Here is a 56987-nt window from a genome sequence, read left to right on the forward strand (position 1 = left end):
ACCGCATCGGCGACCAGACCGGCGACCCCCTCCGCGAGACGACCGGCCTGGCAACCGTCGAGGTGCAGGACGTGCCAGGCATCCCCACGTCGGTGACGCTCGAGAAGGGCAGCTCGCTCGGCACGCTCGTCGTGGGCTGGTCGAGCGCCATCTCCAACGGCTCCGAGATCACCGGATACGAGGTGACGCTCACCGGGGGAAACAGCCCCGTCGTGCGCAACGTCGATGGGTCGGTGTACAGCGTCACGTTCACCGGTGAGGACGGGCTCAAGGTCGGCGTCCAGTACTCGGCCACGGTGCGCGCGACGAACGCGCTCGGAATCGGCGACCCCTCAGCGCCCTCCGGCCCCGACAAGCCGATCAACCTGCCGACGGCGCCCCAGTCGGTGAGCGTCCCTGTCGGTCAGACCGCACCCGGTGAGACGACCGGCAAGCTGAAGGCCGAGTGGTCCGCGCCGAGCAGTGACGGGGGCGGGGTCACCGGCTACGACGTGAGCGTCCAGGTCGGTGCGGCGGCTCCCTACAGCGTCAGCGTCCCGCCGACGCAGCTGAGTCTGGACATCACCGGCATCACCGTGCCGAAGTACGGGTCCACGCCCGTTCGCGTGATCGTCACGGCCAAGAACGCAGCCGGGGCCGCGTCGTCGGCGGAGTACGTCGACGGGGCGCTCCACTACACGCCGCTCTACAAGATCAGTGTCACGGGCGGCGATGCTGTCGCGGGGCAACCCGACGACGTCAAGAGCTTCGTCGTCAAGGGCGAGGACTTCTCGACGGCCAACTCGTACACGGTCAAGTGCTACAGCAACGGCAAGGTGGGCGATGACAAGTTGGTCGGTCAGCAGACGAATGTGAGCGGAACAGGCCTGAACGCCGGAGGGGGCATCGGCATCCCCGATTGCATGGGCAGCCTCGGTGGCTACTGGGTGGAGATCATCCTGAACGGCGCGGTCGTAGCGGACAGCAAGAGCTCTCCCCTCGAGAAGTGGTAGCCCGAATGTCGGCGGCCGAAGAGACAATCAAGAGACCTGACGTGCAGCAGCCGTCGCGAAGAGGAGCCCGTATGACCGTGACCGAAGAGCAGGCCGCCTGGTTCCAGGACGCGTTCGAGCGACTGACCGCCAACATCGAGCAGGCGGTCGTCGGCAAGCGGCACGTCGTCGAGCTCACCCTCACGACCCTCTTCAGTCAGGGGCACCTCCTCCTCGAGGACGTGCCAGGCACCGGCAAGACGGTGCTCGCGAAGGCCCTCGCCAAGACGATCGACGGCACCAACAGTCGCGTGCAGTTCACGCCCGACCTGCTGCCCTCCGACGTCACCGGCGTCACGATCTTCGACCAGGTAAAGCGCGACTTCGAGTTCCACCCCGGCCCCATCTTCGCCTCCATCGTGCTCGCCGACGAGATCAACCGCGCCTCGCCGAAGACGCAGTCCGCGCTGCTCGAGGTCATGGAGGAGGGGCGGGTCACCGTCGACGGCACGCCGCATCCAGTGCCGTCGCCGTTCCTCGTCATCGCGACCCAGAACCCCGTCGAGCAGGCCGGCACCTACAAGCTGCCGGAAGCGCAGCTCGACCGCTTCCTCATGAAGACCTCCCTCGGCTATCCCGACCACGAGAGCACCGTGCGCCTGCTCATGGATGCGGGAAACCGGCAGCGCGCCGACAGCGTGCCCGCCATCCTCCACGCCGAGAACGTCGTCGTCATGCAGCAGCTCGCCGCCGACGTGCACGTCGACGAGTCGATCATGGCCTACGTCTCGGAGATCGTCACCGCCACGCGCGCCGACCGAGACGTGCTCGTCGGCGTCTCCGTCCGCGGCGCCCTCGCGCTCGCCCGCGCCGTGAAGGCCTGGGCCCTCGCGCACGGCCGCCGCTACGTCATTCCCGACGATGTGCGCACCCTCGCGCACCCCGTGCTCGCACACCGGCTCATCCTCGACCCGGAAGCCGAGTTCTCGGGCACCACGCCAGACCAGGTCATCGACCGGTGCCTCCTCGAGGTCGACCCACCCCAGCACCGAGCCGCGTAGTGACCGACGCGCACGAAACCACCGACGCCGACATCGCGGACCGCGACCGGCTCACGATCGGCGACGCCATCAGGTGCGTCACGCCGCTCGGCTGGGTCGTGCTCGTCTCCGGCGTCCTGCTGCTCGCCGTCGGGACGGTGTTCGGGTGGCTCGAGCTCATCGGAATCGGGGGAGTGCTCGTCGGCGTGTTCGCCGCCGCGGTGCCCTTCACCATCGGACGCGAGAGCTTCGGCGTGCAGGTCGATCTCGAGCCGCGGCGCGTTCGCGTCGGCGACCGCGCGCTCGGCCGGCTGCAGGTCACCAACCTCGGCGAGCGCCGCGTCCTCCCGACCCGCCTCGCCCTCCCGGTCGGTCACGCGACCGCCGAGTTCAGCGTGCCCCAGCTGGGGCCGGACGAGACGCACGAGGACCTCTTCGCCGTGCCCACCACGCGCCGCGCCGTCATCGAAGCCGGGCCAGCCCGTTCGCTGCGGGGCGACCCCATCGGCCTGCTCGAGCGGGCCACGAGATGGACGGGCGTGCTCGAGCTGTTCGTGCACCCCAGGACCGTGCGCATCACCGCCCAGGTGGCGGGCCTCCTTCGCGACCTCGAAGGTGTCACCGGCGAGCGCATCACCGACGACGACCTCGCCTTCCACGCCCTCCGCCCCTACGAGCCCGGCGACGACCGCAGGAACATCCACTGGCGCACCAGCGCGCGGACCGGCCTGCTCATGGTCCGCCAGTTCCAGGAGACCCGTCGCTCGCAGGCCAACGTGCTCCAGACACTCGAGACGTCCGCCTACGCGTCCGAGGAGGAGTTCGAGCTCGGCGTCGAGGTGCTCGCCTCCCTCGCGCAAGAACTCATCCGCTCAGGCGTCTCCCTCAGCGCTATGACCCAGAGCGGGCGGCTGCCGACGCGCGCCGTCTCATCGATGCTCGACGGCACCAGCAGGCTGCAGCCCCACGCGACGGCAGCCCCATCGCTGCGCGACTTCGTCGCCCTCAGCGTCCGACGGCTTCCGCAGGCCAGCATCGTCTTCCTCGTCTGCGGCAGCGCCACGACCGACGCGCAGCTCGGGCAGCTGCAGTCCGTCTTCACCGCCGACGTGACGCTCGTCGTCTTCCGCTGCGCCATCGGACACCCCGCCAGCCGCACGCGCCTCCGCGAGACCGTCGTGTGCACGGTGCCTGATCTCGACGACCTGCCGCGCCTGGTGCGCGAGACGCGGGTGCGCACATGACCGCGGCGACCAAGGGGCAGACAGGCGGCGGACCCCGGGAGACGTCCTCACCCCGGCGCGACCGAGCCACCCGGGCACCGCAGGAGACAGCGACCACGTCCCTCATGGGGGCGCGTTCCCTCGTCGACGCGGGTGTCATCGCGGTGCTCACGATGGTCGCATCCCTCGGGTTCGCGCCCGCCTACGGCAGCGGCTGGTTCCTGCTGGCCGTCGCCGGCGGACTGATCGTCGGCATCGGCTCCTCCCTCATCGGGGCCCGCCTGGGCCTCACCCGCGTCAACACGCTCCTCGTGGCGATCGCCAGCTACTTCCTCTTCGGAACCGCGTTCGCGCTGCCCCAGTCCGACCTCGGTGGGGTGCTGCCCACCCTCGCGACGCTCGCCGACCTCGCCCGCGCCCCCGTCTTCGCGTGGCGCGACGCCGTGACCCTCTCGACCCCGCTGCTCGAGCCCGGCCATCTGGCGGCGCTGCCCTACTTCGCCGCCGCCGCCTGCTCCCTCGTGTCGATGATGCTGCTCCTCTGGGTCGCACCCGCACGGCCCCGCGCGGTCTGGCCGCCGAGCGTCGCGCTGCTCGGCCCCCTCGCCGTCCTCGCCAGCGCGATCTTCATCGGGACAGACGACAGCGTCGCCGGCGTGCTGCGCGGCGGAGCCTTCGCCGCCGTCGCCCTCGTCTGGCTCAGCTGGCGCCGAGGCTTCGGCAACGTCGCCTCGAAGGACGCCAGGAGGGCGCTCTTCCGTTCCCGCGCGCTCGGCACCGGTGTGCTCGTCCTCGTCGCCGCCCTGCTCACGACCGCCGGTGGCTTCGTCGCCGCGGCGACCGTCGCCGACCAGCGGGTCGTCGCACGCGAGCAGATCACGCCGCCGTTCGACCCCCTCTCGCACACGAGCCCGCTCGCCGGCTTCCGCGAGTACTCCAAGCTGAACCCAGACGCCGTGCTCTTCGACGCGACCGGACTCCAGGGTGGAGACCGCATCCGCCTCGCGACGCTCGAGAGCTATTCGGGCAAGTCCTGGCAGATCGCCGACCCACAGCAGTCCCTGGAAGCAGCCGGCAGCTACACCCTCTCGGGGCGAGTCGTGCCGAGCAACCCCTTCGTGACCGCGTCGTCCCAACGGCATCTCGACGTCACCATCCGCGACTACTCCGACATCTGGCTGCCAAGCGTCGGCGTCCCGACGGACGTGAACCTCACCGGCGGCAGCCTGCCAGAGCGCAGCGGGGACTTCCGCTTCAACGCTCGTGCCAGCGGGGGCCTCGTCACCTCGGGGCTCCGAGAAGGCGACACCTACGAGATCGCCGCACTCGTGCAGGACCTCCCGATCGAAGGGCAGCTCGACAACGCGGACGTCGTCGACCTCGCCTACCCGGAGATGCCTGCCGCGCCAACCGCGCTCGTCGAGCGGCTGCAGAGCTACGTCGCGGGCGAGACGTCTCCCTACCTGCAGCTGAAGGCCATCGAGAACGCGCTCATGGCCGAGGGATACTTCAGCCACGGCACCGCCAGCGACACCGTGCCCTCCCGTGCCGGGCACGGGCTCGACCGCATGCAGGAGCTCTTCGAGCTCCGCTACCTCGTCGGCGACGAGGAGCAGTACGCGTCAGCCATGGCGATCATGGCCCGCCAGCTCGGCTTCCCGGCACGTGTCGTCATGGGCTACGCGCCAGAGCAGGTCACGAGCGACGGCACCACGGAAGTCCGCGGTTCCGACGTCACCGCCTGGGTCGAGGTCCCATTCGAGCGCTTCGGATGGGTCGCGTTCGACCCCACACCGGAGCGCACCGACGTGCCCGTCAACACGACGACCGACCCCCAGTCGAAGCCCAAGGCGCAGGTGCGTCAGCCGCCGCAGACCCAGGAGAAGCCGGACGAGCTGCTCACGAGTGCCGACGAGCGTCGACAGGAGGAAGAGCCTGACGACGAGGAGGCTCTCCCCGGTTGGATCCTCACCCTCGGCGTATCGCTCGCCGTTCCGCTCGCGCTGTTCTTCGTGCCGCTGCTCGTGATCGGGATCCTCAAACGGCGACGACGCAGGAAACGACAGCACGAGGGGCCCCCGCACCTCCGAGCGGCCGGGGCGTGGAGCGACAGCATCGACCGATTCGCCGAGCTCGGCTACGCAGTGCCGCCACGAAGCACCCGGGTGCAGACGGCCGCGGCAGTGCATCCATCGCTCGCCTCCATCGCCGACCGGAGCGACCGGGCCGTGTTCGGCGACGAGCTGCCGACGGATGAGCAGCTCGCGCTCCTCTGGGCGGATGCGGATGCCTCCGTCGCCGAGGCGCGCAAGACTGTCGGCTTCTGGCGCCGCCTCCGAGGACGATTTGCGTTCCGGCGCCGCCCGCGAGCCGTATCATGGCCACGTGGAACGTTCGGGGTTCATCGAGGTACCGCCGGGAATGATCGGCCAGGGGGCGAGCATGTCTGAAGCGGCAGACGAGCCCGACCGGGTAGCTCGGTCGGAGCAATCAGCACGCGGCGGAAGCTCGACGGAAGGCTCGGCCGACGACTGGCTCCGCGCCGAGCTCGACGACGACTATCCTCTGCCGCCCCTCCCTGCCCCACGGCCAAGGCTCTCGCCGCAGCCAGCCGCGCCGAGCCTCCCTCCGGCTGCGCCGAGCCTCCCTCCGGCGGCGCCGCAGTTCGGCGCGGCAGCGCAGGTCACCAGCGCGCCGCTCGCACCGCCGTTCGCCCCGGTCGATCGTGCACAGCCCGCAGCGCCGTTCCAGGGCCCGTCGACCACCCCGGAGATCGACGCCCGACAGCCGAGCCCGCACGAACCAGGCGTGCAGGCCGAGCAGCCGCTCCCAGAATGGGTGATCGTGCTCTCCGACGGCGTCAGCCTCCCCATCTATGGTCCGGTGGTGATCGGGCGCAACCCCTCGCAGGAACGCTTCCCAGACGCCTCGGTCTCCGCGGTCGCCGACATCACACAGACCATGTCGAAGACCCACGCCAGGTTCTGGGCCGACGGGGATCGCCTGTACGTCGACGACCTGAACTCGACCAACGGCGTCGCCCTCTTCCCTGGCGGGAATGCGCACGGCGCCCTCGCGGTTGAGCCTGGAGTCCCAGCGGAACTCCGCTCCGGCGACGTCGTGCAGCTCGGCGAATACCGACTGTCGATCCGCCGCAGCTGAGCGACGCGTTCAGCCTCGTCCCGTCAGGAGCCGCATGGTCTCGCCGCCGCGACTCACCCTCCGAACGCCGACGCCCGAAGCCCGAAAACCGGAAAACGGCGCAGTGTTAGCATGGTCCGCATGTCTGCCGGTCTGCTCCTCCTTTGCTGCCGCGACGGGGCCTGACTTCGCAGGTGCATCCCGTCGCGGTGTTCAAGGCGCCTGACCAGATGCGAGGAGACACAAGCAGCATGAAGACGGAACGCAGCAACGCACACGGCGCACCTCCAACGGCGCAGCCGAAGACCCTGGCGCAGAAGGTGTGGGAAGACCACCTCGTCGCCAAGGGCGAGGACGGCTCACCGGACCTCATCTACATCGACCTGCACATCATGCACGAGGTCACCAGCCCACAGGCATTCGACGGCCTGCGCGTCGCCGGCCGCCCCGTGCGCCGCCCCGACCTCACGATCGCGACGGAAGACCACAACACGCCGACGGTCGACATCCTGAACCGCATCGCCGACACCACGAGCCGCACGCAGATCGAGACGCTGCGCCGCAACGCCGAGGAGTTCGGCATCCGCCTCCACCCGCTCGGCGACGCCGAGCAGGGCATCGTGCACGTCGTCGGACCGCAGCTCGGCCTCACGCAGCCCGGCATCACCGTGGTCTGCGGCGACTCGCACACCTCAACCCACGGCGCCTTCGGCGCCATCGCGTTCGGTATCGGCACCAGCGAGGTCGAGCACGTGCTCGCCACGCAGACGCTCGCCATCAAGCCATTCAAGACGATGGCCATCAACGTCGACGGAACCCTCAGGGAAGGTGTCACGGCGAAGGACGTCATCCTCGCCGTCATCGCCAAGATCGGCACGGGCGGCGGCGCAGGCTACGTGCTCGAGTACCGTGGCTCCGCCATCGAGGCCCTCTCCATGGAGGGGCGCATGACGATCTGCAACATGTCGATCGAGGCCGGAGCGCGCGCGGGCATGGTCGCACCGGACGAGAAGACCTTCGCGTATCTCGAAGGCCGCGATCACGCCCCCGTGGGCGAAGACTGGGACGCGGCACTCGACTACTGGAGAACGCTGCGAACCGACGACGGCGCCGTCTTCGACGCCGAGGTCTCCATCGACGCCGACACCCTCGAGCCGTTCGTCACCTGGGGCACCAACCCCGGCCAGGGCGTCTCCCTCAGCGGCGTCGTCCCAGAGCCGTCCGAGTTCGCCGACCCCAACGACCGGCAGGCGGCCGAGCGTGCCCTCGAGTACATGGCGCTCGAAGCGGGCCGCCCGCTGAAGAGCATCCCCGTCGACGTCGTCTTCATGGGCTCGTGCACCAACAGCCGCATCGAAGACCTCCGCGCCTTCACCTCGGTGATCGCGGGACGCCAGAAGGCAGAGGGCGTGCGCGTCATGGTCGTCCCCGGTTCCGCGCGAGTGCGCCTCGAGGCGGAAGCCGAGGGCCTCGACAGGATCATCACCGACTTCGGCGCGGAGTGGCGCTTCGCGGGCTGCTCGATGTGCCTCGGCATGAACCCCGACCAGCTCGAACCTGGCCAGCGCTGCGCCTCCACCTCCAACCGCAACTTCGAAGGTCGTCAGGGCAAGGGCGGGCGGACCCATCTCGTGTCGCCCCTCGTGGCCGCCGCGACGGCGGTTCGCGGTACGCTCTCCAGTCCGTCCGATCTCGACCCGCCCGCCGCATCCGCGACCCCGGGCAACGCGCAGCAGCCACAGGAGGTGACCGTCTGATGGAGAAGATCACCCGCATCGAAGGCGCCGCCGTCCCGCTTCGCCGCTCCAACGTCGACACCGACCAGATCCTCCCAGCGGTCTACCTCAAGCGCGTCACCAAGACGGGCTACGAAGACGCGCTCTTCAACGGGTGGCGGCAAGACCCCGACTTCGTCCTCAACCGACCCGAATACCAGGAGAACCCCCGCATCCTGCTCGTTGGACCCGACTTCGGCACCGGGTCATCCCGAGAGCACGCCGTCTGGGCGCTCAAGGATTACGGCTTCCGAGCCGTCATCGGCTCCCGCTTCGGAGACATCTTCCTCGGCAACGCCGGCAAGCAAGGGCTGCTTGTCGCCACGCTGGAGGAGCACCTCGTAGAACAGCTCTGGGATGCCGCTGAAGCGGGCCCGGGTGCGGCTGCGGTCGTTGACCTCACCACGAACACCGTTACTGTCGGAGACATGACGGCGACGTTCGAGATCGACGACTACACGAGATGGCGTCTGCTCGAGGGCCTCGACGACATCTCGTTGACGTTGCGTGACGAACACGCGATCTCCACCTTTGAGTCACGCCGAGAGGCGTGGCGTCCGCGGACTCTTCCGATCCGCAGGTCCACCACCGCAGGGAGTGCAACTCAGTGAACACGATCACCAACGACTCGGCTCGCGCCGGCGCATCAGTCGGCCTGACCGGCGACACCATCGTCTTCAACGGCGGACGCCCGCTCGCCGGTCGCATCGAGGTCCGTGGCGCGAAGAACCTCGTGACCAAGGCCATGGTCGCGGCCCTCCTCGGCGAGGACGTCAGCGTGCTCCGCGACGTTCCGGACATCTCCGACGTCCGCGTCGTCGCCGGCCTCCTCACCCTCCACGGCGTGAAGATCGACCGCAACGAGGTGTCCGGCGACCTGCGCCTCGACCCGACGAACGTCGAGACGGCCCACATGGCCGAGATCAACGCGCACGCCGGCTCCAGCCGCATCCCGATCCTCTTCTGCGGCCCGCTTCTGCACCGCCTCGGCGAGGCGTTCATCCCCGACCTCGGCGGCTGCCGCATCGGCGACCGCCCGATCGACTTCCACCTCGAGGTGCTCCGCAACTTCGGCGCCGTCATCGAGAAGCTGCCGAGCGGCATCCGGATGAGCGCGCCAGAAGGCCTGCACGGCGCGAAGGTCACGCTCCCGTACCCGTCCGTCGGTGCCACCGAGCAGGTCCTCCTCACGGCCGTGCGCGCCAACGGGCGCACGGAGCTGCGCAACGCGGCCATCGAGCCCGAGATCATGGACCTCATCAACATCCTGCAGAAGATGGGCGCCATCATCTCGGTCGACGCCGACCGCGTCATCCGCATCGAGGGCGTCGAACGCCTCGGCGGCTACAGCCACAAGGCGCTCTTCGACCGCAACGAGGCAGCCAGCTGGGCCTCCGCGGCGCTCGTCACGAAGGGCGACATCTACGTCGGCGGCGCCAAGCAGCCCGAGATGCTCACGTTCCTCAACGTCTTCCGCAAGGCCGGTGGAGCGTTCGAGATCCACGACGACGGCATCCGCTTCTACCACCCCGGCGGTGAGCTGCGCCCCGTCGTCATCGAGACGGACGTGCACCCCGGCTTCATGACCGACTGGCAGCAGCCGCTCGTCGTCGCGCTGACACAGGCGCACGGCGTCTCGATCGTCCACGAGACCGTGTACGAGCAGCGCTTCGGCTTCGTCGACGCGCTCGTCGAGATGGGCAGCGACATCCAGCTGCACCGCGAGTGCCTCGGCAGCCAGGAGTGCCGCTTCGGACAGCGCAACTTCCAGCACTCCGCCGTCATCTCCGGCCCGACGAAGCTCAAGGCAGCCGACATCGAGGTCCCCGACCTGCGCGGCGGCTTCAGCCACCTCATCGCGGCGCTCGCAGCGGAGGGCACCTCGCGTGTCTCCAACGTCGGCATCATCGCGCGCGGCTACGAGAACTTCATCGCGAAGCTCGAGACCCTCGGAGCTGACTTCACGGTAGAGGCGTAGGAGTGACCGCTGCGAAGCGGGGATCTGCGGGGAAGCGCGTCTCGCCGGAGAAGAGCAGGCCGTCGATCTTCTGGTTCCTGGCGGCGATCGCCTTCCCGTTGAGCTGGCCGATCATGCGGTGGGAGATCAAGGGCGAGCTGCCGGTCGACGGCGCGTTCATCGTCGCCCCGAACCACACCAGCGAGATCGACCCGCTCATCATGGGGATGGCCGTCTGGAAGCTCGGCCGCGCGCCGCGCTTCATGGCGGCCGACCGGCTCTTCCGGGTGAAGGGGCTCGGCTGGATCCTCCGCAAGAGCGGGCAGATCCCCGTCTCGCGTGACGTCCGCGGCGCCAACCAGGCTGCCATCGCATCCGCGCAGCAGCTCGCACGCCTCGGCCAGGGAGTCATCATCTACCCGGAGGGCACGCTCACCCGCGAGCCCGAGCTGTGGCCCATGCGCGGCAAGAACGGAGCCGCCCGAGTTGCGCTGAGTGCCGACATCCCGGTCTACCCGACGGCGATCTGGGGCGCGCAGCACATCCTGCCCCGCTACTCCAAGAAGCTCACGCTGGGATGGCGCAAGACCATCACGGTGCACGTCGGCGACCCCGTCAGCCTCGCCGAGTTCAGTGGGCGCATGCACAGCGCGAGCGCCATGAAGGGCGCGACCGAGCTCATCATGCACGACATCACGGGACTGCTCGAGGGCATCCGCGGTGAGAAGGCTCCGACCGAGCTCTACGACCCGGCCAAGCACGGGCAGACGGAGCACGGCCGGTTCCCGCAGGACCGGGGCACCACCCCTCGGGAATCGGGGAGCGGGGCGTGAGCTCCGTGCAACGCGCCGTCGTGCTCGGCAGCGGCAGCTGGGGCACCACGTTCGCGAAGGTGCTCGCGGACGCGGGGCACGAGGTGACCATCTGGGCTCGCCGTCCTGAGGTCGCGAACGAGATCAACGAGTCGCACCGCAACACGGGCTACCTGCCCGGCATCGACCTGCCGAGGAACCTGCGCGCGACGCCGGACCTCGTCGAGGCGGTCCGAGGGCAGCACTTCGTCTTCGTGTCGGTGCCCGCGCAGACAGCGCGCGAGCTCGCCGGGCAGCTCGCCACCCTCATCGACGACGACGCGGTCGTCGTGAGCCTCATGAAGGGCGTCGAGCGCTCGAGCGGCCTTCGCATGAGCCAGGTGCTCACAGGCGTCCTGGACCTCCCGGCCGAGCGCATCGCGGTCGCCAGCGGGCCCAACATCGCGCTCGAGATCGCGAAGGAGCAGCCGACCGCCATCGTCGTCGCGTCGGACAGCGAGGCGACGGCCGTGAGCGTCGCGAAACTCGCCCGCAACGGCTACCTGAAGTCGTTCGTGAACGTCGACGTGGTCGGCACCGAGTTCGGCGGGGTCCTCAAGAACCTCATCGCGATCGCCGTCGGCATCGTCGACGGCGTCGGCTACGGCGAGAACACCAAGGCGTCGGTCATGACGCGCGGCCTCGCCGAGATCTCCGACTTCGCCGTCGCCATGGGCGCCCAGGCGTCGACCATGATCGGACTGGCCGGGCTCGGCGACCTCATCGCGACCTGCGAATCCCCGCTCTCGCGGAACTTCACGGCCGGCAGGCTCCTGGGGCAGGGCTACGTCTACGACGACGTCGTCGCGCAGATGCAGCAGACGGCCGAAGGGCTTCGATCGGTCGGCGCGATCCTCGAGCTCGCCGAGCGCCACGGTGTCGACATGCCCATCGCGACGCAGATCGACGACGTCCTCCACGGCCGCATGAGCCCCGCCGACCTGGCACCGCACCTCGCGACCGACGACGGACCGAGCGGCGAGTAGCGCCCGGTCCCGGCCTGGCGACCCCGTACCCTTGATGCGGTGAGCGAAGAGTCGCTCGTGGAAGGAACCCTCATGTCGACCGCTCAGCCGAACGCCACCGCAGCCGCAGACTCGCGGCCCCTCATCGCCATCGTCTTCGGCGGCCGATCGAGCGAGCACGCGATCTCGTGCGCCACGGCGAGCGGTGTCCTCGGCGCGATCGACCGCGACAAGTACCGTGTCCTGCCGATCGGCATCACGAGGGATGGCGCCTGGGTGCTGGAGGACGACGACGCGGACAAGTTCGCGCTCGACCCTGAGAACCTGCCCGAGGTCGTCGACAACGGCACGCGCATCCACCTGCCGGACTCCGCGAAGCACCGCGAGGTGACCGTCTCCCGAGTCGAGGGTGACGCCCTGGGTGCCGAAGCCGGTGCCGAGCTCACGGAGCGCACGTCGCTCGGCGAGGTCGACCTCGTCTTCCCGATCCTGCACGGCCCGTTCGGAGAGGACGGAACCGTGCAGGGCATGCTCGAGCTCGTCGGTCTGCCCTTCGTGGGGTCGTCGGTGCTCGCCGCGAGCGTCGGCATGGACAAGCACTACACGAAGATCGTGCTGCGGGATGCCGGCCTGCAGGTCGCGGCCGGCGTCACGATCACGCAGCATCAGTGGGACACCCAGGGTGAGTCGCTGGCGGCTGAGGTCATCGACCAGCTCGGACTTCCGGTGTTCATCAAGCCGACCCGCGCCGGCTCGAGCGTCGGAGTGAGCAAGGTCGCTGCGCTCGAGGAGTTCGCCGACGCCATGGCCACAGCCCTCGCTGAGGACGACCACGTGCTCGTCGAGGCGGCAGTCGCCGGCCGAGAGGTCGAGATCGCCGTGCTCGAGTCGCGGCCAGGGGAGCGCGCGCGCGCGTCCGTCGCCGGCGAGATCGTCATGACGAAGGCGGAGTTCTACGACTTCGAGGCGAAGTACCTCGACGACTCAGGTGTCGAGTTGCGCTGCCCCGCCGATCTGAGCGACGAGCTGCTCGAGGAGATGGTGGAGCTCGGCATCCGCGCCTTCGAGGCGCTCGGCGCGTCCGGTCTCGCGCGCGTCGACTTCTTCCTCACCGACGAGGGCTTCGTCGTCAACGAGATCAACACGATGCCCGGCTTCACGCCCATCTCCATGTTCCCGAAGTGCTGGCAGGCGAGCGGCATGAGCTACCCGGAGCTCATCACCGAGCTCATCGAGGTGGCGAGCGCGCATGCCGCGGCCCGCGAGGCGCGCCTCACGCGCTAGCGGCGGGGCCCGGGCGTCCGCGGGCGAGCACCCGGAAGCGACCTGGTGGGCCGCTACTGCGAGCCGAGCACGTCGTCGGCGCCCACGCAGGCGCCCGTCTTCGGCAGCTTCTCGACCGCATCCTCGAGGTCGATGAGCACGGCCGTCCCGGACACGACGTCTGAGTCGAGGATGACCTCGACGGCGGGCGTGCGACCGTAGCTCGTGAAGCGGTACGTGGGGGCCTGGCTGTCGTCGAGCACCCAGTCGATGCCGTTGAGGTTCTGGCAGTAGTCGGTGGTCGGCCCCGGGGTCGGCACGCCGCAGCGCAGCAGGACGCTGGCCGGGCTGCCCCAGGCTCCCGTGGCCTGCGCGTTCGTGAGTCGCAGCTCGAGCCCGTCGACGGTGGAGGGGAGACGGACCGAGACTTCCGCGCACTCGGGCGCTGCCGCGTCCGGCGCGGGTTCCATGGGCACGCTGGCGCTGTTGCAGGCGGTCAGCAGCACGATGGATGCGGCGGTCGCGACCACGGCGGAGCCGATTCGAGAGGCGGAGCGAGAGGTTCGAAGCATTTGCTCCCAGGCTATCGTGAACGGGTGCCCGCCCTTTCCGATGAAGCGTCCCGCCGTTCCGCTGCTGCCGTGTTCACGGTCGGCGAATGCGGCGAAGCCGAGCTGCTGCGGCGCATTCTCGCCAGGGTTCCCACTGCCAGAGCCGGGGTGCTCGGAGCCGGTGACGACGCTGCCGTCCTGGCGGCCGGCGACGGGAGGGTCGTCATCACGACCGACCTCATGATCGAGGGGCCGGACTTCCGTCTCGCCTGGTCGTCGGCTCGCGACCTCGCCCGCAAGGCGTGTGCCTCGAACCTCGCCGACGTCGCGGCCATGGGCGCCGCGCCGACCGCGATCACCGTGGCGCTCGCGCTCCCCGGCGAGACGGCGGTCTCCTGGGTCGAGGAGCTGGCCGAGGGCTTCGCCGAGGCCCTCCGCGAGATGGCTCCAGACTGCGGCGTCATCGGCGGCGACCTCTCGACGAGCGGACAGCTCGTGATCGCGATCACGGCGTTCGGTGACCTGGGCGGAGGAGAGCCGGTGCCGCGGTCCGGGGCGGAGGCCGGCGATGTCCTGGCCCTCAGCGGCCCGGCCGGGCGCAGCGGTGCGGGGCTCTCGCTGCTCTATGCCCTGGCCCGAGATGCGCGGGGCGAGGCGCTCGCCGAGGGCATCGCGGCCCTGCGCTCGCGCGGCGACGCCGTCGCCGCCGTGGTCGACTGGCATCTCGCGCCCACGATCGACACCTCGCTGGGGCTCGCGGCCAGGGAGGCCGGCGCGACGGCGATGATGGATGTCTCCGATGGCCTTCTCCTCGATGCGACCAGGCTGGCCCGGGCCAGCGGTGTGCGGCTCGAGATCGACACCTCAGTGCTCGGCTCCGACATCGAAGCGGTCGACGCAGCGCTGCGCGCCGCGATGCCGGAGCTCGACGAGACCCAGCGGCGGGCGCGCGCCGTGGAGCTCGTCGTAGTCGGCGGCGAGGACCACGGGCTGCTGGCGACCTTTCCGGCCTGGGCGACGCTGCCGGACGGGTTCCGCGCGATCGGGCGGGTGCATCCGGCGGGAGACGGGGCCGCCTCGGCGGTGCGCGTCGACGGTGAGCCGAGGGATGCGCGGGGCTGGGACCCCTACGCCTGGGACTTCTCGGCGTCTGATTCCTCGACGGGCACTGCCTCGTAGCTGTACACGATCGTCTCGCCGTAGGCTTTGCGGCGCAGCGGATCGAAGCTGTGCGGACCGGTCGGGGCAGGGGAGCGCGAGCCGCGTTCGATCACGACGACCGCCTCGGGCGCCAGGTGCGGCACCAGTGCCTCGAGCGCCTCCGAGAGCTCCGCCTCGCCGAGTTCGTATGGGGGGTCGATGAACACGAGCTCGAAACGCTGGGCAGGGGGAGTGCGGAGGAAGCTCGACACGGAGCTCTGCGCGACACGCGTCGTCACCGTGCGGCGGCCCTGCTCACGCGTCACGCGCGCGAGCAGCTCGGCGTTGGCGCGCAGCACGGCCGTGGCCGCCTTGGACTGCTCGACGAGCACGGCGCTGGACGCGCCCCGGCTGAGCGCCTCGAACGCCAGCGCCCCGGAACCCGCGTACAGGTCGAGCACGGCGACACCGCCGAGATCGAGCAGCGACTCGAGCGACGAGAACATCGCCTCCCGGACGCGGTCGCTCGTCGGACGAGTGCCGCTCTTGGGAACGGAGAGCGAGTGGCCCCTGGCGGCTCCTGCGATGATGCGTGTCACGCAGCGATCGTAGCCGTGAGGCCGCGACTGCATGCACAGTGGCGAGCTTCTGGCCGAACTTGTCGGGGGTGCGTGGAATGATGGGCACTTGAATTCGGAGGTGGCCATGGAACACGGCAACAGCGCGGAGACCGCGGCGGCGACGGCCCTGTCAGCCGCGCCTACTGGGCGCGAGCGCGCATCGAGCACAGCCGTTGCGCTGCAGGATGGCGCGCGTCAGATCCGCGAGAGCGTGTCGTCGGTCATCTCGGGGAAAGACGAGCAGGTGCATCTCGCCGTCGTCGTGCTCCTCGCCGGCGGTCACCTGCTGGTGGAGGACGTGCCCGGCGTCGGCAAGACGGTGCTCGCGAAGACGCTCGCGGCGGCGATGGACTCGAGCGTGAGCCGCATCCAGTTCACCCCTGACCTCCTGCCGTCGGACGTGACGGGTGTCGCGATCTACGACCAGGTCGAGCGCCGCTTCGAGTTCCAGCAGGGCCCGGTGTTCGCGAACGTCGTCATCGGCGATGAGATCAACCGCGCCTCCCCGAAGACCCAGTCGGCGCTCCTGGAGTGCATGGAGGAGGGACAGGTCACGGTCGACGGCGTCACGCACAAGCTCCCCGCGCCGTTCACGGTGTTCGCCACGCAGAACCCTTCGGAGATGGAAGGCACGTACGCGCTCCCCGAGGCGCAGCGGGACCGCTTCATGGCGCGGATGTCGATGGGCTACCCCGAGCGCGACGACGAGCTCGCGATGGTCGACCGCCGAGACTCGAGCGACCCCCTCGCCAGCGTGCGCGCATCGCTGAGCGCGACCGACGTGTCGACCATGATCGAGCAGGCCTCGCGAATCTACGTGGCCCCTGCCATCAAGCAGTACATCGTCGACCTCGCGAGGGCCACGCGCGAGCATCCAGATGTGCGCGTCGGCGTGAGCCCCCGCGCCACCCTGCACCTCGTCCGCGCCTCGCGCGCGGCTGCGGCGGTCGCCGGACGCGACTTCGTCGTGCCGGACGACGTCGCGAAGCTCGTCGGTCCCGTCTTCGCGCACCGTCTCGTGCTGAGCGCCCGCGGGTCGAGGGGCACCGCCGCGTCTGCATCCGCCGCCCGCATCATCGACCAGATCTCGCAGCAGATCGCCGTCCCAACGAGCGCGGCGACCGCGTAGCGCGTGGCGACGAAGCGCATCGAGAGGCGGCTGAGACCCACCAGCCGAGCCATCGGCCTGGTGGTGGTCGGCGTGCTGCTCGGAGCCGCTGCCGTGGTCTTCGGACGGGGCGAGCTGCTCGCCCTCGGTGGGTTCCTCGTCGCGTTGCCGCTCGTCGCCTACGTGCTTCGCCTCATCTGGCGCCCGCGCCTCGAGGCCGAGCGCACGATCTACCCGACGACGCTCGCCGTGGGTGATCGGATGCGAGTGGTCACGGAGGTCCGCAATCGGTCCTGGATCGCGCTCGAGCCGAGTTCCTACCTGGACCTGCTGCCTGGCGCGGAGCCGTCCAGCGTCGGCGGCGTGCTGCCGGCGATCGGCTCACGCATCAACCGCAACGAGGACAAGCGGCGTCGCCGGGTCGCCTACGGTGTGGATTCGATGCGGCGCGGAGTCCACGAGGTCGGGCCCCTGTTCTTCGACAACATGGACGGCCTCGGCCTGACCCGGCGAGTCCTGAAGATCGGTGAGGCGACCGAGGTCGAGGTGTGGCCACGCGTCGTCGACCTGCCGGCGATGTCGGTGCCGAGCGGCAAGAGCGGCGGCGAGGTCGAGGCCGGTGTCGCGCAGTCGGGTGACTCCGACGACGTGCTCACCCGCGACTACCGACGAGGGGACCCGCTGCGACGCATCCACTGGCGTGCGACGGCGCACGCGGGAGAGCTGCGCGTCCGCCAGGAGGAGCACCACGCCGAGGACACCTCCGTGGTGATCCTCGACACGAGCGGGGCACCCGCGGTCGAGGAACCGAAGGCGCCGATGACGATCATCGACCTCATGAACGAGCAGGCCAGTCCGTCGACTGCCGTGGATGCGGAGTTCGAGCTCGCGGTCTCTCTCGCCGCTTCGGTCCTCGCACGCTTCCACCGCTTCGGGTACGAGACCGAGCTCTTCGAGACGCACGCCGCTCTCGACGGCGACGCCGAGAGCACGCGCACGCCGTCGGAGGAGGCCCTCGAAGGGGTCATGCGTCGACTCATGCTCACGCAGCCCGACGCCGAGCGTCGGGAGGCCTGCGCCGAGGTCGTCGACGACATCTCCCGCGTGGCGCGCACTCCCGTCGTCTACGTGCACCGTCACCTGGGCGGGGAAGGCCTGGCCGCCATCCGATCGCTCTCGTCCGTCGCCTCGCCAGCCCTCGCGCTGCTCGTCTCCGACGGGCCCGTGCCCCCGGCCACCCTGACGTCGTTCACGGATGCCGGTTGGAACGTCGCCGTCTACTCACCCGCCCGCGCGCGGCCGTTCACGCCCGTGCTCGAGCTGGAGGCCACCGTATGAGCGCGCAGGCCACGACCACGGCGCAGATGCGTCGCCGCCAAGGCTGGAAGGGGACCCCGGGCGCCAACGGCTCATGGGTGGTCACCGTCTCGCTCGCCGTGCTGATCTACAGCGCGACGAACCTGCTCTGGCCGATCTTCGACACCAACACGTGGTCGGCGAAGGCCATCGTCCTGGTCACGATCATGCTCGGGGCCGCCGCGCTCGTCCGCACCTTCACCGGGTCCCAGCTCTGGGCGCTCATCGCCTCGATCGTGGGCGGCGCCATCGTTCTCGTGAGCTTTACCGGGCGCGGCTCGCCGCGGGCGACGGTCGAGGGCTGGGGTGTGCTCACCGAGCAGCTCGTCGAGCAGCTTCGCTCCGACGCGGCGCCACTGCGCGAGACCGACGCCATGACGATGCTCGTGCTCATCGGCGTCGCGATCATCGTGGTGCTCTGCGACTTCTTCGTGTTCGGCATCAGGGGTCGCTCGCTCGCGATGCTGCCGCTGCTCGCGTTCCCGCTCATCCCGATGGCCCTCGGCATCGACGCGTTCGACGGCTGGACGTACGTCTTCGCCGCGCTGGCGCTCGCGGTGTTCCTCTACGCGGTGTCGAGCTGGCACCAGCGTGTGCACGACGAGGAGCTCTCGTACCAGGGCTTCCTCGTCGACAGCAGAGGCCTGGCCGGCCTTGGCGGGGCGCTGGGCGTCACCGCGGTGTCGCTGGTTGCCGTCCTCGTCGCCTCGACCGTCGTCCCCGCGCCGACCGGCATCGACGCGATCCGGCAGACGTCCACGACCGGGCTGTCCACGAACCGGGCGAACCCCATCATCGACCTCGGCGAGGACCTTCGGCGCAACAACGCGGTCGAGGTGCTCCGCTACGCGACGACCACGGACCAGGGGTCGCTGCCGTACCTGACGCTGCAGACGCTCAGCGACCTGAACGGCAGCGACGACTGGACTCCCGGCGCGTTCGACGGGAACGTGGCGATCGACGGGGGCGAGCTGCCACTCCCGACCGGCGTCTCGGCGGGGGCGCAGTCGAGCGAGTTCACTACGCGCATCGTGCTCAACGACGGCGTGAGCTCGTTCCTCCCGCGACCCGGTTTCGCGGCTAGCATCGTGGACCTGCAGGGGGAGTTCCTCCTCGAAGAGCGGACCGGTGACGTGCGCAGCGCGAACGATGAAGCGCTGGCGCAGAACTACGAGATCCAGACGGTGGTGCCGACTCCGAGCTTCGAGACCATCTCGCAGCTCGAGGTCGACGTGCCGCCCGAGCTCGAACCGCTCACGCAAGTGCCGGAGGGGCCGAGTGCCGACCGCATTCGCGACGTGCTCGGCGAAATCGTCGACGAGGATGCCCCCGCCGGGACGCAGGCGCTGCAGCTCCAGGCGTTCTTCGCCGACGGCTTCGCGTACTCGGAGACCGCGCCCGTCCAGCAGGGGTACGACGGAACGAGCCTCGACGTCATCGCCGCCTTCCTGGACGCACGAGCGGGATACTGCGTGCATTACGCGTCGTCGATGGCGGTCATGGCACGCATGCTCGGCATCCCCTCCCGCATCGGCGTCGGCTTCACGCCGGGCTCCGCGGGGGAGCTGAACGCCGAGGGGCAGCCTGTCTACACCGTCACGAGCGACCAGCTCCACGCGTGGGCAGAGCTCTACCTGCCCGGCCACGGCTGGGTCATGTTCGAGACGACGCCCGCAGGTGCGCTCGGAAACCTCGTCGCGCCCGGCCCGGGTGAGACGACCGCGCCGACGATCGACCCGTTCGGGACCACGACGCCGACGCCGACCCCTGTCGAGACCCAGAGCACGGAGGCGCCGACCGTGCCGCCGGAGACGCCGACGCCGACTCCGACCGATGCGGCGGACAGCCCCGGCGCGCAGGAGGATGAAGAGGCGGGCATCGATCTCACCGCGGTGTTCGTCACGCTGGCGGTCATCGCCGGAGCGCTGGCGATCATCGCGCTCCTCCTCATCCCGGCGTTCCTGCGCGGCGCCAGACGTCGAGCGCGCCGAACCGCGGTCCTGACCGGGACGCCGCCGCAGCATCCGAGCGCGGGGACCGCGGCTTGGCAGGAGGTCTGCGAGAGCGCCGTCGACTACGGCGTCCGGCTCGCCGCCGGACTCACCCCTGAGGCGGTCGTCGCCGCCATCGCTGGCGCCGTCGAGACTCGCGGCGGCGCGGCAGACACGTCTGCTCCTGCTCCTGCTCCTGCCTCTGCGTCTGCCACCGACCCCGCAGTCGCGGAGGTGGATGACGCACGCGCCGCGCTCGACCGCCTCCGGGTCGAGCATGAGCACGCCGCCTTCTCGGACCCGGGAGCCGGGCAGCAGCTGAGCGCAGGCGAGCGGTCGGCGCTCTGGAACGATGTCCTCGTGGTCAGGGCAGCGCTCCGGGCCTCGGCACCGCCCGCCATCCGTCGCCGGGCGGTGCTCGCCCCGGCCTCCCTGTCAGGAAGGCGCTGATGGACGGATTCGGCCTCGACACGCCGCTCGAGGACGTGCTCGGGAAGCGCGACGCTCAGCAGCTCAAGAAGCAGCTCGACGTCACGACGGTCGCCGGCATGCTCGAGCACTACCCGCGCCGATATGCGCGCCGGGGTGAGATGACCGCCATCGAGTCGCTGCCGCTCGGTGAGCACGTCACCCTGGTCGCACGCGTGCTCCGCGTCAGCGACCGCCAGATGCGGGCGCGCCGCGGGTCGATCCTGGAAGTCGAGATCACTGACGAGAAGGGCATCGTCTCGCTGACCTTCTTCAACCAGAGCTGGCGGGCGAAGCAGCTGCAGCCGGGCGTGACGGGCATCTTCTCCGGCAAGGCGTCCGCCTACCGGGGAGCGATCCAGCTCGCCCATCCCGAGTACGAGCTGTTCGAGAACGCGCCGCTCGAGGCCCTGTCGGAGCGTCGAGACCAGTGGCTGAAGGAGCCGATCCCGATCTATCCGGCCACGGCCAGCCGGCCCACCTGGAAGGTCGCGGCCGCCGTCCAGGCTGTGCTCGAGGCGGTCCCGTTCCTGCGCGACCCGGTGCCCGTCGAGACGCGCGCCATGTTCGGCATGTACAGCTACGACGAGGCGATGCGCGCCATCCACCAACCCGAGACCTTCAAGCTGCTCGAACGAGCGCGGGAGTCACTGCGCTTCACCGAGGCCTACGTGCTGCAGGCCGCGTTGCTGCAGCGTCGCGCCATCTCCGAGCTCGTCGCCGCCCGGGCCAGGACCGACGACATCGGCCCGATGCTCGCGGCCTTCGACGAACTGGTGCCCTTCGAGCTGACACCCGACCAGAAGACCGTCGGTCGGCAGATCGCGAAGGATCTCGCGCGCGGCGTGCCGATGCACCGCCTCGTGCAGGGCGAGGTCGGCTCCGGCAAGACACTCGTCGCCCTGCGCGCGATGCTGCAGGTCGCCGACGCAGGCGGACAATCGGCCATGCTCGCTCCCACCGAGGTGCTCGCGTCCCAGCACTACCGCTCGATCATCGACTCGCTGGGGCCGGAGCTCGCCGAGCGGCTGAAGCCAACGCTCATCACCGGAAGCATGCCGAAAGCCGAGCGCAAGCGGGCCGCGCTCCGCGTCGTCGCCGGCGAGGCGAAGATCATCGTGGGCACCCATGCGCTGCTCAGCGACGACGTCATGTTCGACGACCTGGGCCTCGTCATCGTCGACGAGCAGCACCGGTTCGGGGTCGAGCAGCGCGAGTCGCTGCGCGCCAAGGGCGCCCAGCCGCCGCACCTGCTGGTGCTCACCGCGACACCGATCCCGCGCACGGTCGCGATGACGGTGTTCGGCGACCTCGACATCTCGAGCATCGTGACGATGCCGAAGGGGCGCCAGAAGATCGAGACGTTCGTCGTCGCGACTCGCGAGCATCCGCACTGGCTCGAACGCGCCTGGCAGCGCGTCGCGGAAGAGGTCGACCGCGGGCGGCAGGCGTTTGTCGTGTGCCCGGCCATCGAGCCCTCCGAGCCCGCGGAGCCCGCCGAGGGTGAGGAGGCACCGCAGCCGGTCGCCGCCGTCATGGAGCTCGCGCCGACGCTCGCCGTGCATCCGCTGTTCGCGGGCAAGCGCGTCGCCGCCGTGCACGGGGCGATGCCGAGCGACGAGAAGGACGGCGCCATGCGGGCCTTCGCGGAGGGCAAGATCGACGTGCTCGTCGCCACGACCGTCATCGAGGTCGGTGTCAACGTGCCGAACGCGTCGGTCATGATCGTCATGGATGCGGACCGCTTCGGCGTCTCGCAGCTGCACCAGCTGCGCGGTCGCGTGGGGCGAGGGGAGCACCCGGGGCTGTGCCTGCTCGTCTCGAACTCCGAGGAGGAATCCACTGCTCGGGAGCGCATCAACGCAGTGGCGGAGACGCTCGACGGCTTCGAGCTCGCCGAGCGCGACCTCGAGCTGCGCCGCGAGGGCGACGTGCTCGGCACTGCACAATCCGGCGGGCGGACATCCCTGAAGCTGCTCCGGGTCATCGAGGACACAGACCTCATCCGTTCCGCGCGAGACGAAGCCGCTCTGCTGATCAACGACGACTGGAGCCTGAAGCGCTGGCCGGACCTCAAGGCGGCGATAGGCCGCCACAGCTTCGAGGAGCGGGAGTTCCTCGGCAAATCCTGACGGCGGCGGTCGGTGCCGTCAGGCGAGCGGGGCTCGCCCAGACGGGTCCGCACGAGGGGAGGCCCGTGCCAGGGGCCAGGTCGGGCCCCTGGCCTACGATGGTCCGGTGACCTCTTCCTCCTCCGTGCGCTCGCTCCGTATCGCCTCCCGCCTGATGATCGCCGCGATGCTGGCCTTCCTGGCGCTCGCGCTCGGGATCGGGTCGCAGTACGCCTCCGCGCACGACTCGCTGGTCGAGTCGAGCCCCTCCGCCAACGAAGCCGTGGAGGTGGCCCCGGCGAGCGCGACCCTGACGTTCTCCGCGGAAGTGCAGTCGGAGGGCACGCTCGGACCGCAGATCGAGCTGTTCGCGGTGAGTGCCGTGGAGGAGACCGCCGTCGACCTCGAGTCGCCTGCGACGGTGGACGGCACGGTGGTCGACCAGGCGCTCCCCGAGCTCGCTGCCGGAGACTACGCGCTCAACTGGCAGGTCGTCTCCTCCGACGGCCATCCGATCTCCGGCACCATCCCGTTCACCGTCTCCGTGGGCGTCGCCTCCGTCGAGGACGCGCAGCCCTCAGAATCCGCGCCCGCCGGCTTCGGAGCCGCGGAGAACACGGAGGGGTCCACGCTCACCAACAGCGACGCGGGAGCGACAGGCGCGGCGGAGCGATCCAGCACCCCGGTTCCCCAGGACTCGGGCATCCCCGCGTGGGCCTGGGTGCTCATGGGGCTCGCCGGAGTCTCCGTCGTCCTCGTCTCCTTCCTCGTGTTCCGTCGCAAGGCCGCTGACCTCGAGGCGAGCCGCAAGCCGCAGGCCGACGAGCCGACGGCAGACCAGGACGACGACACGCCCAACGCGCGCTGACGCTGAGCTGGCCCGCCGGGCGGCGTTCCGGCCCCGCGTTCCGCCCGCGAGCGGCAACGTGGTTCTCGTGCGCGCTTCGCGCAGGAAGTGCCCCGTAGTCTTGTCCGCATGAGCAGAATCGCTGTTGTGCCCGGTTCGTTCGATCCGGTGACCCTTGGCCACCTCGATGTCATCCAGCGCGCCACCTCGGTCTTCGAGGAAGTGCACGTCGTCGTCGTGCACAACCCGGACAAGCACGCGCTCCTGCCCATCGCACGCCGGGTGGAGCTCATCGAGCAGGCCGTCTCGGCGAGCGGGATCCGCGGCAACGTCCGCGTCGCCTCCTGGAGCGTCGGCCTGCTGGTCGACTACTGCACCGATGTCGGCGCGAAGGTCGTCGTGAAGGGCATCCGCTCGCAGGCCGACGTCACCTACGAGACGCCGATGGCGATCGTGAACCGCAACCTCGCCCGTGTCGAGACGATGTTCATGCTCCCCGACCCGAGTCACGCGCACGTGTCCAGCTCGCTGGTCCGTCAGGTGGCTGGCCTCGGGGGCGACGTCTCGCCGTACGTGCCGCGCGTCGTCTACGAGTACCTGCAGGGCGACACCGACACCTCCATCGAGTAAAGGGGTTCGGGATGCACTCCGAGCCGAGGGCGTACAATCTCCCGGTGACTTCCTCTCCGTACCTCGTGAACATCGCGACCATCGTGGGCAAGGCCGGCACGATGCGCACCCTCGAGCTCGACTTCGATGCGCCTGAGCGCATCGGCGAAGGGCTCGGCTACATCGAGAAGGGCACGCCGATCGAGCTCGACGTGCGTCTCGAGGTGCTGCACGACGGCATTCTGGCGACCGCAAGCCTCGAGTCCCGGATGAGCGGGGAGTGCAGCCGATGCCTGACGCCGCTGGACGAGCCGCTCCGGGTCGATTTCGCAGAGCTTTTCGCGTATGCTCGCGACGAAGCCCTCGAGTACGAGGTTCACGACGACACTGTCGACCTTGAACCGCCCGTTCGCGATGCGGTAGTGCTCGCACTGCCATTCCAGCCGGTTTGTCGGCCGGACTGCCTCGGCCTAGATCCCGAAACCGGCGAGAAGCTGGTGGAGCCGCTCGAAGAGCAGGCGCCCGCGGTTGACCCGCGTTGGGCGGCACTGGCAGGGTTTGGCGCTTCAACAGAAGCAGCCGAGGAACCAGCAACGGGTTCTGAGGAAGTCGCGGGTCCTCGTGAGACAGATGTTCGTGAGGGCACGCGCAACCATGATTACAAGGGGGAGTCGGGCCAGAGATGAGCTCGCCTCCCTGCACGATGAAAGATGAAAGGTAGACGCCGATGGCTCTCCCCAAGCGCAAGATGAGCCGCTCGAACACGCGTTCGCGTCGTTCGCAGTGGAAGGCCTCCGTGCCGACCCTCGTCAAGACCGTTGAGAACGGCAAGGTCACCTACAGCCTCCCGCACCGCGCGAAGGTTGTCGAGGACGCAGCTGGCACTCCGCTGTTCTTCGAGTACAAGGGCCGCAAGGTCGCAGACGTCTGATCCTCGCGTCATGCACGACGTGAAGATCATCGACCCCGACGCCGCACCGTCAGCTGAGCTGGCAGGCGGCCTCGGGGTCGACTTCGTTCCCGCGCTCCTCGAGCTCGCGTTGACCCACAGGTCGTACGCGGTCGAGAACGGCGGCATCCCCGACAATCAGCGCCTCGAGTTCCTCGGTGATTCGATTCTCGGGCAGGCCGTGACGGTCATGCTGTACCGCACGTACCCCGACTACACGGAGGGGCAGCTGTCGCGCCTGCGCGCGTCCCTCGTCTCGACGGTGGCGCTGGCGGAGATCGCTCGGGGCATCGACCTCGGGAAGTATCTGCACCTGGGGCGCGGCGAGCACCTGACGGGTGGCAACAACAAGGACTCGGTGCTCGCCGACACGATGGAGGCGGTCATCGGGGCCGCCTATCTGTCCGCCGGTGTCGACGTCGCGACCGAGTTGATCCTGCGACTGGTGGAGCCGAAGCTCGCGGTCGTGTGGCGCCTCGGCGCCGAGCAGGACCCGAAGACCGCTCTGCAGGAGCTCGCCGATACTCGCGGTGCCGAGCCGCCGAGGTACGAGGTCGAGGGATCCGGGCTCGAGCACGACCGCAGCTTCACGGCCACGGTGACGGTGCTGAAGAAGAAGCGCATCCTCGCTCAGGCGAAGGGTGTCGGCACGAGCAAGAAGCAGGCCGAAGTGGCTGGGGCGCTTGCCGCGTGGCATCAGCTGAGCGAGGGCGACGACGTCGCCCCTTCGGTCTCCTAGCCGTGCCGGAGCTGCCTGAAGTCGAGGTCGTCCGCCTCGGCCTCGCCCCCGCCGTGACGGGGGCATCCGTGTCCGCCGTCGAGGTGCTCGACGAGCGGTCCCTCCGTCGTCACCTCGGTGACTCGACGCACTTCGTGGGTGCGCTCGAGGGTGCGCGGTTCTCGAGCGTCTCCCGCCGGGGCAAGTACCTGTGGCTCCCGCTTGAGGGCCGCGAGGAGGCCCTGACCGCGCATCTCGGCATGAGCGGGCAGATGCTGCTGCGCTCCTCCGACGCTCCTGACGACCGTCACCTGCGCGCGCGCATCCGCGTCGATGGCCCTGCCGGCGACCTCGTGGTGGCGTTCGCCGACCAGCGCGTGTTCGGCTCGCTCGCGATCGACCGGCTTGTGCCGACCCTGGACGTCGCGGGCGAGCATGTCCCATCGCAGGTCGCGCACATCGCCCGGGACCCGCTCGACCCGCACTTCGACGACGACGCCTGGTCGGCCGCGCTGCTGCGACGCAAGACGGGCGTGAAGTCAGCGCTGCTGGACCAGACGCTCATCTCGGGGATCGGCAACATCTACGCCGACGAGGCGCTGTGGCGAGCGCGGCTGCACTACGCGCGCAACACGGCGGGGCTGTCGCCGTCGAAGGCGAGGGAGCTGCTGCAGCACGTGCGCGAGGTCTTCGCGAAGGCGCTCGCCGAGGGTGGCACATCCTTCGATGCCCAGTACGTCAACGTGAACGGGCAGGCCGGGTACTTCGCGCATTCGCTCAACGTGTACGGGCGGCAGGGGAAGCCCTGCCCGAGGTGCGGGCGGCCGATCGTGCGCGAGAAGTTCCAGAACCGCGGCGCGCACTTCTGCGAGAAGTGCCAGCGGGAGCGCTAGCCGCCGCCACCAGCGACGTCCTGGGTCGCGTGGGCGAGCATCGCGGTCAGCGGGGCCCAGTGGCCGCCGACTCGACCGCCGCCACCGCCGCCTCCACTCCCTCGCTCCACGGGGCCCCGTGGCCGGGCAGCACCCACTTCGCTGTGGTGTCGACGATGGCCTGCAGGGATGCGATCGCCTGGGCGGGCTCGTCAGTGAACGGGGCTGGCTGCGGGCCTTCCGCTCCGGTCAGGACGTGGCGGGTGGTGAGTCCGTCGCCCACGAAGACCGCATCCGCGACCGGCACGTAGACGGCGATGCTGCCCGCGGAGTGGCCGGGCATGCCGATGATCTGAGGCGAGCCAGGGAGGTCGAGGGTCTCGCCGCCCTGGACCTCGACGACCTCTGTCAGCCACTCGGTTCGTGCGCCACCCTTGCGCAGCGTGTAGGCGGCGAACCCGAGGAGTGCGCCGAGCTTCATCTGCTGCTTCGCGGTGGCTGGCTTCGGACCGCCCTTCGCCCGCTCCGCGTCCCCAGCGTGGATGAAGACCGGCACACCGTGGTCGCGTCGGAGGTGTTCCGCGAAGCCCACGTGGTCGGAGTCGCCGTGCGTGAGGATCACCCCCCTGATGTCGGCGACCGTGAGCCCCAGCGTCGCGAGCTCTGTCACGAGCTCGCGCCAGTGGCCGGCCAGGCCCGCGTCGATGACGGTCACGCCCTCCGGCGTCACGACGAGGTAGGCGGCCACGATGTCGTTGCCGATGCGGTGGAGCGAAGTGTCGAGTCTCATGATGGCTAACCTATGTAGCCATCATGGCTACTGTCAATAGCTATAGTGGATGCATGCCTACCCCGGACAGGACCTCCCTCGGCGCCATCGTGCTCGCTGCCCGCGACCTCCTCGAGAGCGAGGGGCTCGCAGGTCTCAGCATGCAGGCGGTCGCCGCCCGTGTCGGCGTGCGAGCTCCGTCCCTCTACAAGCGCGTGGCGAACCGCGAGGAGCTCATCCAGTTGGTGGCGGAAGCGACCCTCAGCGAACTCGGGGAGCGACTTGATCAGGCGGGCAGTCTCGAGCAGCTCGCGGGCGAGTTCCGGGTCTTCGGCCACGAGCGGCCAGCCGCCTTCCAGCTGATCCTGACGCCGGGCGCGGGGACGCCGACGGCACGGCCCGAGTTCGGAGCGTCCGCCAGCCAGAGCATCCTGCGGCTCGCGGGCGAACTGGCCGGTGAAGAACGTGCGCTCGAGGCGGCCCGGACGCTCACGGCATGGGCTGCCGGCTTCGTGAGCATGGAGCTCAACAGCGGCTTCAACCTCGGCGGGGACGTCGACGAGGCGTGGCGCTTCGGGCTCGCGAGCATCGTCAGGGCGATCGGCGACGAGTAGTTCGCGTCGAGTCGCGAGCTACTGCTGCCGGCCGGCGTCGATCTGCCGTGCCTGGTACGTCACGAGCTCCTCGATGAGCGCATCCGGAAGGGGCTTCGCGACCGTGAACTGGATGGCGTGCTTCGTCGTCGTGTAGTCGGTGAGGCGGTCTGCGAACTCCTCGATCGCCCACTCGGACGGGTAGAAGCTCAGGTGCTTCTTCGACGCCGTGAAGTAGACCAGCGCCCTGCCCTTGTAGGCAAGCGTCGGCATCCGGTAGCTGATCTTCTCCTCGGCCTCCGGCACCATGCGCTTCACGATCGAGCGGATGCGCTCGAGCTCGGCCCGATACTCCGGGCTCAGTGCCTCGAGATACTCGTCGATGCTGCTTGCCGTCTCAGCCATGCTTCGAGTCTACGGAAGCGGCCTAGCCGCGGCCGAGTGCCTGGTCGACGCCTTTGTTCGCGAGCATGTCGGCGCGCTCGTTGCCGACATCGCCTGAGTGGCCCTTCACCCAGCGCCACTCGATGGTGTGGCCGCTGTCCTCGACGAGCGCGTCGAGCTCCTTCCAGAGCTCCGCGTTCTTGACGGGCTGCTTCGAAGCGGTCTTCCACCCCTTCGCCTTCCACCCCTTGATCCACTCGGTGATGCCCTTGCGGACGTACTGGCTGTCCAGGTAGAGCGCGACGTTGCAGGGCTTCTTGAGTGCGCTGAGGCCCTCGATGACGGCCTTGAGCTCCATGCGGTTGTTGGTCGTGTTGAGCTCGCCGCCGAACAGCTCCCGCTCGTGGTCGCCCGACTTCAGCCAGACCCCCCAACCGCCCGGCCCTGGGTTGCCCTTGCAGGCGCCGTCCGTGTACATCACAACATCGCTCATGTGCGTCCTCCGGATTCGCGGCCAAAACCGATAGCGTACGCGCCGCCGTCCGGCTTCACTGCACTTCCTCCGGCGCGGCCGCGGGGCTCACGTAGACGTTCTCGCTCAGCCGGGTGAGGGAGATGTCCTGGGGGAGGCGCTCCGGCCCCGCATCGTCCGGCACGACGAAGTAGGTGGAGCGGTCATCCCCGAAGCTCCCGCCGACGATGCTGCAGGTGAGCCCCCAGTCCTCGTCGCCAGGTCCGGTCAGCACGAGGCAGACGGAGTCCTCACCGCCCTGCGTGCCGCGCGCGAGGAACACGAGTGTCCCGTCGTTCTCCGCGGCGAGCCTGACCGTCTCGACATCTACTTCGACGCCGTCCTGGGTGGTCTCGACGGCGGAAGGCAGCACGTCCCTCTCGTCGGCCGCGCGCGCCAGGTCTGCGTAGTGCGCCTCATCCTCGGGAGGTGACGAGGCGCATCCGGTCAACACGGCGATGGCCAGCAGTCCCGCCCCGGCGACGCGGGAGGGTCGAGCACCGTTCACTGTTCACTCCTTTGTCGTCGAGGTCTCAGTCAAGCAGGCCGGGAGGGTGGCAGTGGTGGGTCAGGCGCGGCGGCGCAGCAGCACCACGCTGTCCTCGAGGGTGCCGGGTTCCCCGTCTGGGGAGGTGACCTCGCGGGTGCGGAGCTCGGTGATCACCGTCTCCCACCCGTCGGCGGGCAGTGCCAGGTCGGCGATCTCACGCTCGGGATGCACGAACAGGTGCGCGGGATGCTCGGAGGTCTCTACCCAGGACGGAGGGCCGGCGTGCGCGACCGTGAGGAGGTGGCCGCCGGGCGCGAGCGTGAGGGCGGCCTCGCGGATGATCTGCGTTCGAGGGAGGTGCACGGGCGACTGGAGGAAGCTCGCCGTGACGAGGTGGAGCGGTTCTGTCGGACGCCACGTCTCGAGGTCGCCGGCCACGAAGTCGATCAGCGATTCATCGATGCCCGCTGTCAGGGCTGCCGCGCGTGCCCGATCGATGGCGACCGTCGAGATGTCGATGCCAGTGACCCTCCAGCCGTGCTGAGCGAGCCAGATCGCGTCGCCGCCCTCGCCGCATCCGAGGTCCAGGGCACGGCCGGGCGTGAGCGCACCGGCCACGCTGGCGAGGTTCGCGTTGACGCGGCCAGACCAGACCGCGGGCTTCGCCGAGTACAGGCCCTCCCAGAACTCGGTGGGGGCCTGCGGTTGGCCAGCTGTCGCGGCGGAGTCCGTGCTCGAGGCAGCGGAGGCGTGGTGGTGGTGCGAGGTCATGCGCTCAGCATGCGCACCCGTCCGCGCATCCGCAACCCTGTTTGCTGGAACCGCAAACGCCAGGGGTGGCCAACTTGCGGGACGAACGGAATGAGCGGGGGTGCGCGCGGCCTGTCCTGCGCGTTTCATCACGCAAGCTGGCCGGCCTGCTCACGACAGCCGCTTCTGCCACCCACCCTCCGGCGCGAGCGGAACCAAGCCGAGCGCCTCGTTGACGCGCAGCATGTGTGCGTTCTCCTCGGCGTTCCAGGTGAAGACGCCCGTGCACTCCGGGTAGCGCTCGGCGAGCTGCACGAGGTTGGCCGCTTTGACGAGCATCCCGAGCCGCCTGCCGCGGTGCGTCGACGTGACGAGCGTGTTGTCCTGCTGCGCCGGGCGCGTGGTGTCGTCGAGGTCGAGCTGCAGCATCGACTGGGCCACGAGGCGGCCGCTCGGGACGTGCAGCACGGCCGCGTTCAGGAACGTCGCCCCGGATGCGAGCGCGCGGCGTTCCAGCTGGGCGACTCGCTCGGCGTCCCAGTGCTCTTCGTCCACTTCGAGCTCACCGGCCGGGGCGTCGACCGACATGTCGCCGTTGAGTCTCGCGAGGTCGTCGAGGTGCGCGGGGCTGCTCTCGCCCTCCCAGGTGAGCACGCGGTAGTCGGTGCCGGCGCGCGCCGCCGCGGCCTCCATGTGCGCGAGCAGGCTTTCGGCCGACACCGGGAGGCGTAGCTCGCTGATGCGCTCGATCTGGCCGAGCTCCCAGCCGGTCTTCCACAGGAAGCGAGCGGCGGGGTCCGCCGCCGAGACGCTGCCGTGCCCGGTCGGCGCGGCCACCCGCTCGCCTCCCGGGGTCGGATGCTCGACCCAGGCCTGCAGGGACGTGCGGCCGTCCGCCCGTGCGAGCTCCTCGAGGCGGGCCGCGACGAAGGTGCCGATGCCTCGCCGCCTGGCAGGCGCATCCACGACGACGTGCGGGTACGCGTGCGTGGGGGAGTCGCGGGGCGAGACCATGAGCTTCGCCGCGGCGACCGGATGCTCGCCCGCGTCCCGCCCGTCGCCGCTCGGGAAGGCGAGGAACAGGCGGCTCGTGACGGGGCCCGGCATGGTCCAGTCGGCGAGGATGCGCCGGCTCGTCTCGAGCAGACGACCCTCGCCGTAGGTGGCGGCGTATCCGGAGTTGACGATGTCGCGGAAGCGCTCCAGCAGGCGCCAGGCCTCCCCGTCTCGGGCCGACGCCGGCTCTGGAGGCGTGAGCTCCCGAATGAAGTAGTCCACTCCGGTACCGTAGCTGTCAGGCCAGGGCCCCGTCAGCCCCGCCAGCGCGCCGATCGGGGCGCCGCGACCCCAGTCCGAGCAACCAGCCCGGTCCGACCCACGAACGACGTCCGACCACCAGCGAGAGGCCAGCGAGCGCGCATGCATCTGAAGAGCCTCACGATGAAGGGCTTCAAGTCATTTGCGCAACCGACGACCCTCGCGCTCGAACCTGGCGTGACCTGCGTCGTCGGCCCGAACGGCTCCGGCAAGTCGAACGTCGTGGACGCGCTCGCCTGGGTCATGGGCGAGCAGGGAGCGAAGAGCCTCCGCGGCGGCAAGATGGAGGACGTCATCTTCGCCGGCACCGCGACGCGCGGGCCGCTCGGCCGCGCCGAGGTGACGCTCACGATCGACAACGCCGACGGGATGCTCCCGATCGAGTACAGCGAGGTGACGATCCGCCGCACGCTGTTCCGCAACGGCGGGTCCGAGTACGCGATCAACGGCGACGGCGTGCGCCTCCTCGACGTGCAGGAGCTGCTCAGCGACACCGGGCTCGGCAAGGAGATGCACGTCATCGTCGGCCAGGGGCGCCTGGACGCCGTGCTGCGCGCGACCCCGGAGGAGCGCAGAGGCTTCATCGAGGAGGCCGCCGGGATCCTCAAGCACCGCCGCCGCAAGGAGAAGACGGTGCGCAAGCTCGAGGCGATGGAGGCCAACCTCACGCGCCTCCGCGACCTCACCAACGAGGTGCGCCGTCAGCTCAAGCCGCTCTCCCGCCAGGCCGACATCGCCAGGCGCGCGCAGGGCATCCAGGCCATCGCGCGCGACGCGAAGGCGCGCCTGCTCGCCGACGACGTCGTGCAGCTGCGCGCTGCCCTTCGCCTCGCGACCGGCATCGAGCAGGAGCGCTCCGAGGAGCGGGTCGTCCTGCAGGAGAAGCTGACCGCAGCCCTGAACCGGGCCGAGCTGCTCGCCGCCGAGAACCGGGGAGACGCGGCCGACGGCGCGCGCCGGGTCGTCTTCGACCTGGAGAGCGTGCGCGAGCGCATCCAGAACCTCAACGCGCTCGCCTCGCAGCGCAAGGGGCTGCTCGTGTCGCGCCTCGAGTCGCCCGCGTTCGTGCCGACCGTGACCCTCGAAGCCGTCGACGTCGCCCGCCGCGAGGCGGAGGTGCTCGTCGAGCGGGCCGCCGAGGCCGAGACGCTCTGGGAGGCGACGAAAGTCGCGACCCAGGATGCGCGTGCCGCGCTCGACCGCATCGATGTCGAGATCCAAGCCCAGGCGACGCGAATCACCGCCTACGACCTCACCCGCAGCGAGCTGCGCGGCGCCGCCGACACCGCCGCCTCGAAGCTCGCGTCGGTGCGCGGCGAGGTGCTCAGGCAGCGCAACGCGCGCGACGCGGCGAACGACCGCCTCGCGCAGGCCAGGAAAGCGAAGGAGCAGCTCGACGCGAGCGCCGCGCAGAGCGCCTCCGACTCGAGCGAGCTCGACGCCGCCTACAAGCGAGCCGAGGCCGCGCAGCGCGAGGCGGAACAGCAGCTCGACGCCGGACGCACCAGAGCCCACGAACTCGAGCGCGAACGCGACGCCCTCCAGGCCCGCGTGCAGGCGCTCACTCTCGCGACGGCCGCCAAGGACGGCACAGCGGCCCTCCTCGCCGCCCGCCTCGACGGCGTCGAAGGCCCCGTCGCCGAGCACCTCCGCATCGACGAGGGCTACGAGGCCGCCATCGCCGCAGCCCTCGGCTCGACGGCGGATGCGGTGCTCGCGAGCGACGCCGACGCCGCCTTCCGGGTGCTCGAGCACGCCACGGGGGAGAAGCTCGGCCTCGTCGAGGTGGTCGCCGAGTTGGGCGGCGCCGCCGCGGCGTCGACCGGTGCCAACGGCAGCACGCCTCCGGAAGGCCTGCGCCCCGCGGTCGAGCTCGTGCAGGCGCCGCCCGCGATCGCCGCGCTGCTCGCCCGCGTCCACGTCAGCGAGACGCTCGACGAGGCACGGGCCGCGGTGGCAGCGCAGGCGTCCTCCGGAGACGCACCAGTGGACGCCACGCTGACCATCGTCACCCGCGCCGGGGAGGTCGTCACGAGCACCTCCTTGCGCGGCGGCTTCGCGGAGGAGGGCACCAGTCGACTCGAGCTGCTTGCGGCCCGCGACCGCGCATCCGCCCGCCTCGCCGTAGTCGCCGACGAGCTCGACCAGGCAGCGCTTGCGCTCGCTGAGCATCGCGCCGCATCGCAGGCCGCGAAGACCGAGGCGAAGCGCACGCTCGACGCGCTCCGTGCCTTCGACGGCGCGCTCGCGGCCGAACGCGAGCAGCTCAACCGGGCCAGCGCGCGAGTGGATGCGGGCACCGCCGAGCTCGCGCGCGCCGCGAAGGCCTTCGATCTCGCCTCCGGCGGCGTCGAGGCGGCCGAGCAGGCGGCAAGCGCGGCCAAGGCGGCGCTCGCGGAACACGAGGCCCTGCCACGGCCCGAGCTCGACTCCTCGGCGCGCGTCGACGCGAACGCCGGAGTCGAGCGCGCGCGCGAGGCCGAGGTCGAGGCGCGCCTGCAGCTCGAGACGCTGCGCGAGCGCTCGCGCAGCGAACGACTCCGCGCAGAGTCCCTCGAACGCCAGCTCGAAGCCGACCGCCAGGCCGCAGACAAGGCCGCCCGCGAGACCGTCGTGCGCCGCGCGGAGCTCGCCCAGACCGAGCGCGTGCTCGTCGCCATCCCGCGCCTCGCCGCCGCCGTGCAGGAGTCGCTCGCCGAAGCCCAGCAGCAGCTCGCCGAAGCTGAGCGAGAGCGGGCCGCCCAGCACGAGGAGCTCGGTCAGCTGCGGCAGACCGAGCAGCAGCTGCGCGCCCGCCTCAGCGAGATCACCGAGGACGTGCACTCCATCGAGCTGCAGATCTACGAGAAGAAGAGCGGGCTGCGTTCCACGCTCGAGCGCGCCGCAAGCGAGCTGCGCCTCGCCGAGGCCGTGCTCGTCGCCGAGTACGGGCCAGACCAGCTCGTGCCAGCCGACGACGACGCCCTGCGCGCGAAGGCCGAGCGCATCGCCTCCGCGCTCGCCGAGCAGCGAGCCCGGCACGAGGTCGCCGCTGAGGGCGAGGCGGCGGGCTCGGCTGCTGCGAACGGCTCGGGGGAGCCCGCTGATCGGGGCGACGCGACGGATGCATCCGGTGCCGCCGGCGCAGTGGGCACAGCGGCCGCGGTCGGCGTCGCCCCAGATGCCAACGATGCTGCGCGCGCGGGCGCAGGCGCCGACAGCGCCACGGACGCTGACACTGCCAGTGACACCGACGCCGCCAGCGACACTGACGCCGCAGAGCGCGCGGGTGACGAAACCGAGATGAGCGCCGCGCCCGCGGCCGCGATCTCGGCAGGCGCCGGAGCGGGAGCCGGTCCCGGTCCCGCGCTCCCGGAGCACCTCGACGACGACCTCGCCGCGACCCTCGAGGAGGATGCGGAGGAGGAGTTCGTGGGCGTGCCCTTCGTGCGCGCCGAGCAGCAGGCGCGCCTCGCCGCCGCCGAGCGCAAGATGTCGACGCTCGGCCGCATCAACCCGCTAGCCCTTGAGGAGTTCGCGGCCCTCGAGCAGCGGCACGCGTTCCTCGCCGACCAGCTCGACGACCTCGCGGCGACGAAGGCCGACCTGCTGCGCATCGTCGGCGACATCGACGAGCGCATGCGCACCGTCTTCGAGGCGGCCTTCGAGGACACGCGGGAGGCCTTCCACACGGTCTTCCCGATCCTCTTCCCCGGCGGTTCCGGCGACATCACGCTCACGGCGCCAGACGACATGCTCACGACGGGCATCGAGGTCTCAGTGCGACCGGCCGGCAAGAAGATCGAGCGCCTCTCGCTGCTCTCGGGTGGCGAGCGCTCGCTGGCGGCCGTCGCCATCCTCGTGTCGATCTTCAAGGCCAGGCCGAGCCCGTTCTACATCATGGACGAGGTCGAGGCCGCCCTTGACGACGCCAACCTCGGCCGACTCCTCGCCGTCTTCGAGGAGCTGCGCGCTTCCAGTCAGCTCATCGTCATCACGCATCAGAAGCGCACGATGGAGATCGCGGATGCGCTCTACGGCGTCTCGATGCGCCAGGACGGCGTCTCCGCGGTCGTCGGTCAGCGCATCCAGCGCGACGAGGACCAGCCCGCCGCGTAGCCGCGCGCGTCGGTCCTCTCGCCGCCCGGGCGCGCCGGGCGTGGGACGATGGACCCAATGACTTCCGTCGACGGCACCTCCGCCCCAGCCCCCGCCACGCCCGAGCCCAAGCTGGGGCTCGTGACACTCCTCCCGGACCCGTACGATGCCGACTCCATGTTCGAGGCGTTCGAGCTGTGGACCACGAGCCGCGGCATCACCATGTACCCGGCGCAGGAGGAAGCCGTCATGGAGCTCGTCTCCGAGGCGCACGTCATCCTGTCCACGCCGACGGGCACCGGCAAGTCGCTCGTCGCGATCGCCGCCCACGCGGCCTGCCTCGCGCAGGGCGGCCGCAGCTACTACACGGCCCCCATCAAGGCGCTCGTGAGCGAGAAGTTCTTCGCCCTCGTCGAGATCTTCGGGGCTGCGAACGTCGGCATGGTCACGGGCGACAGCTCCGTGAACCCGGACGCGCCCATCATCTGCTGCACCGCCGAGATCCTCGCGAACCTCGCTCTGCGCCAAGGGTCTGACGCCGACGTCGACCAGGTGGTCATGGATGAGTTCCACTACTACGGCGACCCAGACCGCGGGTGGGCGTGGCAGCTGCCGCTGCTCATGCTGCCCGACGTGCAGTTCCTGCTCATGTCGGCGACCCTCGGCGACGTCACCGAGATCGTCGAGGACCTCGAGCGCCGCACGCAGCGCGATGTCTCCCTCGTGACCGGCGTCGAGCGTCCCGTCCCGCTCGACTTCTCGTACGTCGTGGCGCCCACGCACGAGACCGTCGAGAAGCTCGTCGAAGAGCGCAAGACGCCCATCTACATCGTGCACTTCTCGCAGGCCGCGGCCATCGAGCGCGCGCAGGCGCTGTCGAGCCTGAAGGTCGTCGACCGTGCAGGCCGGGATGCGATCGCCGACGCCATCGGCGGGTTCCGCTTCACGACGGCGTTCGGCAAGGTGCTGTCCCGGTACGTGCGGGCCGGCATCGGCGTGCACCACGCGGGCATGCTGCCCCGCTACCGCCGCCTCGTCGAGACGCTCGCGCAGAAGGGCCTCCTGCGGGTCATCTGCGGCACCGACACCCTTGGTGTCGGCATCAACGTGCCCATCCGCACGGTGCTCATCACGGCGCTCGCCAAGTTCGACGGGCAGCGGATGCGACACCTGTCGGCGCGCGAGTTCCACCAGATCGCGGGGCGCGCGGGCCGGGCCGGCTACGACACGGCCGGGACGGTTGTCGTCGAGGCGCCAGCGCACGAGATCGAGAACGCCGCTGCGGTCCGCAAAGCGGGCGACGACGAGAAGAAGCGCAAGCGCATCGTCAAGAAGAAGGCGCCGCAGGGCTTCGTCTCATGGGGTGAGAAGTCGTTCGAGAAGCTCGTCTCCGCAGAGCCAGAGCCACTCACCTCGCATATGCACATCACGGCGTCGATGATCATCAACGTCATCGCGCGTGGGGGAGACGTCTTCGGCAACGCGAAGAAGCTCGTCTACGACAACCACGAGAAGCCCGCCCGTCAGCGGGAGCTGGCGTTGCGCGCGATCGGCATCTTCCGCACGCTCGTGACGGCAGGCATCGTCGAGATCGGCAGGCAGGGGCGCATCACCCTCACCGTCGACCTGCAGGCGAACTTCGCGCTCAACCAGCCGCTCTCGCCGTTTGCGCTCGCGGCCATCGAGCTGCTCGACCCTGACGCTGAGGCCGCTCCCGGCGACCGCGGTTCCGAGGAGAAAACGAGCGGCGAGGGGGCCGTCGGCTCCGGCCACTACGCGCTCGACGTCGTCAGCATCATCGAGTCGACCCTCGACGACCCGCGCCCCGTGCTCTCGCAGCAGCAGTTCAAGGCGCGTGGCGAGGCGGTCGCGCAGATGAAGGCCGACGGCATCGAGTACGACGAGCGCATGGAGCGGCTCGAGGAGATCACGCATCCCAAGCCGCTCGAGGGGCTCCTCGCGCAGTCGTTCGAGCTGTTCGCGCAGCACGAGCCGTGGGTGCGCGACTTCGAGCTCTCGCCGAAGTCAGTGGTGCGCGACATGTTCGAGCGCGCCATGAGCTTCGCCGAGTACGTGAACTTCTACCAGCTGATGCGCAGCGAGGGGCTTGTGCTCCGCTACCTGAGCGACGCGTACAAGGCCATCCGCCAGACGGTGCCGGACGAGGCGAAGACCGAGGAGCTGCTCGACATCATCGAGTGGCTCGGCGAGCTGGTGCGCCAGGTCGACTCGAGCCTCATCGACGAGTGGGCGTCGCTGGTCGACCCTGAGCAGCAGGCGGCGAGCGACGAGCCCGTCGTGCCGCCGGCCCCGGCGAGCGTCGTCGGCAACCGCCGCGCGTTCACGGTGCTCGTGCGCAACGAGATGTTCCGTCGAGTGCAGCTCGCTGCCCTCCAGCGCGACGAGGCGCTCGCCGAGCTCGACCCGGACGTGGACTGGTCCAAGGCCCTCGACGACTACTTCGCCGACCACGACTCGATGGGGGTGGATGCGGCGGCTCGTTCGCCGAAGCTCCTCACGATCGACGACTCCGAGGGGCGCCAGTCGGGCGGCCTCTGGACCGGCGTGTGGCATGTCGAGCAGATCATCGATGACCCGGCTGGCGACCACGACTGGCGCATCCGCGCCGACGTCGACCTCGCCGAGTCGCACGAGGCGGGGGAGGCCGTCGTGCGGGTCACCGAGGTCGCGCGCCTGTAGACCCGGCGCCCTCGCCCGGCACGCCCCTTCCGAGACGGCCAACGGACCTGGGGCTTGCGCATGCCTGTGGCAAGACCCGGGTGCGGCGGCCACAGGCCTGCGGTGGCACCATCCGCAGACCTGGGAGTCGCGCATCCACAACACGGCACGCGGATGCACAAACCCCAGGTGTGCAGCGGGCACCGGAGGCCACCGGAGACCGCACCAGACCGCACCAGGCCGCACGAGTCCGCCCTGGTCCGCCGGGCAGGAACGACGAAACCGGATGCTCGCGACTGGCGCGTACATCCGGTTTCGTCGTACTGCTGGCGTGGTGCCTAGCGGCGGTCGGGCTCGTGGCTGGCGACCGGAGCGGAGTCCGTGTCCTCTGCGGTCTCGGGCGTCGTGCCCTCGACACCGGCGACTGCGGCCTCAGGGCCACCGGCGGCGGACCCGACGGTGCTGGGAGCGTCGTCGCCCTTGGCGCGGGTGTAGATGATGCTCGCGATCGTCGCGACGATGAGCACGCCGAAGATGAACGTGAGCGACAGCCAGATCGGGATCTCGGGGATCCAGAGGAGCGGCTCGCCACCGTTGATGAAGGGCAGCTCGTTCTCGTGGAGCGCGTGGAACATGAGCTTCACGCCGATGAAGCCGAGGATGAACGCGAGGCCCAGGTCGAGGAACACGAGGCGCTCGAGGAGCCCGCCGATGAGGAAGTACAGCTGGCGGAGGCCCATGAGCGCGAAGGCGTTCGCCATGAAGACGAGGTACGGCTCCTGCGTGATGCCGAAGATGGCGGGGATGGAGTCGAGCGCGAAGAGCAGGTCGGTGAAGCCGAGGGCCACGATGACGAGGATGAGCGGCGTCCAGACCTTCTTGCCGTTCTCCAGGATCTTCCACTTGTCGCCGTCGTAGTGCTCGCTGGCGGGGATGATCTTGCGGACGAGGCCGACCCACTTGGGCATCTCCGGCTCTTCGTCCTTGAAGGAGTCGATGGCCTGCTTGACGGCCATGTAGAGCAGCCAGGCGGCGAAGATGTAGAAGACGGAGACCCAGGCCTCGAGGATCGCGGCACCCGCGATGATGAACGCGAAGCGCATGACGAGGGCGATGGCGATGCCGATGAGCAGCGCCTTCTGCTGCGCGATCTTCGGCACCTTGAAGCTCGTCATGATGATGAGGAAGATGAAGAGGTTGTCGACCGACAGCGCCTTCTCGGTGGTGTAGCCGGCGATGAACTCGCCCGCGTGCTGCCAGTCCCAGACGAAGCCGAGCGCCACCATGAAGACGACGGCGAGCGCGATGTAGAAGATCGACCACCAGCCGGCTTCTTTGAGGCTCGGCTCGTGCGGCGTCTTCACGTGGGTGAAGAAGTCGAAAACAAAGAAGCCGATGACCACGGCAATGGTCACCGCCCAGATCCAAATGGGAACGTCCACGGGTCCTCCGGAGGGGTGTGTTCGGCGAATCGGCCGAAGGTCTCTTCCGTCGGCAGAAACCGACCGACGCGCCCGGGTGGCTGATGACAGTCACCGTGATGACGAGCGCGTCGCAGGAGGAATACTCCCCTTCAACGAAGCTCATCGTACACCGTGGACGGGGCGACGCCAGGGGCGGCGAGGAATCCGTCGCTCGAATCCGGGATTCGCGTGCCTGCGTTCCCGGATGCCTGCTAGGGCGTTGGAACGAGCGGGTACCCGTTGAGCAGCGTCACGACGAAGCCGCCTTCAGCGCCCGGTCGCAGGATGCTGAGGCCGAGGTTGCCGATGTGCGGCGCCTGGGCGCTGAGGATCGCGGTGAGGACGAGGCGGATGACGCTGCCGTGGCACACGATGAGGGAGTCCTCGTCCGGGTGGGCGGCCGCGACCTCGCCGATGGCGGCCAGCGACCGCTCGACGACCGCGGCTCGCGGTTCGACGGTGGGGTGGTCGAGTGGACGGCGGGTCCCGTCGGGCATCCAGTACTTCTCACCTTCGAGGACCCCGAAGCTGCGCTCGATGATGCCGGGCAGCAGGATCGGGGCACCGAGGCCCGTTCCCTCGCCGATGATCTCGGCCGTGACTCTCGCGCGGGAGAGCGGGGAGCTGTAGAGGTTGCTCCAGCCCTGGCCCACGAGGAGCCCGGCTGCATCTCCCGCCTGGTCGAGGCCTCTCGAGTTCAAGGGGATGTCGGTGGCGCCCTGGAGGAGGCCGGTCGCGTTCCACTCGGTTTCGCCGTGGCGGATGAGGCCGATGCGCATAGTGCTCCGTTCGAGGTTTCCACCCTCGCTGGCGAAGTTTCGCCGCTGGCTGAGGGGTCAGCACCCATGGTGTCAGAGCGCTGACTACGCTTGGCACATGGCTGAACGCACTCCCTGGTCACTGTCCGGCGCTCTGCGCGGCATGTTCGGCAGGCAGAAGATCGACGAGACGACGTGGGACGACCTCGAGGAGGCGCTGATCACGGCCGACTTCGGACCCGACATCACCGACGAGATCGTCGAGCAGCTGCGCGAGCAGGTCGACCGGTTCCACACCGAGGACCCGAAGGACCTGAAGCGGATGCTGCGCGAGCTCATCGAGGAGCGGCTCTCGAAGTTCGATACGACGCTGAACCTGCGCGAGCGCCCGGCGGTGACGCTCGTGGTCGGGGTGAACGGCGTCGGCAAGACCACCACCATCGGCAAGTTCGCGAACTTCCTGCGCATCAACGGACGCACCGTGGTCGTCGCGGCGGCGGACACGTTCCGCGCGGCGGCGGTCGAGCAGCTGGCGACCTGGGCGCAGCGCGCCGGCGCGGGCATCGTTCGCCCGCAGCAGCACGGGCAGGACCCCGCATCGGTCGCGTATCAGGCGGTCGAGATCGCGATGCGCGAGGGGCTCGAGATGGTCGTCATCGACACTGCTGGCCGTCTGCAGACGAAGAGCGGGCTCATGGACGAGCTGTCGAAGATCCGCAGGGTCGTCGAGAAGCTGGCGCCCGTCTCCGAGGTGCTGCTGGTGCTCGATGCGACGACCGGCCAGAACGGTGTCGCGCAGGCCGAGGCGTTCATCCAGCACGCCGGCGTCACCGGCCTCGTGGTGACGAAGCTCGACGGCTCCGCCAAGGGTGGCTTCGTGCTCGCGGTGCAGGAGCGGACAGGTCTGCCGATCAAGCTCATCGGGCAGGGCGAGGGCATCAACGACCTGGCAGGCTTCACGCCGCACGTCTTCGCGGAGAAGCTCGTCGGCTGAGGCCCGCCGTCGCCCAGTGCGGGGGAGTAGGGTGCCTCGCATCCGTGGAAGAGGTCTCTGATGGAAGCTGACGCGCTGTTCGTGTTCCTGTCCTACGCGCTCGCGGTGGTGCTCGCGGGTGCGGGCGGGGTCCTCATGGCGTTCGGCTCCGTGCCGCGGCGGTCCTGGCGCATGGTCACCTTCGCGACCGTGAGCCTGCTCGGCGCGGCGCTCCTGATCTGGACGGCGTTCGGGTCGCGGCCGTGGCTCTTCGTGGTCTTCGTGCTCGTTGCCGTCGTCGCGAACGCGGTCACGAGCGCGCTGCGGTGGAAGCTGCTCCCGCAGCTGGCCGGGGCGCCGCTGCCTGAGCTGTTGCGACTGGTGCTCCTGCGTCCGGACATCCTCCGGCGGATGGCCGCTGACGCAGCCCAGCTGGAGGCGGACCGGCGTCGCCGCGAGCACGGACGTGGCTGAGCGTTCGTCAGACGCGGCAGCGCATCTCCTGAGACCGGAGAGGGCACTCGGTTTTCCCGTGGCGCGAGACGAACCGGGCAATTCCCGGGGCGGCGGAAGGAAACGTCGCCCGCGGCGGTTGTCTGCCTCGTGACCCGCCAGCAACGCCAGATCCTCGTCATCGCGATCCTCGCCTCGTTCGTCGCCTTCCTCGACGGCTCGGTGACGAACGTCGCGCTCCCCGCCATGGTCGCGGAGCTCGGCGGTGGACTCGGTACCCAGCAGTGGATCGTGGACGCGTACCTCATCACGCTCGGCTCGCTCATCCTGCTCGCGGGCTCCCTGTCTGACGTGTTCGGTCGCATCTCGGTGCTGCGATTCGGGCTCATCGGGTTCGGCATCACGAGTGTCGCGATCGCGCTGTCGCCGACCCCGGAGTTCGTCATCGTCGCGCGGGCATTGCAGGGGGTGGCGGGCGCGCTGCTCGTTCCGAGCTCCCTCGCGCTCATCATCTCCGCGTTCCGCGACGCCGCGCAGGCGAAGGCGATCGGCATCTGGACAGCCTGGACCGGCGCCGCGTTCCTCGCCGGCCCCTTCCTCGGGGGCCTCGCAGCCGACTACGTCACCTGGCGTCTCGTGTTCGGCATCAACGTCATCCCGATCCTCGTCACGCTCTGGATGCTCACCCGACTCGACAAGAGCGTCGACAGCAAGTCGGGTGGGCGCATCGACGTGCTGGGCGCGGTGCTCGGCTTCCTCGGCCTCGGCGGGCCCGTGTTCGCGCTCATCGAGCAGGGCAACTACGGGTGGGGAAGCCCCGTCGTCTTCCTGCCGCTTGTGCTCGGCCTGCTCAGCTTCGCGGGATTCCTGTTCTGGCAGGCTCGCGCGCCGCAGCCGATGTTGCCGCTTGGGCTCTTCCGCATCCGCAACTTCTGGGCTGGCAACATCGCGACGGTCTTCATCTACGGTGCGCTCTCGCTTGGCGGGTTCGTGCTGGCCATCTATCTGCAGCAGGTGGCCGGGTTCACTGCCACGTTCGCCGCGCTCGCGACGCTGCCCACGTCGATCGCCAACGTGGCGCTGTCGTCGTGGTTCGGTTCGCTCAGCGGACGCTTCGGGCCGCGCCTCTTCATGACGCTGGGACCGATCCTCGCAGGCGTCGGCACCCTGATGTACTCGGGGCTCGGGGCAGAGGTGAACTACTGGACCCAGGTGCTGCCGGGCGTCGTCGTCTTCTCGCTCGGCCTCTCGATGACCGTCGCTCCGCTCACGTCGGCGATCCTCGGCTCGGTGCCGACGACGCAGTCGGGCATCGGCTCGGCCACCAACAACGCCATCTCGCGGGTCGCCGGGCTGGTCTCGATCGCCATGATCGGGGTGATCGCCGGCGGCACGATCGATGTCGGCAGCTTCCAGCCCCTCATGTTCGTCACCGCCGGTCTCCTCTTCGCCGGCGCGCTCAGCTCCTGGCTCGGCGTGCGGAACCCGGCGCCGGAGGTTGTCGCCGCGGCGACCTGACATCGACCGGACGCGGGCGGATGCGCAGGCCGGGGAAGCGTCAGGTCGCGCTGAGCGTGAACTCGAGCAGGGTGTCGTCGCCCTCCCTCGGCGAGCCGCGCCCGTCGGTGTTGTTCGTCAGCACGAGCAGGGTGCCGGATGAGGTCACGACGGCATCGCGGAGGCGTCCGAACTCGTCGACGTAGAGCGCCTCGTCGCTGGCTTCTGAAGCCTCCGAGATGTTGATCTTCCAGAGGCGCTCCCCGCCGAGACCGGCCATGAAGAGCGTGTCGCGAGCGTACGCGAGCCCGCTCGGGCTGGCTTCGTCGGTCGACCACTGCAGGATGGGGTCGAGGAACGCGGGGTCACCGCCCTGGCCTTCGACGTTCGGCCAGCCGTAGTTGCCGCCCGGCTCGATCCTGTTGAGCTCATCCCACGTGTTCTGTCCGAACTCGCTCGCCCACAGCGCACCGGTTCCGTCGAACGCGAGGCCCTGCGGGTTGCGGTGTCCCATCGAGTAGACGCGGTTGCCGAACGGGTTGTCCGCGACGGGGGATCCGTCGAGCTCCATGCGGAGGATCTTGCCGTTGAGCGAGTTCTGATCCTGGGCGAGATCGGGCTGGGATGCGTCTCCGGTCGAGGCGTAGAGGTAGCCGTCCGGGCCGATCGCGAGTCGCCCGCCGTTGTGGTTGCCGGCCTTCGCGATGCCGTCCACGATCACTTCGGGGGCCCCGACGCCGAGGCCACCCTCCCAGGTCACGGGGAAGCGCACGATGCGGTTGTCGGCGTCGGCCGTGTAGAAGGCGTACAGCCACTGCTCGGCGTCGTCGCTCGTCCCCGCGAGGGCGAGGCCGAGGAGGCCGCCCTCGCCGCCCGGGGCAACGTCATCGATGGTCGTCACGACGCGATTGGTGTTCGAGCCGTCGGCGGACACCTCGACGATCTGGCCGGAGTCGCGCTCGCTCACGAGGAAGTCGCCCGTCTCCAGCTCGGCGACGGACCACGGGGCCTGGAGGCCAGTCGTGACCACTCGCGGGTCGCCGCTCGGGGCGACGGGGCCCGGCTCTTCGGCCCCGTCCTCCGGCGTGGCGGGAGCCTGGCTCGTGGAAGCGGGCGACGGGCTCGCCGTCGTCGACGCCGTGGCCGTCGCCCCCGTCTGGGGTGCGGTCGGCGCGCATCCGGCGAGGGACAGTGCTGCGACGGCGGCGAGGGCGATGAGCGGAGCGGTGCGCTTGGTCATGGTGGCGGCCAATCGTTCGACGACGGATGCGACCAGTCAAGCCGAGCAGTCTGTGCTGACGCTCCGTGCCGGGCTGCCGCCTGCCCGTGCCATCAGCGCGAGGGCGGCCGCGACGCGGCTCAGTTCGTCAGCAGGAGGATGCCGAGCAGCGCCTGAGCGATGCCGATGACGAGCGCCGTGAGCACGAGCACGGCGTGCACGGTGAGGAAGCGAGTGGGGCGACCGTTCTCGTCCCGAGCGCGCGGGTCGTTGGAGACCCGACGGTAGAAGGAGGGCCAGACGAGCACGTTGAAGACGGCACCGACGAGCAGGGCGATGCTTGCGAGGAAGACCATGCCCCAAGCCTATGGGCGGGCGGTGGCGTCCTCGATCGAGATGGCGGAGCCCGCGGGGCTCTGCCGCTTCGCGAGGGAGACGTAGCCGCCCGCGTGCGGAATGAACGCAGCGCTCTCCTCTGCTGTCAGCTCGCGCCGGACCTTGGCGGGTACCCCGGCGACGAGGACGCCGTCGGGGATGCTCGCGCCCTCGAGCACCACGGCGCCCGCGGCGACGAGCGAGCCCGTGCCGATGATGGACCTCGAGAGGCACGCGGCCTTCATGCCGATGAGCGTGCCGTTCGCGATGGTCGTGCCGTGCAGGAGCGCCTGGTGGCCGGCGGTGACGTCGTCGCCGATGATCGTGTCGACCTCACGCTCGACGTGCACCACCGTGCCGTCCTGCAGGTTGGACCTGGCGCCGATGACGATGCGGCCACCCACATCCGCTCGCAGCACGCACCCGTACCAGACGGACGATTCCGGGCCGATCTCGACGTCGCCGACGATGACGGCACCCGGCGCGATCCAGGCGCTCTGGTGGATGCGGGGCGTCTTGCCCTCGAACGGCAGAATCAGGGGAGCGGCACTGGTCATGCTCCGATACTCGCAGTTGCGTCTCTCCTTCGCGACCCCGCACGCCGGAGTCCGCCACCTCGGCTAAAATGGGCGGACTATGGCCATTTTCGGGAACCTCTCTGACCGGCTGACGCAGACGCTCGCCGGCCTCCGCTCCAAGGGCAAGCTCACGCCCGCCGACGTCGACGGCACCGTGCGCGAGATCCGTCGCGCCCTCCTCGAAGCCGACGTCGCGCTTCCCGTGGTCAAGGACTTCGCCGCGCACGTGCGCGAGCGGGCCCTCGGCGACGAGGTCAACCGCGCCCTCAACCCGGCTCAGCAGGTCGTGCAGATCGTCAACGAGGAGCTCGTGCGCATCCTCGGCGGCGACACCCGCCAGATCGAGTTCGCCAAGCAGCCGCCGACGATCATCATGCTCGCCGGCCTCCAGGGTGCCGGAAAGACGACGCTCGCCGGCAAGCTCGCGAAGCGGCTCGCCGGGGAGAAGCACACGCCGCTGCTCGTCGCGGCCGACCTCCAGCGTCCGAACGCCGTCACCCAGCTGCAGGTCGTCGGCCAGCAGGCGGGCGTGCAGGTCTACGCGCCCGAGCCGGGCAACGGTGTCGGCGACCCGGTGCGCGTCGCGACGGATGCGGTGCGCTTCGCGAAGGACAAGCTGCACGACGTCGTCATCATCGACACGGCCGGCCGCCTCGGCGTCGACCAGGAGCTCATGAAGCAGGCGGCGGACATCCGCCGCGCCACGAACCCCGACGAAGTCCTCTTCGTGATCGACGCCATGATCGGCCAGGACGCCGTCGCCACGGCCAATGCCTTCCAGGAGGGCGTCGACTTCACCGGTGTCGTGCTCTCGAAGCTCGACGGAGACGCCCGCGGTGGCGCCGCCCTCTCGGTGGCGCAGCTCACCGGCCGCCCCATCATGTACGCGTCGACCGGTGAGGGGCTCGACGACTTCGAGGTCTTCCACCCCGACCGCATGGCGAAGCGCATCCTCGACATGGGTGACATCCTCAGCCTCATCGAGCAGGCCCAGAAGGCCTTCGATGAGGACGAGGCGATGGAGATCGCGGGCAAGCTCGCGACCGAGAACTTCACCCTCGATGACTTCCTCAAGCAGATGCAGCAGCTGCGCAAGGCCGGCAACTTCAAGAAGATGATGGGCATGCTCCCGGGCATGGGCCAGATGAAGGAGGCGCTCGAGAACTTCGACGAGCGCGAGCTGGTCCGTACCGAGGCGATCATCCAGTCGATGACCAAGGCTGAGCGGCAGAATCCGAAGCTGCTCAACGGCTCGCGTCGCTCGCGCATCGCCCGCGGTTCCGGGCGGACCGTCACCGACGTCAACGAGCTCGTGAAGCGCTTCGAGCAGGCGGCGAAGATGATGAAGACCGTCGCCCGTGGCGGTACCCCGCAGATCCCCGGGATGGGGCCGATGCCGGGCCAGCACGGCGGTCGCAAGGCTGCGGCCAAGGGCGGCAAGAAGAAGCAGCAGGGCAAGCGAAGCGGCAATCCAGCCAAGCGCGCGCAGCAGGCCGTCGAGGAGGCCTCGGCTCCCAAGCGCCCGGGTGGCGCGTTCGGCGGCGCGGGTCTCGGACGGCCCGCGGCTGGCGACGGGCAGCCGAGTGCGGCGGAGCTCGAGCAGCTCCAGAAGTACCTGGGCCGCGGGTAGCCCGGCACGTTCTCGCGGGGCGGGAGCTGACGGAGGGGCGCATCCATCTCGGTGGATGTGCCCCTCCGTCGTTGACCGGGCTCGCTTCGCGCGTCGCCCCGCGGCCGGCAGGACGCACGAGGGGCGCATCCACTGATGGATGCGCCCCTCGTGCGTTCGTGCGCTGCCGTTAGTCGGACTTCCTCATGCGGCGTGTGAGGAGCAGCACGGCACCGGCGGCCAGCAGGAGTCCGGCGCCGATCGCCAGCGCGGGGGCGAAGCCTTCAGCACCGGTCGTCGCGAGTCCTCCGCCAGTGGCCGGCGGCGTCGTGTGGGTCGAGGTCGGCGCCGGGGTCCAGGTCGGCGCGGTGGTCGTCGGGACAGGGGGGACGACGGTTGCGGTCGGCGTGGCCGTGCTGGTGGGCGTCGGCGTGGTCGTCTCGGTTGGGGTCGGAGTCGGCGTCGTCGTCTCCGTGGGCGTCGGCGTCACGACGACGGGGCTCACCGAGATGGTGACCGTGGCCACCTCGCTGTCGACCGAGCCGTCGTTGGTCGTGAACGTGAAGCTGGTCTCTCCCTCGAAGCCGTCAGCCGGGGTGAAGGTGAGGTCAGCGCCTTCGCCGCTGAGCGTTCCGTTCTCCGGCTGCGTGACGACGGTGTAGGTCAGCGGGTCGCCTTCGGCGTCATCGCCCGTGAGCGTGATGTCGAGCGGCGTGTCGATGTCGGTCGTCAGGTTCTGCGAGGCCGCCGTCGGCGGGGTGTTCGAGCGGAAGCTGCCGGCCTGGATGAGGACCGCCGAGTCGTAGGAGCTGTCACCGCGGTCGGCGATGACGAGCTTGATGTGGTTCGTCTCGCCCTGCTGCACAGGGGCGGAGAGGCCGAGCACCGTCGTGAGCCCGTCGAGGCCAGTGTCGAAGGCGCCGGAGTCCGCGGGGTTGTCCCGGTAGAGCTCCGTGTTGCGCAGGTGGTTGATGTTGTTGATCGCGACGGCGGTGGTGGTGCCATCCGCGTCGAAGGTCGCGTAGTTGGTGTCATTGACGAAGAAGGCGAAGACGTCGTTGAAGCCCGTGTCGACGAACTCCTGGTACTCCTCGGAGCCGAAGACGTAGGAGAACGCGATGTTGTCCTCGGTGGGGACGAAGTCGAACTCGAGCACAGCGGCATCGCGGGTCGAGCCCTCGACGATGCCGTCGAGGTCCGCATCGCCCGGAAGGCCGTGCGATGTCGTGGTCGACCCGGACTCGTTCGGGCCGAGCAGGGCGCCGTCTTCGCCGGCGGAGCCGGTTGTCAGGGTGACGCCGCTCTCGACGCCGAGGTCCGTGAATCCCGAGTAGCTGCCGGAGGCTTCCGGCGCGCCCGTGTAGGCGACATTCGAGACGGCGGTCTCGTCGCCGACGAGGGAGGCGACCAGCTCTTCGGGTGTCTGGGCGGTGAGGTCGGTGACAGTCTGCCCGGGCGAGGCGGCGGCGGTGCCGACTCCGACTCCGAGAAGAAGGACGGATGTTGCCCCTGCGGCGAGGGCGGTGCGGAGTCGCATGTGTTCTCCTGAGGATCTGTGGGTTTGGTGATGCTAAGCCGCTAGTTCACTGAAAATCAAGAGAATCTTGGGAAACAGGACGGGCTCGTGCGTCCCGGGACCAGAAGGTGGGGCGGATGTGGCTCGTGTGAATGCGCGCCACCCCGATGAGTCGCCGTTGGTCAGGGCTCGTCGACAGGTACGCTTGTCAGGTCATCAAGTCGTCCGAGGAGTGCGCCATTGAGCAATGAAGCTGCGACAACAGGCGAGGCCCGACTCCCACTCGGGCTGTTCGTCGGCATCGACCGTTCGAGCCCCGTTCCGCTGTACCACCAGGTGTCGGAGCGCATCGAGAAGGCGATCCGAGACGACACGCTGCCTGCAGGGTCGAAGCTCGAGAACGAGATCTCCCTCGGCCACCGCCTCGGCCTCTCTCGCCCGACGGTGCGCCGAGCGATCCAGGAGCTGGTCGACAAGGGACTCCTCGTCCGACGCCGCGGTGTGGGCACGCAGGTCGTGCACGGGCCCGTCACCCGCAACGTCGAGCTCACGAGCCTGTATGAGGATCTCGAGCGGTCCGCGCAGAAGCCGACGACGACGCTGCTCTCTCGCCGAGTCGAGGCCGCGACGCCCGAGCTCGCCGAGACCCTCGGCATCGAGGTCGGAAGCCCCACCCTGCACATCTCGCGCCTGCGCAGCGCGGATGGGGTCCCCCTTGCCGTGCTCGACAATGTGCTGCCAGAGCCGTTCGTCGAGCTCACCGAGGATGAGCTCATCCAGCACGGGCTCTACCAGCTGCTCCGCGCCCGCGGCGTCACCATGCGCATCGCCAAGCAGCGCATCGGTGCCAGGACCGCGTCTCGCGAGGAGGAGCGCCTTCTTGATCTCTCCGGCGGTGCAGCGGTGCTCACGATGTCCCGCGTCGCGTTCGACGCGACGGGTCGCGCCGTCGAGTACGGGCGGCACTGCTACCGGCCGGACCTCTACACGTTCGAGATCACGCTCGTCGAGCGCTGACCTGCGCTGACCTGCGCCGACGGGCGCTGACAGCGCTGACCCGCGCTGAAGTGGCGGGTTGGTCCTCGTCCGCGGGCCGATGACCACCGCGGGCAGCGCGAGTTCTCCGGGATGCGCGAGAAGACGCTGCCAGCCGATGTGCCTTCCGCACAGGGTGCGGTCGGGCGCATCGGCTGGCAGCGTCTGGCAGTCGTGGGGCCGAGGTCAGGCGCGGTTGGGGACCGCGAGCTCGCCCGTGAGGTACTGGGCGCGGCCGAAGCCGAACGTCCAGTCCTCTGGGCCGTTCTCGACGTAGCCGATGAAGAGGTCGTTGCCCTCGACGCCCTGCTCGCCGAGTGCTTCGGCGATGCGAGCGTAGAGCGACTGCTTGGCCTCCGTGGTGCGGCCGCGCTGCGTGAAGATCTGGATCATGACGACGCCGTTCGAGCGGTCGAAGCCCAGTCCGGCGTCCTGGGCGATGATCTGGCCACCCTGGTGCTCGGTGATGATCTGGAACCGGTCGCGAGCGGGGATCCCGTACTCGGCGACGATGGCGTCGTGGATGGCGTCGGCGATGGACGAGATCTGCTCGGGCGTGCGGCCGGCGTTGACGTCGATGCGTACGAGAGGCATGGTGCGGTGTCCTTGAGGTTGAGGGGTGACATTCGTTGTCTGCTCACGAAGTCTACCTTCAAAAGACCTAATGTCCTAACAAATACCGTCCGGGCTCCTGGGACCACGAGGGGCCGCATCCCATTGGATGCGGCCCCAGTGGCCAGGCGCGGAGCTCTCGCAGAAGAGTCCTGCCCAAGACGGAAGTCAGAGCGACGCCTCGAGGGCCGCGTCGGCGTCGAGGAGCACCGTCGCGGCGACCTCGAGCCCCTCGATGCGGCCGAGCGAGGTGTCCTCGTGCTCGATGTTGACCCACATCTCCGGGTCGACCTCGTGCAAAGCGCGGAGGAACTCGGTCCAGAATGCCGTGTCGTGGCCGCGGCCGAGGGCGACGAAGTCCCACGCTGAGTTCTTCGGCCACTCGTTCGCCCACTCGTCGCCACCGAGGTTGGTGCGCGGCTCGTCGGCGGACAGCTTGCGGAACTGGTTGTCCAGCACGCCGTAGATGGCCGCGGCCGGGTTCACGCGAACATCCTTCGCGGCGGCGTGGAAGACCCACTTGCCGAGGTCGCGGACGACGGCCACCGGGTCCATCTGCTGCCAGAAGAGGTGCGATGCGTCGAGCTCGACGCCGATGTTCGTCGTTCCGGCCCGCTGGATGAGCTCGCGGAAGTTCGCCGGGTTGAAGGCGACGTTCTGCGGGTGCAGCTCGAGCGCCACCTTCACGCCGTGCTCGCCGGCCAGTTCATCGATCTCCGCCCAGAACTTCGCGGCGACGTCCAGCTGGTAGTCGATGACGTCGAGCGCCGCCGAGTTCCAGGCGTTGACCACCCAGTTCACGGTCGTAGCTCCCGGCTCGCCACCGGGGAGGCCGGACATCGTGACGATGCGGTCCTGCCCGAGGCGGGCCGCGAGGCGGATCGACCGGCGGATGTCCTCGGCGTGCTTCTCGCCGATCGAGCGGTCGGGGTGCAGCGGGTTGCCGTTGCAGTTGAGACCGGCGATCGAGACGCCGGTGCCCTCGAACTGGGCCAGGAACGTGTCCCGTGCCTCGTCGCTCTCGAGGATCTCGTCGAAGTTCGGGATGTGGGTTGCCGGGAGGAACCCGCCCGAGTTGAGCTCGATCCCCGTGAGGCCGAGGTCGGCGATGACCTTGATCGCCTCCGGCAGTGGCCGGTCGTGGAGGATCGCGTTGTAGACGCCGAGACGCATGTCAGGCTCCGATCTTGTGCGTGGTGGTGGGATTGACGCGCACGGCCGAGCCGTTCGCGGCTGCTGATGCGGCGACGGCGTGGAGCAGCTCCATGTTGTGGATGCCTTCTTCGAAGCTGGCGCAGCGGGGGAGAGATGCATGCTCTGGGATGCCTGCGACCTCCTCGAGGAAGGAGCGCGCCTGGTAGGCGAATGCGTCGTTCTGCCCGAAGCCGACACTCGGGGCGTCCATCGCGAGCCCGCCGGCGATGTAGGGGTGCTCCGGTCCGAGGATCACCTGCCGGTACCCGTTCTGGGCCGAGGGGACATCGTTCAGGAAGAGCTCGATCTCGGAGGGGCGACGCTGGTCGTACCTGGCGCCACCGTTCTCGCAGAAGACCTCGAAGATGAGGCTGTTGGCATGGCCGCGAGCCACGCGGGAGACCTCGATGGTGCCAGCGCCGTCCGCGAACTTCAGTGAGAACGCGGCGTAGTCGTCGTTCTCGACGGACTCGAAGGTGTCGCTCACGGCCGCGTGGTCGTGGCCGAGGACGGCTCCGAGCGGCAGGGGGCGCTCGTGGATGACGGTGCTGAGCGTCCCGCCGCTGACCTCCTGGATCTCACCGCCAAGGAACTCCGCGATATACGCCATGTGGCTCCCGACATCGGCCAGCGCGCCGCTTCCTGGTGCGCCCTTGAAGCGCCAGCTCATGGGGCCCTGTGGGTCGCAGGCGTAGTCCGTCCAGTAGCGCCCGCTGAAGTGGAGCAGCTTGCCGAGGGTGCCGTCCTGGATGAGTTGGCGGATGTGGGCGATGCCGGGGGATCGGCGGTAGGTGAAGCCCACGCGGGCGATGGAGTTGGCGCGCTCTGCGGCCTCGGCCATGGCGTAGGCGTCCTCGATGGAGTCGCTGAGGGGCTTCTCGCAGAGCACGTGCTTGCCGGCTGCGAGGAGGCCCTCGACGGCCTCTCGGTGCAGGGAGTTCGCGATGACGACGCTCACGACGTCGATGTCGTCGGCGGCCGCGATGGCCTGCCAGGACGAGTCGGTGCGCTCGTAGCCGAAGCGCTTCGCGGCGAGTGCGCCGAACTCCGGGTTGATGTCTCCGATGGAGACGAGGCGGATCTCGGGCAGCGTGGGGCTGTAGAGAGTGGATGCGACGCGGTACGCCGCGGCGTGTGCGCGCCCGGCCATGCCTGCGCCGATGACGGCGACGCCCAGTGAGGTGGACATTGGTTCTCCTGTGGTTCTGCGTGAGCTGGGATGGTGAGCGCAGGCGACCGACGACGGTGTTGGAGCGCTACACTGGAAGGTAGGTCATGAAACAATGTCCTGTCAAACGATCCGAGTTCGGAGTGTCGAATGCCACCCACGTCCCGCCGGAAGCGACCGACGATCTACGACGTCGCTGAGCGTGCCGGAGTCTCCAAGTCGCTGGTGTCGCTTGTGCTGCAGAACTCGACCCGAGTCAGCGACGAGAAGCGCGCGGCAGTGCGGACCGCGATCCAGGAACTCGGCTACCTGCCGAGCCGGGCGGCCACGGCGCTCGCGGGGAACCGCACGCGCGCGATCGGCGTCATGATCGACGACTTCAGGAACCCCTGGTTCGTCGACCTCCTCGAGGGCATGCAGGAGGTGCTGAACGGGCCCGGTTTCCACGTGACGGTGGCTGACGCGAACCTGAACGCGCACCTCGAGCAGTCCCCGATCAGCGGCTTCCTCGCCGCAGGGGTCGAGGGTCTTGTCATCGGCGGTGACGTGGATGCGGTGCCTGCGGAGGGCTTCCCGGTGCCGACCGTCGTCGCGGGCAACCGGGCGACGGTGCCGGTCGGGGCCGACCTCGTGGCCAACGACGACGAAGCTGGCGCCCGCCTCGCCGTCGAGCACCTGCGGTCACTCGGCCACACGAGGATCGGGCATGTCACGGGCAGCGGGCGAGCGGCCGAACTCAGGCGCATGGCCTACGAGGCGGCCATGGTCGAGGCGGGGCTCCAGCCGCGCGTCGTCGGAGGCTCTGGTCCCACTGACCAGGACGAAGGGCGACGAGCCTCGCGCGAGCTGCTCGAGAACTGGCCGGAGACCACGGCCGTTTTCGCCGCGAACGACGTCATGGCGCTTGGCGTGCTCGGAACGCTCGACAAGCTCGGGATGCGAGTGCCGGACGACATCTCGATCGTCGGCTACGACGACTCGCACCTCGCGGGCGCCGAGCACCTGTCGCTCACCTCGGTCGACGACCGCAGTGCCGACGTGGGTCGTGTGGCGGCCGAGCTCCTGCTCGCGCGCATCGAAGGGCGCCGTCCGGAGGCCGGAGAGCGAGGCGAGGGAACGCGCAGGCTCATCCAGCCGATCCTCACGGTCCGGGGCTCGACCGCGTCCGCCGACGGCTCCGCCTGAGCTGCGCTCGCGGGCCGATGACGCGGCTCAGCGGTCGCGTCGCGCACCTGCCTCAGGTTCGAAGGCGAGCACGAGGGGAGCCTCCCAGCCCTGCTCCGCGTACGCGCTCAGCACGCTCTCGCGCAGCTCGTCGACCTTCTCGGCTGGGTGCATCACGAACACGGAGCCGCCGAGGCCCGTGCCGGTCATGCGCGCGCTTGCGGCGCCGAGGTAGGTGGCCAGCTCCACGGTGAAGTCGATGCGCTCGGTCGAGACCTCGAAGTCATCCCGGAGCGACGCTTGCGACGCGGCGAGCAGGTGACTGCGTTCCTCGGGCGTCTCGCCCGTGCGCATCAGCTTCGTGAACTCCAGCGTGCGAGCGATCTCGGAGACGACGTGGCGGGCGCGCCTGAAGACGACCTCGTCGAGCTTGTCCGCAGCCGCGTCGAGTTCAGCAGGTCGCACCTCGCGCAGCGTCTGGCAGCCGAGCGCCTCGGCAGCCCTGGCGCAGTCCTCGGCCCTCGATGCGAACTCCGCCGACCAGTTGCGGTGCGATTCCCGCGTGTCGATGAGCACGCGGACCAGGCCGGACTCGGCTGGTCGCGGCGCGGGAAGGATGGAGACGTCGGACCCGCGCGCGTCGAAGAAGACGTCCTCATCGCTGCGCGCGGCGTGCACGGTGATGTGATCGCTCAGGCCGCCGGGCGCGCCGACGATGTCGGCCTCGGTCTGTCGGCCGATCTCGGCGAGCTCCTCGACGTTCATGCCGAGGCCCCAGAAGTCGTTGAGGGCCGTGCTGATGGTGGCGCACACGGAGGCGGAGGAGGCGAGGCCAGCCCCGATGGGCACGTCCGTCGTCAGGAAGATGTCGAGGCCGGTGCCCAGGAAGAAGGGCACCCCGGGGTCCGTCTCGTCGTCGTCGCCGCGAGTGCCTTCCGGCGGGTTCTCGCGAGCGAAGCGCAGCATGCTCGAGACCGCTCCGAGCGGGTAAGCACGCCAATCCTTGGTGGGGATCTCCGAGGAGATCGACCGCAGGTCGGTCACGGCCTCTTCCGTGGAGAGGTCGGTGACGATGCGGATGCGGCCGTCGTCACGCGGCGCGATGGCCGCGCTCGAGCGGAGGGGGATGGCGCACCCGTAGCCGACGCCATCTTGCAGGTCGGTGTGGTCGCCCATGATGCTGACGCGACCCGGCGCGGACCAGACTCCGAGGGGTTCGCGCTCGAAGGCGGCCCGGAAGCCCTCACAGACGATCGTCGTCAGGTCTCTGCTCATCTCGTCACCGTTTCTCAGGCATGGGCGAATGGGCGTCCGCCCCTGTGCATGCGCAGGGCGATTCTAATAACTGCGTCCTGAACGAGTGCCGAAACTCCAGCGGGCGAGCCGCGCATCCGAACGGAACAGGCCGTCCATCTGGTCGGGACTGATCTCGCGTGCTAGAGTCGGACCTTCGTGGGTCCTATTTCCCACAATCGTCGTACCGTTTGTTGTTCGAGGGCACCTTTCCTGCCTCGGCACGATTTCACGAGTTGCGGCGAACGGGCACATTCGCCCGCATCATCGCCGCAAGAGCGCAGCACTCGAGTGTTGTGCGTTCTCTGCGTGCTGATTGAAAGGCAAGACCTCCACATGACGGAAACAACCTCAACTTTCGCCGAGCTCGGCGTCCCCAAGTCTCTCGTGAGCGTGCTCGATGCAGCAGGCAAGCACGAAGCGTTCCCCATCCAGCAGTCCACCCTGCCGAGCACCCTCGCAGGTCGCGACGTCCTCGGCCGTGGCAAGACAGGCTCCGGCAAGACGCTCGCGTTCGCGATCCCGCTCGTCGCCCGCCTCGCCGGTGCCGTGTCCGGTGGCAAGCGCCGCCCGGGCCGTCCGCTCGGCCTCGTGCTGCTCCCCACCCGCGAGCTCGCAACCCAGGTCGCAGCGGTCATCGAGCCGCTCGCCAAGGCCGCAGGCCTCACCGTGACCACCGTCTTCGGCGGCGTCTCGCAGCGCCCGCAGGAGACCGCGTTCCGCAACGGCGTCGACATCGTCGTGGCCTGCCCCGGACGCCTCGACGACCTCATGAAGCAGCGCATCGTGAACCTCGACGCCGTCGAGGTCACCGTGCTCGACGAAGCGGACCACATGGCCGACCTGGGCTTCCTGCCCGTCGTCACGCGCATCATGAACGCCACGCCGCCGCGCGGGCAGCGCCTCCTCTTCTCCGCCACGCTCGACAACGGCGTGGACAAGCTCGTCAAGAAGTTCCTCAACGACCCGATCCTGCACTCGGTCGACGAGTCCAACTCGCACGTCGCCGCCATGACGCACCACGTCTACGAGGCGGAGACACCCGAGGCGAAGACGGCGCTCGTGCATGCCCTCGCGAGCGGCAAGGGCCGCCGCATCATGTTCATGCGCACCAAGCACCAGGCGAAGAAGCTCGCGAAGCAGCTCACCGCTGCTGGCATCCCGGCCGTTGACCTGCACGGCAACCTCTCGCAGAACGCCCGCGACCGCAACCTCGCGGCGTTCTCCGGCGGCGAGGTCAACGTGCTCGTCGCGACCGACGTCGCCGCACGCGGCGTGCACGTCGACGCCATCGAGCTCGTCGTCCACGTCGACCCGCCCGCCGAGCACAAGGCGTACCTGCACCGCTCCGGCCGCACGGCACGCGCGGGCTCCGAGGGCGACGTCGTCACCCTCATGCTCCCGAGCCAGCGCAAGGACACGGAGATGCTGCTCCGTCGCGCGAAGATCGGCGTGACCCCGCAGCGCGCCAACGTCAACTCGCCGTTCGTGGCCGAGCTCGTCGGCGAAGTCGCCCCGACCGTGCGCCCCGTTCCGGGCGGACCGGGATCCGGCAACGTCGAGGTCAGCCAGGGCCGCGGCACCTCGCAGGGAGCGAACGCGCGCCGCAAGCGCGACAACGCCTCCTCGCGTGGTGGCGCATCGCGTGGCGGATCGAGCACCGGCGGTGGCCGTGGCCGCGGCGGGTCCTCATCGCAGACCTCCTCGTCGTCCGCGTCGCGCCCCGCGCGCTCGCAGGGTGGAGAGGGTGCAGCCCAGGGTCAGCGCCGCGGCGAGGGTCGCCCGCGCCGCGCAGGCACCACCTCCGCAGCGGCTCCGTCGCGCGGTGGCGGCGAGCGCGGCTCGCGTCGCGCCAGCTGGTCCTCCGGCCAGTAGTCAGCGCCAGACGCACAGCATCCCCGAACGGGCGGCCCGAGCAATCGGTCCGCCCGTTCGTGCTCTGCCCGCGCCACTCGCCGGTCTGCCCGCATTCGGAGTCCATCCA

General features: G+C 69.7%; 50 protein-coding genes (1 of these 50 cut by a window edge). 32 read left to right on the plus strand and 18 right to left on the minus strand.

Features of this window, described 5'->3' with window-relative positions; genetic code table 11:
• From ABVF28_RS07930 to ABVF28_RS07980, 11 genes are all read left to right on the plus strand, one after another.
• Positions 1-992: the end of an Ig-like domain-containing protein gene (locus ABVF28_RS07930; protein ID WP_371030104.1), read on the plus strand. 4363 nt of this gene lie to the left of the window's left edge; 992 of the gene's 5355 nt are visible here — the last part of the coding sequence; its start codon lies off the left edge, out of view; the stop codon is at positions 990-992.
• Positions 993-1063: 71 nt separating this feature from the next.
• A complete protein-coding gene (locus tag ABVF28_RS07935) occupies positions 1064-2032 on the plus strand; it encodes a MoxR family ATPase (protein ID WP_181026925.1) in 969 nt (322 codons plus the stop codon).
• A complete protein-coding gene (locus ABVF28_RS07940; RefSeq protein WP_371030105.1) occupies positions 2032-3255 on the plus strand; it encodes a DUF58 domain-containing protein in 1224 nt (407 codons plus the stop codon). Before ABVF28_RS07935 ends, ABVF28_RS07940 begins: the two co-directional genes overlap by 1 nt.
• Positions 3252-5684, plus strand: coding sequence for a transglutaminase domain-containing protein (locus tag ABVF28_RS07945; RefSeq protein ID WP_371030106.1), 2433 nt, complete (start codon positions 3252-3254; stop codon positions 5682-5684). The genes ABVF28_RS07940 and ABVF28_RS07945 overlap by 4 nt, the downstream gene beginning before the upstream one ends.
• Positions 5677-6396, plus strand: coding sequence for an FHA domain-containing protein (locus ABVF28_RS07950; RefSeq protein WP_371030107.1), 720 nt, complete (start codon positions 5677-5679; stop codon positions 6394-6396). Before ABVF28_RS07945 ends, ABVF28_RS07950 begins: the two co-directional genes overlap by 8 nt.
• Before the next feature lie 230 nt (positions 6397-6626).
• Positions 6627-8132 (plus strand): 3-isopropylmalate dehydratase large subunit, encoded by a 1506-nt coding sequence (leuC, locus tag ABVF28_RS07955; RefSeq protein ID WP_371030108.1) that lies wholly within the window; start codon positions 6627-6629, stop codon positions 8130-8132.
• Positions 8132-8761 carry a 3-isopropylmalate dehydratase small subunit gene (gene leuD / locus ABVF28_RS07960; RefSeq protein ID WP_371030109.1) on the plus strand — a complete coding sequence of 210 codons (630 nt, stop codon included), beginning with the start codon at positions 8132-8134 and terminating at the stop codon, positions 8759-8761. The genes leuC and leuD overlap by 1 nt, the downstream gene beginning before the upstream one ends.
• Positions 8758-10128 (plus strand): UDP-N-acetylglucosamine 1-carboxyvinyltransferase, encoded by a 1371-nt coding sequence (murA, locus tag ABVF28_RS07965; protein ID WP_104252457.1) that lies wholly within the window; start codon positions 8758-8760, stop codon positions 10126-10128. The genes leuD and murA overlap by 4 nt, the downstream gene beginning before the upstream one ends.
• A 2-nt stretch (positions 10129-10130) precedes the next feature.
• Positions 10131-10940 (plus strand): lysophospholipid acyltransferase family protein, encoded by an 810-nt coding sequence (locus ABVF28_RS07970; RefSeq protein ID WP_371030110.1) that lies wholly within the window; start codon positions 10131-10133, stop codon positions 10938-10940.
• Complete coding sequence (locus ABVF28_RS07975) at positions 10937-11944, plus strand: NAD(P)H-dependent glycerol-3-phosphate dehydrogenase (protein ID WP_258068025.1); 1008 nt, start codon at positions 10937-10939, stop codon at positions 11942-11944. Before ABVF28_RS07970 ends, ABVF28_RS07975 begins: the two co-directional genes overlap by 4 nt.
• A 72-nt stretch (positions 11945-12016) precedes the next feature.
• Complete coding sequence (locus tag ABVF28_RS07980) at positions 12017-13207, plus strand: D-alanine--D-alanine ligase family protein (RefSeq protein ID WP_371030151.1); 1191 nt, start codon at positions 12017-12019, stop codon at positions 13205-13207.
• Between the two features lie 53 nt (positions 13208-13260).
• Here ABVF28_RS07980 and ABVF28_RS07985 read toward each other — a convergent pair whose 3' ends face one another.
• Positions 13261-13758 carry a DUF3515 family protein gene (locus ABVF28_RS07985; protein ID WP_371030111.1) on the minus strand — a complete coding sequence of 166 codons (498 nt, stop codon included), beginning with the start codon at positions 13756-13758 and terminating at the stop codon, positions 13261-13263.
• 24 nt (positions 13759-13782) lie between these two features.
• On the opposite strand from ABVF28_RS07985, the gene thiL reads away from it, so the two are divergent.
• Positions 13783-14916 (plus strand): thiamine-phosphate kinase, encoded by a 1134-nt coding sequence (thiL, locus tag ABVF28_RS07990; RefSeq protein ID WP_371030112.1) that lies wholly within the window; start codon positions 13783-13785, stop codon positions 14914-14916.
• Here thiL and rsmD read toward each other — a convergent pair.
• Positions 14865-15476: a 16S rRNA (guanine(966)-N(2))-methyltransferase RsmD gene (rsmD, locus tag ABVF28_RS07995; protein WP_371030113.1), complete on the minus strand. Its 612-nt coding sequence runs from the start codon at positions 15474-15476 to the stop codon at positions 14865-14867. The two genes, thiL and rsmD, sit on opposite strands and share 52 nt — an antisense overlap.
• Positions 15477-15582: 106 nt before the next feature.
• Between rsmD and ABVF28_RS08000 the strand changes: the two genes are divergently transcribed.
• The 10 genes from ABVF28_RS08000 (at position 15583) to mutM (ending at position 26547) form a co-directional block, all read left to right on the plus strand.
• Positions 15583-16626, plus strand: coding sequence for a MoxR family ATPase (locus ABVF28_RS08000; protein WP_104311263.1), 1044 nt, complete (start codon positions 15583-15585; stop codon positions 16624-16626).
• 3 nt (positions 16627-16629) lie between these two features.
• Positions 16630-17943, plus strand: a complete 1314-nt coding sequence (locus ABVF28_RS08005; protein ID WP_371030114.1) for a DUF58 domain-containing protein — start codon at positions 16630-16632, stop codon at positions 17941-17943.
• A complete protein-coding gene (locus ABVF28_RS08010) occupies positions 17940-20402 on the plus strand; it encodes a transglutaminaseTgpA domain-containing protein (RefSeq protein WP_371030115.1) in 2463 nt (820 codons plus the stop codon). Before ABVF28_RS08005 ends, ABVF28_RS08010 begins: the two co-directional genes overlap by 4 nt.
• Positions 20402-22552 (plus strand): ATP-dependent DNA helicase RecG, encoded by a 2151-nt coding sequence (locus ABVF28_RS08015; protein ID WP_371030116.1) that lies wholly within the window; start codon positions 20402-20404, stop codon positions 22550-22552. Before ABVF28_RS08010 ends, ABVF28_RS08015 begins: the two co-directional genes overlap by 1 nt.
• A gap of 106 nt (positions 22553-22658) precedes the next feature.
• Positions 22659-23399, plus strand: a complete 741-nt coding sequence (locus ABVF28_RS08020) for a copper resistance protein CopC (RefSeq protein WP_371030117.1) — start codon at positions 22659-22661, stop codon at positions 23397-23399.
• A gap of 108 nt (positions 23400-23507) precedes the next feature.
• The gene (coaD, locus tag ABVF28_RS08025) at positions 23508-24008 is read left to right on the plus strand and encodes a pantetheine-phosphate adenylyltransferase (protein ID WP_371030118.1); all 501 of its coding nucleotides are present in this window, start codon (positions 23508-23510) and stop codon (positions 24006-24008) included.
• A gap of 44 nt (positions 24009-24052) precedes the next feature.
• A complete protein-coding gene (locus tag ABVF28_RS08030) occupies positions 24053-24673 on the plus strand; it encodes a DUF177 domain-containing protein (protein ID WP_258068027.1) in 621 nt (206 codons plus the stop codon).
• 41 nt (positions 24674-24714) lie between these two features.
• Complete coding sequence (gene rpmF / locus ABVF28_RS08035; RefSeq protein ID WP_068484295.1) at positions 24715-24918, plus strand: 50S ribosomal protein L32; 204 nt, start codon at positions 24715-24717, stop codon at positions 24916-24918.
• A 10-nt stretch (positions 24919-24928) separates the two neighbouring features.
• Positions 24929-25675 (plus strand): ribonuclease III, encoded by a 747-nt coding sequence (gene rnc / locus ABVF28_RS08040; protein WP_179557385.1) that lies wholly within the window; start codon positions 24929-24931, stop codon positions 25673-25675.
• Positions 25676-25677: 2 nt separating this feature from the next.
• Positions 25678-26547: a bifunctional DNA-formamidopyrimidine glycosylase/DNA-(apurinic or apyrimidinic site) lyase gene (gene mutM / locus ABVF28_RS08045; RefSeq protein ID WP_371030152.1), complete on the plus strand. Its 870-nt coding sequence runs from the start codon at positions 25678-25680 to the stop codon at positions 26545-26547.
• Between the two features lie 46 nt (positions 26548-26593).
• On the opposite strand, the gene ABVF28_RS08050 is transcribed toward mutM, so the two are convergent.
• Positions 26594-27316 carry an MBL fold metallo-hydrolase gene (locus ABVF28_RS08050; RefSeq protein ID WP_371030119.1) on the minus strand — a complete coding sequence of 241 codons (723 nt, stop codon included), beginning with the start codon at positions 27314-27316 and terminating at the stop codon, positions 26594-26596.
• Positions 27317-27369: 53 nt separating this feature from the next.
• On the opposite strand from ABVF28_RS08050, the gene ABVF28_RS08055 reads away from it, so the two are divergent.
• Positions 27370-27909: a TetR/AcrR family transcriptional regulator gene (locus ABVF28_RS08055; protein WP_371030120.1), complete on the plus strand. Its 540-nt coding sequence runs from the start codon at positions 27370-27372 to the stop codon at positions 27907-27909.
• A gap of 18 nt (positions 27910-27927) precedes the next feature.
• Here ABVF28_RS08055 and ABVF28_RS08060 read toward each other — a convergent pair whose 3' ends face one another.
• The 5 genes from ABVF28_RS08060 to ABVF28_RS08080 all read right to left on the minus strand — a co-directional run bounded on the left by ABVF28_RS08060 (position 27928) and on the right by ABVF28_RS08080 (position 31301).
• Positions 27928-28293: an iron chaperone gene (locus ABVF28_RS08060; protein ID WP_371030121.1), complete on the minus strand. Its 366-nt coding sequence runs from the start codon at positions 28291-28293 to the stop codon at positions 27928-27930.
• Positions 28294-28315: 22 nt separating this feature from the next.
• Positions 28316-28765: a ribonuclease HI gene (rnhA, locus tag ABVF28_RS08065; protein WP_104284999.1), complete on the minus strand. Its 450-nt coding sequence runs from the start codon at positions 28763-28765 to the stop codon at positions 28316-28318.
• Positions 28766-28820: 55 nt separating this feature from the next.
• The gene (locus ABVF28_RS08070) at positions 28821-29291 is read right to left on the minus strand and encodes a hypothetical protein (protein WP_371030122.1); all 471 of its coding nucleotides are present in this window, start codon (positions 29289-29291) and stop codon (positions 28821-28823) included.
• 60 nt (positions 29292-29351) lie between these two features.
• Entirely contained in the window at positions 29352-30044 is a 693-nt protein-coding gene (locus tag ABVF28_RS08075) for a class I SAM-dependent methyltransferase (RefSeq protein WP_371030123.1), read from the minus strand.
• Positions 30045-30194: 150 nt separating this feature from the next.
• Complete coding sequence (locus ABVF28_RS08080; RefSeq protein ID WP_371030124.1) at positions 30195-31301, minus strand: GNAT family N-acetyltransferase; 1107 nt, start codon at positions 31299-31301, stop codon at positions 30195-30197.
• Positions 31302-31442: 141 nt separating this feature from the next.
• Here ABVF28_RS08080 and ABVF28_RS08085 point away from each other — a divergent pair, with 141 nt between their 5' ends.
• Entirely contained in the window at positions 31443-35438 is a 3996-nt protein-coding gene (locus ABVF28_RS08085) for an AAA family ATPase (RefSeq protein WP_371030125.1), read from the plus strand.
• A gap of 57 nt (positions 35439-35495) precedes the next feature.
• A complete protein-coding gene (locus tag ABVF28_RS08090) occupies positions 35496-38117 on the plus strand; it encodes a DEAD/DEAH box helicase (protein ID WP_371030126.1) in 2622 nt (873 codons plus the stop codon).
• Between the two features lie 317 nt (positions 38118-38434).
• On the opposite strand, the gene ABVF28_RS08095 is transcribed toward ABVF28_RS08090, so the two are convergent.
• Together ABVF28_RS08095 and ABVF28_RS08100 are read right to left on the minus strand one after the other, a co-directional pair.
• Positions 38435-39538 (minus strand): TerC family protein, encoded by a 1104-nt coding sequence (locus ABVF28_RS08095; RefSeq protein ID WP_371030127.1) that lies wholly within the window; start codon positions 39536-39538, stop codon positions 38435-38437.
• A gap of 233 nt (positions 39539-39771) precedes the next feature.
• Positions 39772-40338 carry a histidine phosphatase family protein gene (locus ABVF28_RS08100; RefSeq protein ID WP_211891698.1) on the minus strand — a complete coding sequence of 189 codons (567 nt, stop codon included), beginning with the start codon at positions 40336-40338 and terminating at the stop codon, positions 39772-39774.
• Between the two features lie 97 nt (positions 40339-40435).
• Here ABVF28_RS08100 and ftsY point away from each other — a divergent pair, with 97 nt between their 5' ends.
• The 3 genes from ftsY (at position 40436) to ABVF28_RS08115 (ending at position 43261) form a co-directional block, all read left to right on the plus strand.
• The gene (gene ftsY / locus ABVF28_RS08105; protein ID WP_179557397.1) at positions 40436-41311 is read left to right on the plus strand and encodes a signal recognition particle-docking protein FtsY; all 876 of its coding nucleotides are present in this window, start codon (positions 40436-40438) and stop codon (positions 41309-41311) included.
• A 60-nt stretch (positions 41312-41371) separates the two neighbouring features.
• Positions 41372-41764 carry a hypothetical protein gene (locus ABVF28_RS08110; RefSeq protein WP_371030128.1) on the plus strand — a complete coding sequence of 131 codons (393 nt, stop codon included), beginning with the start codon at positions 41372-41374 and terminating at the stop codon, positions 41762-41764.
• A gap of 129 nt (positions 41765-41893) precedes the next feature.
• Positions 41894-43261, plus strand: coding sequence for an MFS transporter (locus ABVF28_RS08115; protein WP_371030129.1), 1368 nt, complete (start codon positions 41894-41896; stop codon positions 43259-43261).
• A gap of 40 nt (positions 43262-43301) precedes the next feature.
• Here ABVF28_RS08115 and ABVF28_RS08120 read toward each other — a convergent pair whose 3' ends face one another.
• The 3 genes from ABVF28_RS08120 to ABVF28_RS08130 all read right to left on the minus strand — a co-directional run bounded on the left by ABVF28_RS08120 (position 43302) and on the right by ABVF28_RS08130 (position 45391).
• Positions 43302-44480, minus strand: a complete 1179-nt coding sequence (locus tag ABVF28_RS08120; RefSeq protein WP_371030130.1) for a sorbosone dehydrogenase family protein — start codon at positions 44478-44480, stop codon at positions 43302-43304.
• A 119-nt stretch (positions 44481-44599) separates the two neighbouring features.
• Positions 44600-44815: an SCO4848 family membrane protein gene (locus tag ABVF28_RS08125; protein WP_104311286.1), complete on the minus strand. Its 216-nt coding sequence runs from the start codon at positions 44813-44815 to the stop codon at positions 44600-44602.
• A 9-nt stretch (positions 44816-44824) separates the two neighbouring features.
• Positions 44825-45391 carry a gamma carbonic anhydrase family protein gene (locus ABVF28_RS08130; protein WP_371030131.1) on the minus strand — a complete coding sequence of 189 codons (567 nt, stop codon included), beginning with the start codon at positions 45389-45391 and terminating at the stop codon, positions 44825-44827.
• 79 nt (positions 45392-45470) lie between these two features.
• On the opposite strand from ABVF28_RS08130, the gene ffh reads away from it, so the two are divergent.
• The gene (gene ffh, locus ABVF28_RS08135) at positions 45471-47042 is read left to right on the plus strand and encodes a signal recognition particle protein (protein ID WP_271985366.1); all 1572 of its coding nucleotides are present in this window, start codon (positions 45471-45473) and stop codon (positions 47040-47042) included.
• Positions 47043-47211: 169 nt separating this feature from the next.
• On the opposite strand, the gene ABVF28_RS08140 is transcribed toward ffh, so the two are convergent.
• Positions 47212-48558 carry a choice-of-anchor L domain-containing protein gene (locus ABVF28_RS08140; protein ID WP_371030132.1) on the minus strand — a complete coding sequence of 449 codons (1347 nt, stop codon included), beginning with the start codon at positions 48556-48558 and terminating at the stop codon, positions 47212-47214.
• 219 nt (positions 48559-48777) lie between these two features.
• Here ABVF28_RS08140 and ABVF28_RS08145 point away from each other — a divergent pair, with 219 nt between their 5' ends.
• Positions 48778-49554 carry a GntR family transcriptional regulator gene (locus tag ABVF28_RS08145; protein WP_104252487.1) on the plus strand — a complete coding sequence of 259 codons (777 nt, stop codon included), beginning with the start codon at positions 48778-48780 and terminating at the stop codon, positions 49552-49554.
• Between the two features lie 204 nt (positions 49555-49758).
• Here the strand turns inward: ABVF28_RS08145 and ABVF28_RS08150 are convergent, their stop codons facing one another.
• The 3 genes from ABVF28_RS08150 to ABVF28_RS08160 form a co-directional block, all read right to left on the minus strand.
• The gene (locus ABVF28_RS08150) at positions 49759-50166 is read right to left on the minus strand and encodes a tautomerase family protein (RefSeq protein ID WP_371030133.1); all 408 of its coding nucleotides are present in this window, start codon (positions 50164-50166) and stop codon (positions 49759-49761) included.
• Positions 50167-50352: 186 nt separating this feature from the next.
• A complete protein-coding gene (locus tag ABVF28_RS08155; protein WP_371030134.1) occupies positions 50353-51357 on the minus strand; it encodes a sugar phosphate isomerase/epimerase family protein in 1005 nt (334 codons plus the stop codon).
• A gap of 1 nt (position 51358) precedes the next feature.
• Positions 51359-52567 carry a Gfo/Idh/MocA family protein gene (locus tag ABVF28_RS08160; RefSeq protein WP_371030135.1) on the minus strand — a complete coding sequence of 403 codons (1209 nt, stop codon included), beginning with the start codon at positions 52565-52567 and terminating at the stop codon, positions 51359-51361.
• 129 nt (positions 52568-52696) lie between these two features.
• Here ABVF28_RS08160 and ABVF28_RS08165 point away from each other — a divergent pair, with 129 nt between their 5' ends.
• Positions 52697-53731, plus strand: a complete 1035-nt coding sequence (locus tag ABVF28_RS08165; protein WP_371030136.1) for a LacI family DNA-binding transcriptional regulator — start codon at positions 52697-52699, stop codon at positions 53729-53731.
• A gap of 27 nt (positions 53732-53758) precedes the next feature.
• Here ABVF28_RS08165 and ABVF28_RS08170 read toward each other — a convergent pair whose 3' ends face one another.
• On the minus strand, positions 53759-54985 hold the full coding sequence (locus ABVF28_RS08170) for a galactokinase (RefSeq protein ID WP_371030137.1): 1227 nt from the start codon (positions 54983-54985) through the stop codon (positions 53759-53761).
• 354 nt (positions 54986-55339) lie between these two features.
• Between ABVF28_RS08170 and ABVF28_RS08175 the strand changes: the two genes are divergently transcribed.
• Positions 55340-56878: a DEAD/DEAH box helicase gene (locus tag ABVF28_RS08175; RefSeq protein WP_371030138.1), complete on the plus strand. Its 1539-nt coding sequence runs from the start codon at positions 55340-55342 to the stop codon at positions 56876-56878.
• The last annotated feature ends 109 nt before the right edge of the window (positions 56879-56987 follow it).

Origin of the sequence: Pseudoclavibacter sp. JSM 162008 (assembly GCF_041366455.1) — a bacterium.
Taxonomy (GTDB): Bacteria; Actinomycetota; Actinomycetes; order Actinomycetales; family Microbacteriaceae; genus Pseudoclavibacter.

What these genes read in the sequence shown, in the direction of transcription:
- ABVF28_RS08010 (WP_371030115.1), top strand. Translation starts at nt 17,940, where the DNA reads ATGAGCGCGCAGGCCACGACCACGGCGCAGATGCGTCGCCGCCAAGGC.
- ABVF28_RS08055 (WP_371030120.1), top strand. Translation starts at nt 27,370, where the DNA reads ATGCCTACCCCGGACAGGACCTCCCTCGGCGCCATCGTGCTCGCTGCC.
- ABVF28_RS07935 (WP_181026925.1), top strand. Translation starts at nt 1,064, where the DNA reads ATGACCGTGACCGAAGAGCAGGCCGCCTGGTTCCAGGACGCGTTCGAG.
- ABVF28_RS08160 (WP_371030135.1), bottom strand. Translation starts at nt 52,567, where the DNA reads ATGTCCACCTCACTGGGCGTCGCCGTCATCGGCGCAGGCATGGCCGGG.
- rnc (WP_179557385.1), top strand. Translation starts at nt 24,929, where the DNA reads ATGCACGACGTGAAGATCATCGACCCCGACGCCGCACCGTCAGCTGAG.
- ABVF28_RS08130 (WP_371030131.1), bottom strand. Translation starts at nt 45,391, where the DNA reads ATGACCAGTGCCGCTCCCCTGATTCTGCCGTTCGAGGGCAAGACGCCC.
- leuD (WP_371030109.1), top strand. Translation starts at nt 8,132, where the DNA reads ATGGAGAAGATCACCCGCATCGAAGGCGCCGCCGTCCCGCTTCGCCGC.
- ABVF28_RS08000 (WP_104311263.1), top strand. Translation starts at nt 15,583, where the DNA reads ATGGAACACGGCAACAGCGCGGAGACCGCGGCGGCGACGGCCCTGTCA.
- ABVF28_RS08075 (WP_371030123.1), bottom strand. Translation starts at nt 30,044, where the DNA reads ATGACCTCGCACCACCACCACGCCTCCGCTGCCTCGAGCACGGACTCC.
- ABVF28_RS08140 (WP_371030132.1), bottom strand. Translation starts at nt 48,558, where the DNA reads ATGCGACTCCGCACCGCCCTCGCCGCAGGGGCAACATCCGTCCTTCTT.
- ABVF28_RS08090 (WP_371030126.1), top strand. Translation starts at nt 35,496, where the DNA reads ATGACTTCCGTCGACGGCACCTCCGCCCCAGCCCCCGCCACGCCCGAG.
- ABVF28_RS07980 (WP_371030151.1), top strand. Translation starts at nt 12,017, where the DNA reads ATGTCGACCGCTCAGCCGAACGCCACCGCAGCCGCAGACTCGCGGCCC.
- ffh (WP_271985366.1), top strand. Translation starts at nt 45,471, where the DNA reads ATGGCCATTTTCGGGAACCTCTCTGACCGGCTGACGCAGACGCTCGCC.
- ABVF28_RS08170 (WP_371030137.1), bottom strand. Translation starts at nt 54,985, where the DNA reads ATGAGCAGAGACCTGACGACGATCGTCTGTGAGGGCTTCCGGGCCGCC.
- ABVF28_RS08155 (WP_371030134.1), bottom strand. Translation starts at nt 51,357, where the DNA reads ATGCGTCTCGGCGTCTACAACGCGATCCTCCACGACCGGCCACTGCCG.
- ABVF28_RS08110 (WP_371030128.1), top strand. Translation starts at nt 41,372, where the DNA reads ATGGAAGCTGACGCGCTGTTCGTGTTCCTGTCCTACGCGCTCGCGGTG.
- ABVF28_RS08050 (WP_371030119.1), bottom strand. Translation starts at nt 27,316, where the DNA reads ATGAGACTCGACACTTCGCTCCACCGCATCGGCAACGACATCGTGGCC.
- ABVF28_RS08125 (WP_104311286.1), bottom strand. Translation starts at nt 44,815, where the DNA reads ATGGTCTTCCTCGCAAGCATCGCCCTGCTCGTCGGTGCCGTCTTCAAC.
- ABVF28_RS08175 (WP_371030138.1), top strand. Translation starts at nt 55,340, where the DNA reads ATGACGGAAACAACCTCAACTTTCGCCGAGCTCGGCGTCCCCAAGTCT.
- ABVF28_RS07985 (WP_371030111.1), bottom strand. Translation starts at nt 13,758, where the DNA reads ATGCTTCGAACCTCTCGCTCCGCCTCTCGAATCGGCTCCGCCGTGGTC.
- ABVF28_RS07945 (WP_371030106.1), top strand. Translation starts at nt 3,252, where the DNA reads ATGACCGCGGCGACCAAGGGGCAGACAGGCGGCGGACCCCGGGAGACG.
- ABVF28_RS08120 (WP_371030130.1), bottom strand. Translation starts at nt 44,480, where the DNA reads ATGACCAAGCGCACCGCTCCGCTCATCGCCCTCGCCGCCGTCGCAGCA.
- coaD (WP_371030118.1), top strand. Translation starts at nt 23,508, where the DNA reads ATGAGCAGAATCGCTGTTGTGCCCGGTTCGTTCGATCCGGTGACCCTT.
- ABVF28_RS08165 (WP_371030136.1), top strand. Translation starts at nt 52,697, where the DNA reads ATGCCACCCACGTCCCGCCGGAAGCGACCGACGATCTACGACGTCGCT.
- ABVF28_RS08150 (WP_371030133.1), bottom strand. Translation starts at nt 50,166, where the DNA reads ATGCCTCTCGTACGCATCGACGTCAACGCCGGCCGCACGCCCGAGCAG.
- ABVF28_RS08015 (WP_371030116.1), top strand. Translation starts at nt 20,402, where the DNA reads ATGGACGGATTCGGCCTCGACACGCCGCTCGAGGACGTGCTCGGGAAG.
- ABVF28_RS08060 (WP_371030121.1), bottom strand. Translation starts at nt 28,293, where the DNA reads ATGGCTGAGACGGCAAGCAGCATCGACGAGTATCTCGAGGCACTGAGC.
- ABVF28_RS08100 (WP_211891698.1), bottom strand. Translation starts at nt 40,338, where the DNA reads ATGCGCATCGGCCTCATCCGCCACGGCGAAACCGAGTGGAACGCGACC.
- ABVF28_RS08085 (WP_371030125.1), top strand. Translation starts at nt 31,443, where the DNA reads ATGCATCTGAAGAGCCTCACGATGAAGGGCTTCAAGTCATTTGCGCAA.
- ftsY (WP_179557397.1), top strand. Translation starts at nt 40,436, where the DNA reads ATGGCTGAACGCACTCCCTGGTCACTGTCCGGCGCTCTGCGCGGCATG.
- ABVF28_RS07950 (WP_371030107.1), top strand. Translation starts at nt 5,677, where the DNA reads ATGTCTGAAGCGGCAGACGAGCCCGACCGGGTAGCTCGGTCGGAGCAA.
- leuC (WP_371030108.1), top strand. Translation starts at nt 6,627, where the DNA reads ATGAAGACGGAACGCAGCAACGCACACGGCGCACCTCCAACGGCGCAG.
- rpmF (WP_068484295.1), top strand. Translation starts at nt 24,715, where the DNA reads ATGGCTCTCCCCAAGCGCAAGATGAGCCGCTCGAACACGCGTTCGCGT.
- rnhA (WP_104284999.1), bottom strand. Translation starts at nt 28,765, where the DNA reads ATGAGCGATGTTGTGATGTACACGGACGGCGCCTGCAAGGGCAACCCA.